The organism is Microlunatus aurantiacus (assembly GCF_039536605.1).
Classification (GTDB): domain Bacteria; phylum Actinomycetota; class Actinomycetes; order Propionibacteriales; family Propionibacteriaceae; genus Microlunatus; species Microlunatus aurantiacus.
The window spans coordinates 31,913-87,492 of sequence record NZ_BAAAYX010000003.1 but is presented as its reverse complement, the minus strand read 5'-3'; the positions used below and the strand labels follow the sequence as shown (position 1 = coordinate 87,492).

General features: G+C 71.6%; 55 protein-coding genes and 1 riboswitch. Of the genes, 28 read left to right on the top strand and 27 right to left on the bottom strand.

Features of this window, described 5'->3' with window-relative positions; genetic code table 11:
• Positions 1-128 precede the first annotated feature (128 nt).
• From ABD714_RS05910 to ABD714_RS05890, 5 genes are read left to right on the top strand one after another with little or no spacing between them, the layout of a single operon-like run.
• Complete coding sequence (locus tag ABD714_RS05910) at positions 129-1,178, top strand: sulfate ABC transporter substrate-binding protein (protein WP_344811376.1); 1,050 nt, start codon at positions 129-131, stop codon at positions 1,176-1,178.
• Positions 1,175-2,047: a sulfate ABC transporter permease subunit CysT gene (cysT, locus tag ABD714_RS05905; protein WP_344811375.1), complete on the top strand. Its 873-nt coding sequence runs from the start codon at positions 1,175-1,177 to the stop codon at positions 2,045-2,047. The genes ABD714_RS05910 and cysT overlap by 4 nt, the downstream gene beginning before the upstream one ends.
• Entirely contained in the window at positions 2,040-2,918 is an 879-nt protein-coding gene (locus tag ABD714_RS05900; protein ID WP_344811374.1) for a sulfate ABC transporter permease, read from the top strand. The genes cysT and ABD714_RS05900 overlap by 8 nt, the downstream gene beginning before the upstream one ends.
• Positions 2,919-2,931: 13 nt before the next feature.
• Positions 2,932-3,948 carry a sulfate/molybdate ABC transporter ATP-binding protein gene (locus tag ABD714_RS05895; protein WP_344811373.1) on the top strand — a complete coding sequence of 339 codons (1,017 nt, stop codon included), beginning with the start codon at positions 2,932-2,934 and terminating at the stop codon, positions 3,946-3,948.
• 55 nt (positions 3,949-4,003) lie between these two features.
• Positions 4,004-4,411: an Rrf2 family transcriptional regulator gene (locus tag ABD714_RS05890; protein WP_344811372.1), complete on the top strand. Its 408-nt coding sequence runs from the start codon at positions 4,004-4,006 to the stop codon at positions 4,409-4,411.
• Here the strand turns inward: ABD714_RS05890 and ABD714_RS05885 are convergent.
• The 7 genes from ABD714_RS05885 to ABD714_RS05855 form a co-directional block, all read right to left on the bottom strand.
• A complete protein-coding gene (locus ABD714_RS05885; RefSeq protein WP_344811371.1) occupies positions 4,399-5,481 on the bottom strand; it encodes a sulfate/molybdate ABC transporter ATP-binding protein in 1,083 nt (360 codons plus the stop codon). The genes ABD714_RS05890 and ABD714_RS05885 overlap by 13 nt on opposite strands.
• Entirely contained in the window at positions 5,478-6,281 is an 804-nt protein-coding gene (locus ABD714_RS05880) for an ABC transporter permease (RefSeq protein WP_344811370.1), read from the bottom strand. Before ABD714_RS05880 ends, ABD714_RS05885 begins: the two co-directional genes overlap by 4 nt.
• Positions 6,282-6,320: 39 nt before the next feature.
• Positions 6,321-7,109 carry a molybdate ABC transporter substrate-binding protein gene (gene modA / locus ABD714_RS05875; protein WP_344811369.1) on the bottom strand — a complete coding sequence of 263 codons (789 nt, stop codon included), beginning with the start codon at positions 7,107-7,109 and terminating at the stop codon, positions 6,321-6,323.
• Positions 7,106-7,510, bottom strand: coding sequence for a TOBE domain-containing protein (locus tag ABD714_RS05870; protein WP_344811368.1), 405 nt, complete (start codon positions 7,508-7,510; stop codon positions 7,106-7,108). Before ABD714_RS05870 ends, modA begins: the two co-directional genes overlap by 4 nt.
• A gap of 64 nt (positions 7,511-7,574) precedes the next feature.
• Positions 7,575-8,369 carry an isocitrate lyase/PEP mutase family protein gene (locus ABD714_RS05865; RefSeq protein ID WP_344811367.1) on the bottom strand — a complete coding sequence of 265 codons (795 nt, stop codon included), beginning with the start codon at positions 8,367-8,369 and terminating at the stop codon, positions 7,575-7,577.
• 88 nt (positions 8,370-8,457) lie between these two features.
• Entirely contained in the window at positions 8,458-9,099 is a 642-nt protein-coding gene (locus ABD714_RS05860) for an NADPH-dependent F420 reductase (RefSeq protein WP_344811366.1), read from the bottom strand.
• Positions 9,100-9,279: 180 nt separating this feature from the next.
• Positions 9,280-10,551: a prolyl oligopeptidase family serine peptidase gene (locus tag ABD714_RS05855; protein WP_344811365.1), complete on the bottom strand. Its 1,272-nt coding sequence runs from the start codon at positions 10,549-10,551 to the stop codon at positions 9,280-9,282.
• A gap of 161 nt (positions 10,552-10,712) precedes the next feature.
• Between ABD714_RS05855 and ABD714_RS05850 the strand changes: the two genes are divergently transcribed.
• A complete protein-coding gene (locus ABD714_RS05850; protein WP_344811364.1) occupies positions 10,713-11,915 on the top strand; it encodes an ROK family transcriptional regulator in 1,203 nt (400 codons plus the stop codon).
• A gap of 52 nt (positions 11,916-11,967) precedes the next feature.
• Here the strand turns inward: ABD714_RS05850 and ABD714_RS05845 are convergent, their stop codons facing one another.
• Complete coding sequence (locus ABD714_RS05845; protein WP_344811363.1) at positions 11,968-13,716, bottom strand: phospholipase D family protein; 1,749 nt, start codon at positions 13,714-13,716, stop codon at positions 11,968-11,970.
• Positions 13,717-13,752: 36 nt separating this feature from the next.
• Between ABD714_RS05845 and ABD714_RS05840 the strand changes: the two genes are divergently transcribed.
• Positions 13,753-14,373, top strand: a complete 621-nt coding sequence (locus tag ABD714_RS05840; protein WP_344811362.1) for a hypothetical protein — start codon at positions 13,753-13,755, stop codon at positions 14,371-14,373.
• A 92-nt stretch (positions 14,374-14,465) separates the two neighbouring features.
• On the top strand, positions 14,466-14,891 hold the full coding sequence (gene arr, locus ABD714_RS05835) for an NAD(+)--rifampin ADP-ribosyltransferase (protein ID WP_344811361.1): 426 nt from the start codon (positions 14,466-14,468) through the stop codon (positions 14,889-14,891).
• Positions 14,892-14,943: 52 nt separating this feature from the next.
• On the opposite strand, the gene ABD714_RS05830 is transcribed toward arr, so the two are convergent.
• The 3 genes from ABD714_RS05830 to ABD714_RS05820 all read right to left on the bottom strand — a co-directional run bounded on the left by ABD714_RS05830 (position 14,944) and on the right by ABD714_RS05820 (position 17,286).
• On the bottom strand, positions 14,944-15,588 hold the full coding sequence (locus tag ABD714_RS05830) for a PepSY domain-containing protein (protein WP_344811360.1): 645 nt from the start codon (positions 15,586-15,588) through the stop codon (positions 14,944-14,946).
• A 160-nt stretch (positions 15,589-15,748) separates the two neighbouring features.
• The gene (locus ABD714_RS05825; RefSeq protein ID WP_344811359.1) at positions 15,749-16,363 is read right to left on the bottom strand and encodes a DUF5701 family protein; all 615 of its coding nucleotides are present in this window, start codon (positions 16,361-16,363) and stop codon (positions 15,749-15,751) included.
• Between the two features lie 242 nt (positions 16,364-16,605).
• Entirely contained in the window at positions 16,606-17,286 is a 681-nt protein-coding gene (locus ABD714_RS05820; protein ID WP_344811358.1) for a TetR/AcrR family transcriptional regulator, read from the bottom strand.
• Positions 17,287-17,395: 109 nt separating this feature from the next.
• Here ABD714_RS05820 and ABD714_RS05815 point away from each other — a divergent pair, with 109 nt between their 5' ends.
• Complete coding sequence (locus ABD714_RS05815) at positions 17,396-18,787, top strand: MFS transporter (RefSeq protein ID WP_344811357.1); 1,392 nt, start codon at positions 17,396-17,398, stop codon at positions 18,785-18,787.
• 283 nt (positions 18,788-19,070) lie between these two features.
• On the opposite strand, the gene ABD714_RS05810 is transcribed toward ABD714_RS05815, so the two are convergent.
• On the bottom strand, positions 19,071-19,715 hold the full coding sequence (locus ABD714_RS05810) for a GntR family transcriptional regulator (protein ID WP_344811356.1): 645 nt from the start codon (positions 19,713-19,715) through the stop codon (positions 19,071-19,073).
• 363 nt (positions 19,716-20,078) lie between these two features.
• Here ABD714_RS05810 and ABD714_RS05805 point away from each other — a divergent pair, with 363 nt between their 5' ends.
• From ABD714_RS05805 to ABD714_RS05795, 3 genes are all read left to right on the top strand, one after another.
• Positions 20,079-20,486, top strand: a complete 408-nt coding sequence (locus ABD714_RS05805) for a TraR/DksA family transcriptional regulator (protein WP_344811355.1) — start codon at positions 20,079-20,081, stop codon at positions 20,484-20,486.
• A 153-nt stretch (positions 20,487-20,639) separates the two neighbouring features.
• Positions 20,640-22,259 (top strand): FG-GAP repeat protein, encoded by a 1,620-nt coding sequence (locus ABD714_RS05800; protein ID WP_344811354.1) that lies wholly within the window; start codon positions 20,640-20,642, stop codon positions 22,257-22,259.
• 213 nt (positions 22,260-22,472) lie between these two features.
• Positions 22,473-22,598 (top strand): hypothetical protein, encoded by a 126-nt coding sequence (locus tag ABD714_RS05795; protein WP_344811353.1) that lies wholly within the window; start codon positions 22,473-22,475, stop codon positions 22,596-22,598.
• Between the two features lie 52 nt (positions 22,599-22,650).
• On the opposite strand, the gene ABD714_RS05790 is transcribed toward ABD714_RS05795, so the two are convergent.
• From ABD714_RS05790 to ABD714_RS05775, 4 genes are all read right to left on the bottom strand, one after another.
• Entirely contained in the window at positions 22,651-23,499 is an 849-nt protein-coding gene (locus ABD714_RS05790; protein ID WP_344811352.1) for an amino acid ABC transporter ATP-binding protein, read from the bottom strand.
• Positions 23,496-24,992: an ABC transporter permease subunit gene (locus ABD714_RS05785; RefSeq protein WP_344811351.1), complete on the bottom strand. Its 1,497-nt coding sequence runs from the start codon at positions 24,990-24,992 to the stop codon at positions 23,496-23,498. Before ABD714_RS05785 ends, ABD714_RS05790 begins: the two co-directional genes overlap by 4 nt.
• Positions 24,993-25,128: 136 nt before the next feature.
• The gene (locus ABD714_RS05780) at positions 25,129-25,578 is read right to left on the bottom strand and encodes a DUF2382 domain-containing protein (RefSeq protein WP_344811350.1); all 450 of its coding nucleotides are present in this window, start codon (positions 25,576-25,578) and stop codon (positions 25,129-25,131) included.
• Positions 25,579-25,642: 64 nt separating this feature from the next.
• The gene (locus ABD714_RS05775) at positions 25,643-26,299 is read right to left on the bottom strand and encodes a hypothetical protein (protein WP_344811349.1); all 657 of its coding nucleotides are present in this window, start codon (positions 26,297-26,299) and stop codon (positions 25,643-25,645) included.
• A 289-nt stretch (positions 26,300-26,588) separates the two neighbouring features.
• On the opposite strand from ABD714_RS05775, the gene ABD714_RS05770 reads away from it, so the two are divergent.
• A complete protein-coding gene (locus tag ABD714_RS05770) occupies positions 26,589-27,416 on the top strand; it encodes a DUF2382 domain-containing protein (protein ID WP_344811348.1) in 828 nt (275 codons plus the stop codon).
• Between the two features lie 354 nt (positions 27,417-27,770).
• The gene (locus ABD714_RS05765) at positions 27,771-27,935 is read left to right on the top strand and encodes a hypothetical protein (protein ID WP_344811347.1); all 165 of its coding nucleotides are present in this window, start codon (positions 27,771-27,773) and stop codon (positions 27,933-27,935) included.
• A gap of 41 nt (positions 27,936-27,976) precedes the next feature.
• On the opposite strand, the gene ABD714_RS05760 is transcribed toward ABD714_RS05765, so the two are convergent.
• The 3 genes from ABD714_RS05760 to ABD714_RS05750 all read right to left on the bottom strand — a co-directional run bounded on the left by ABD714_RS05760 (position 27,977) and on the right by ABD714_RS05750 (position 30,248).
• Positions 27,977-28,156, bottom strand: a complete 180-nt coding sequence (locus ABD714_RS05760; RefSeq protein ID WP_344811346.1) for a hypothetical protein — start codon at positions 28,154-28,156, stop codon at positions 27,977-27,979.
• Positions 28,157-28,423: 267 nt separating this feature from the next.
• Complete coding sequence (locus ABD714_RS05755; protein WP_344811752.1) at positions 28,424-29,326, bottom strand: aminoglycoside phosphotransferase family protein; 903 nt, start codon at positions 29,324-29,326, stop codon at positions 28,424-28,426.
• A 34-nt stretch (positions 29,327-29,360) separates the two neighbouring features.
• The gene (locus ABD714_RS05750; protein ID WP_344811345.1) at positions 29,361-30,248 is read right to left on the bottom strand and encodes an NmrA family NAD(P)-binding protein; all 888 of its coding nucleotides are present in this window, start codon (positions 30,246-30,248) and stop codon (positions 29,361-29,363) included.
• 83 nt (positions 30,249-30,331) lie between these two features.
• Here ABD714_RS05750 and ABD714_RS05745 point away from each other — a divergent pair, with 83 nt between their 5' ends.
• Genes ABD714_RS05745 through ABD714_RS05735 form a run of 3 tightly spaced genes read left to right on the top strand, consistent with a single transcriptional unit; the run spans position 30,332 to position 33,480 of the window.
• Positions 30,332-31,078, top strand: a complete 747-nt coding sequence (locus ABD714_RS05745) for a TetR/AcrR family transcriptional regulator (protein ID WP_344811344.1) — start codon at positions 30,332-30,334, stop codon at positions 31,076-31,078.
• Positions 31,079-31,102: 24 nt separating this feature from the next.
• Entirely contained in the window at positions 31,103-31,636 is a 534-nt protein-coding gene (locus ABD714_RS05740; RefSeq protein ID WP_344811343.1) for a hypothetical protein, read from the top strand.
• Positions 31,633-33,480 (top strand): PfkB family carbohydrate kinase, encoded by a 1,848-nt coding sequence (locus tag ABD714_RS05735; protein WP_344811342.1) that lies wholly within the window; start codon positions 31,633-31,635, stop codon positions 33,478-33,480. The genes ABD714_RS05740 and ABD714_RS05735 overlap by 4 nt, the downstream gene beginning before the upstream one ends.
• A 13-nt stretch (positions 33,481-33,493) precedes the next feature.
• On the opposite strand, the gene ABD714_RS05730 is transcribed toward ABD714_RS05735, so the two are convergent.
• Complete coding sequence (locus tag ABD714_RS05730) at positions 33,494-34,756, bottom strand: agmatinase family protein (RefSeq protein WP_344811341.1); 1,263 nt, start codon at positions 34,754-34,756, stop codon at positions 33,494-33,496.
• A gap of 249 nt (positions 34,757-35,005) precedes the next feature.
• Positions 35,006-35,131: riboswitch (guanidine-I (ykkC/yxkD leader) on the top strand.
• A gap of 53 nt (positions 35,132-35,184) precedes the next feature.
• Between ABD714_RS05730 and ABD714_RS05725 the strand changes: the two genes are divergently transcribed.
• Positions 35,185-36,753 carry an amino acid permease gene (locus ABD714_RS05725; protein ID WP_344811340.1) on the top strand — a complete coding sequence of 523 codons (1,569 nt, stop codon included), beginning with the start codon at positions 35,185-35,187 and terminating at the stop codon, positions 36,751-36,753.
• Between the two features lie 97 nt (positions 36,754-36,850).
• Here the strand turns inward: ABD714_RS05725 and ABD714_RS05720 are convergent, their stop codons facing one another.
• Both ABD714_RS05720 and ABD714_RS05715 read right to left on the bottom strand, forming a co-directional pair.
• Positions 36,851-38,290: a putative nucleotidyltransferase substrate binding domain-containing protein gene (locus tag ABD714_RS05720; RefSeq protein ID WP_344811339.1), complete on the bottom strand. Its 1,440-nt coding sequence runs from the start codon at positions 38,288-38,290 to the stop codon at positions 36,851-36,853.
• A 125-nt stretch (positions 38,291-38,415) separates the two neighbouring features.
• Positions 38,416-40,743, bottom strand: a complete 2,328-nt coding sequence (locus ABD714_RS05715) for a glycoside hydrolase family 9 protein (RefSeq protein ID WP_344811338.1) — start codon at positions 40,741-40,743, stop codon at positions 38,416-38,418.
• A gap of 483 nt (positions 40,744-41,226) precedes the next feature.
• Between ABD714_RS05715 and ABD714_RS05710 the strand changes: the two genes are divergently transcribed.
• The 3 genes from ABD714_RS05710 to ABD714_RS05700 all read left to right on the top strand — a co-directional run bounded on the left by ABD714_RS05710 (position 41,227) and on the right by ABD714_RS05700 (position 44,213).
• Entirely contained in the window at positions 41,227-41,784 is a 558-nt protein-coding gene (locus ABD714_RS05710; protein ID WP_344811337.1) for a hemerythrin domain-containing protein, read from the top strand.
• Positions 41,785-41,916: 132 nt separating this feature from the next.
• A complete protein-coding gene (locus tag ABD714_RS05705) occupies positions 41,917-43,056 on the top strand; it encodes a GNAT family N-acetyltransferase (RefSeq protein WP_344811336.1) in 1,140 nt (379 codons plus the stop codon).
• Positions 43,053-44,213: an FAD-dependent monooxygenase gene (locus tag ABD714_RS05700; protein ID WP_344811335.1), complete on the top strand. Its 1,161-nt coding sequence runs from the start codon at positions 43,053-43,055 to the stop codon at positions 44,211-44,213. Before ABD714_RS05705 ends, ABD714_RS05700 begins: the two co-directional genes overlap by 4 nt.
• Before the next feature lie 6 nt (positions 44,214-44,219).
• On the opposite strand, the gene ABD714_RS05695 is transcribed toward ABD714_RS05700, so the two are convergent.
• The gene (locus ABD714_RS05695) at positions 44,220-44,849 is read right to left on the bottom strand and encodes a hypothetical protein (RefSeq protein WP_344811334.1); all 630 of its coding nucleotides are present in this window, start codon (positions 44,847-44,849) and stop codon (positions 44,220-44,222) included.
• A 176-nt stretch (positions 44,850-45,025) separates the two neighbouring features.
• On the opposite strand from ABD714_RS05695, the gene ABD714_RS05690 reads away from it, so the two are divergent.
• Together ABD714_RS05690 and ABD714_RS05685 are read left to right on the top strand one after the other, a co-directional pair.
• Positions 45,026-45,529, top strand: a complete 504-nt coding sequence (locus ABD714_RS05690; RefSeq protein WP_344811333.1) for a DUF1707 SHOCT-like domain-containing protein — start codon at positions 45,026-45,028, stop codon at positions 45,527-45,529.
• Between the two features lie 60 nt (positions 45,530-45,589).
• On the top strand, positions 45,590-46,192 hold the full coding sequence (locus ABD714_RS05685) for a dihydrofolate reductase family protein (RefSeq protein ID WP_344811332.1): 603 nt from the start codon (positions 45,590-45,592) through the stop codon (positions 46,190-46,192).
• On the opposite strand, the gene ABD714_RS05680 is transcribed toward ABD714_RS05685, so the two are convergent.
• The 3 genes from ABD714_RS05680 to ABD714_RS05670 form a co-directional block, all read right to left on the bottom strand.
• Positions 46,176-47,324 (bottom strand): alkaline phosphatase family protein, encoded by a 1,149-nt coding sequence (locus tag ABD714_RS05680; protein WP_344811331.1) that lies wholly within the window; start codon positions 47,322-47,324, stop codon positions 46,176-46,178. The two genes, ABD714_RS05685 and ABD714_RS05680, sit on opposite strands and share 17 nt — an antisense overlap.
• A 189-nt stretch (positions 47,325-47,513) precedes the next feature.
• Entirely contained in the window at positions 47,514-49,283 is a 1,770-nt protein-coding gene (locus ABD714_RS05675) for a CapA family protein (protein WP_344811330.1), read from the bottom strand.
• A 115-nt stretch (positions 49,284-49,398) separates the two neighbouring features.
• Entirely contained in the window at positions 49,399-50,211 is an 813-nt protein-coding gene (locus ABD714_RS05670; RefSeq protein ID WP_344811329.1) for an Fpg/Nei family DNA glycosylase, read from the bottom strand.
• 142 nt (positions 50,212-50,353) lie between these two features.
• Here ABD714_RS05670 and ABD714_RS05665 point away from each other — a divergent pair, with 142 nt between their 5' ends.
• The 5 genes from ABD714_RS05665 (at position 50,354) to ABD714_RS05645 (ending at position 54,966) form a co-directional block, all read left to right on the top strand.
• Positions 50,354-52,405, top strand: a complete 2,052-nt coding sequence (locus tag ABD714_RS05665; protein ID WP_344811328.1) for an iron-containing redox enzyme family protein — start codon at positions 50,354-50,356, stop codon at positions 52,403-52,405.
• On the top strand, positions 52,402-52,713 hold the full coding sequence (locus ABD714_RS05660; RefSeq protein ID WP_344811327.1) for a CDGSH iron-sulfur domain-containing protein: 312 nt from the start codon (positions 52,402-52,404) through the stop codon (positions 52,711-52,713). The genes ABD714_RS05665 and ABD714_RS05660 overlap by 4 nt, the downstream gene beginning before the upstream one ends.
• Before the next feature lie 183 nt (positions 52,714-52,896).
• Positions 52,897-53,220 carry a hypothetical protein gene (locus ABD714_RS05655; RefSeq protein WP_344811326.1) on the top strand — a complete coding sequence of 108 codons (324 nt, stop codon included), beginning with the start codon at positions 52,897-52,899 and terminating at the stop codon, positions 53,218-53,220.
• Between the two features lie 88 nt (positions 53,221-53,308).
• The gene (locus ABD714_RS05650; protein WP_344811325.1) at positions 53,309-53,695 is read left to right on the top strand and encodes a DUF3253 domain-containing protein; all 387 of its coding nucleotides are present in this window, start codon (positions 53,309-53,311) and stop codon (positions 53,693-53,695) included.
• Between the two features lie 32 nt (positions 53,696-53,727).
• Positions 53,728-54,966, top strand: coding sequence for a cytochrome P450 (locus ABD714_RS05645; RefSeq protein ID WP_344811324.1), 1,239 nt, complete (start codon positions 53,728-53,730; stop codon positions 54,964-54,966).
• Between the two features lie 317 nt (positions 54,967-55,283).
• Here the strand turns inward: ABD714_RS05645 and ABD714_RS05640 are convergent.
• A partial coding sequence (locus ABD714_RS05640) for a substrate-binding domain-containing protein (protein ID WP_344811323.1) occupies positions 55,284-55,580 on the bottom strand: 297 nt, incomplete at its 5' end.

Sequence of the window (55,580 nt, the reverse complement as noted above, 5' to 3'; positions counted from 1 at the left end):
GTGGGGACGGCGAACCGCAGCGTCTCATTTTCCGAGACGGCGTCTCAACAGCCTTCGCTTTCTCCCTATTCTCTGGCGAACTACTAGGAATTAGAGGCGCTTCGCCTCTCTCGATGTTGGGGGATGTCATGTCAACTCCGTTCTCGCGCCGCCAGGTGCTGCGCGCCGCGGCCGGACTGGTGGCGGTGGGGGTCGTCTCCACACTCGGTGGCTGCGTCGGCGGCTCGGCCGCACCCGCCGGCGGCTCGGACACGACCACGCTGCACCTGGTCGGTTTCGCCGTCCCGAAGGAGGCGAACAACGCGATCCAGAAGAAGTTCGCCGAGACCCCGGAGGGCAAGGGTGTGGTCTGGGAGGAGTCCTACGGGGCGTCCGGCGACCAGAGCCGCGCGGTGGTCAACGGGCTCAAGGCCGACTACGTCAACTTCTCCCTCGAGGGCGACGTGACCCGGCTGGTCAAGGCGGGTCTGGTCGCCGACGACTGGAACGCCGGGCCCACCAAGGGCATCGTCTCGGACTCGGTGGTGGTCATCGTGGTGCCCAAGGGCAACCCGCTGGGGATCAAGGGGTGGGACGACCTCACCAAGGACGGCGTCAAGATCATCACCCCGAACCCGGCCTCGTCGGGTTCGGCCCGGTGGAACATCCTGGCGGCCTACCAGCAGGTGATCGCCGACGGCGGGAGCGAGGCCGACGCCAAGGCCTACCTGACGAAGTTCTTCGGCAACGTCGCCGCCCTGCCCGGCAGCGGTCGCGACGCCACCAACGCGTTCCTCGAGGGTGCGGGCAACGTGCTGATCTCGTACGAGAACGAGGCCATCCTGGCGCGGCAGTCGGGCGAGGACTTCGACTACATCGTGCCCGACGCCACGCTCAAGATCGAGAACCCGGGGGCGGTGCTCGAGGACGCCGACCCCAAGGCCAAGACCTACTTGGACTTCGTGCTGAGCACGGCCGGCCAGGAGGAGTTCGTCGCGAAGGGCTTCCGCTCGGTGAACGCGGAGACGCCGGTCGGCACCGTCGAGGGCGCCAACGACCCGGCCAACCCCTTCCCGGTCCCGGCCAAGCTCTTCACCATCGCCGACCTGGGGGGCTGGACCGCGGTCAACACCACGTTCTTCGAGGAGAAGACCGGCATCGTTCCCGAGATCCAGAAGGCCACAGGCAAGTCGCAGTGACCGCGCCCGCCCTCACCCCCCTGGTCGAGCGGCCGGGGGAGACCCCTCCGCCGGCCGGTCGACGGCGGAGGCGACGCACATCGACCTCCCTGACCCCGGTGGCCGGCCTCGGTCTCGGCGTGGCGATGATCTGGTTCAGCCTGCTCGTGCTGATCCCGCTGATCGCGATCCTGGTCCAGGCCTCCGAGGGGGGGTGGGCGGCGTACTGGCAGGCGCTCACCAGCGAGCAGACCGCGGCGGCGCTCCGGTTGACCGTCACCCAGGCCTTCCTGGTGACGCTGGTCAACATCGTGATGGGCACTGCGATCGCCTGGGTGCTGGTGCGCGACCGGTTCCGCGGCAAGCAGGTCCTCGAGGTCGTGATCGACATCCCGTTCGCCCTGCCGACGATCGTCGCCGGGATGGTGCTGCTGAGCCTGTACGGGCCGTCCAGCCCGTTGGGCGTGGACTGGGCGAACACCCGGGTGGCCGTGTTCCTGGCGTTCCTGTTCGTCACGCTGCCGTTCGTGGTGCGGACGGTGCAGCCCGTGCTGGCCGAGCTCGAGCCCGAGGTGGAGGAGGCGGCGGCGTCCCTCGGCGCCTCGCGCTTCACCACGTTCCGGACGCTGATCCTCCCGTCCCTCGCGCCGGCCATCACCTCCGGTGCCGCGCTCAGCTTCGCCCGCGGCATCAGCGAGTACGGGTCGCTGGTGCTGCTGTCGGGCAACCTGCCGTACTCGACCGAGGTGGCCTCGGTCCGCATCCTGTCCTACGTCGAGGGTGACAAGCTGACCGATGCGGCCGCGGTCGCCTCGATCCTGCTGGTGGTCGCTCTGGTCGTGATCGTCGCGCTCGACATGATCTCGCGAAGGGTCGCCCGACATGGCTGACACCCGCCCCGCCCGCGCGGTCGCCGCACCGCGCGGCAAGGTGATCACCGTGCGGAGCCGTTCGCCGTTCCGGTGGGCACTGCGCGCGCTGGTGATCGGTTACCTCTTCTTCCTGGTGATCTGGCCGGTGGCGCTGGTGGCCCGAGCGACGTTCTCCCGCGGCCTCGCTCCGGTGCTGGAGGCTCTCCGTCAGCCGGACGTGATCTTCGCGTTCCAGCTGACGCTGTCGATCGCCTTCTGGGCCGTGGTGATCAACACCGTCTTCGGGGTGATCATCTCGCTGCTGCTCAGCCGCTACACCTTCCCGGGTCGGCGGGCCCTGTCGGCCCTGGTCGACCTGCCGCTGTCGGTGTCGCCGATCGTGGTGGGTCTGGCTCTGCTGCTGGTCTACAGCGGACGCACCGGCTGGTTCGGTCAGTCGCTGGAGTCGGCGGGGTTGCAGGTGATCTACGCCCCGCCGGGGATGATCCTGGCCACCGCGTTCGTGAGTCTCCCGCTGGTCATCCGGGAGCTCGTCCCGGTGCTCAACGAGATCGGCACCGACGCCGAGCAGGCGGCCCGCAGTCTCGGCGCCTCACCGCTGCAGTCGTTCCTGCGCATCACCCTGCCGTCGATCAAGTGGGCGCTGCTCTACGGCGTGGTGCTCAGCCTGGCCCGCTCACTCGGCGAGTTCGGTGCGGTCAAGATCGTCTCCGGCGGTGTGGCCATGCGGACCCAGTCGGCCACTCTGCTGGTCGAGGAGCGCTACCAGCAGTTCGGGCCCGACAACACCACCACCGCCTACACCGCGGCCTTCATCCTGGCCCTGATCGCCGTCATCGCCCTCGTGGTCGTGACCAGCCTGCGTCCCAAGGAGGACTCCCCCCGATGAACGAGGTAGAGAAGTGAGCATCAACGTCCGTGGCGTGGGCAAGCGCTTCGGCGACTTCGTCGCCCTGTCCGACATCGACCTCGAGATCCCGTCCGGTCAGCTGACCGCACTGCTCGGTCCCAGCGGCGGCGGCAAGTCGACGCTGCTGCGGATCATCGCCGGGCTGGAGCTGTCCGACGTCGGCACGGTCGAGATCGAAGGCAACGACGCGACCCGGCTGCCGGCGCAGAAGCGCAACGTCGGCTTCGTCTTCCAGCACTACGCCGCGTTCCGCCACATGAGCGTGGCCGACAACGTGGGCTTCGGGCTCAAGATCAGGAAGCGCCCCAAGCGCGAGATCGCGGCCAAGGTCGACGAGCTGCTGTCGCTGGTCCACCTGTCGCAGTTCGCCGACCGGCTGCCGTCCCAGCTGTCCGGTGGTCAGCGCCAGCGGATGGCGCTGGCGCGGGCGCTGGCCATCGAGCCGTCGGTGCTGTTGCTCGACGAGCCGTTCGGCGCGCTCGACGCGAAGGTCCGCAAGGAGCTGCGGGCCTGGTTGCGCCGTCTCCACGACGAGGTGCACGTCACCACCGTGTTCGTCACCCATGATCAGGAGGAGGCCCTCGAGGTCGCCGACCAGATCGTGGTGATCAACAACGGCCGGATCGAGCAGGTCGGCACCCCCGACGAGCTCTACGACGCCCCGGCGTCGGAGTTCGTGATGAGCTTCCTCGGCCCGGTCACCCTGCTCGACGGGTCGCTGGTCCGGCCCCACGACATCGAGGTGGTGACCGTCCCGTTCCCGGGGGCCCACGCCGGCCACATCCTCCGCGCCAGCCGCGTCGGCTTCGAGGTCCGGCTGGAGATCGGTCTCGCCGGCGACGCGTCGTCGACGCCGGTCCTGGTCACGTTGACCCGGGCGGAGGCCACGGCGAAGCAGCTCGAGGAGGGCCAGTCGGTGTGGATCAAGGCGGTCGCCGGCGCCTCGCAGATCGCGACCGCTGCCGACCGCCCGGCCACGACCGCCGTGCCGTCACCTGTGCCCAGCTGACCCCGGGGGCCCCCGACCCTGGGACCACAGGCCGCCGACACGATGGAGGAGAAGCATGATGCACCGGGTCGCTCGGGTCGACCACGCCATCAGTGCCGCTCTGGTGCTGCCCGAGCCCGGTGAGCGGCCGGTCCCCGGCGCCGCGCTGGCCGACGAGCTCGGGCTGTCCTACCCGTACCTGATGACGATCATCGACCCGCTCAAGAGGGCCGGACTCGCCCGGGTCCGCCGAGGGCCGCAGGGCGGGCTGTCCCTGGCCAGACGCCCCGACGAGATCACCCTCGCCGACGTCATCTGGGCCGTGGACGCTCCCCTCCCCATCGACCAGGCCTTCCCGGCGAGCAGGAACCGGGAAGCCGAGCGGCTGCCCCGTCTGTGGGCGATCGCACACGAAGCGGTGTTCGCGGTGTTCGCGCAGGTGGCGCTGGCCGAGATGCGCAGGCCCGACGATCAGGTCGGATAGAGGGTGACCGAGGCCGCCTTCACGGTGTAGAAGGCGCGTCCGCCGGGGTAGAGGTCGAGCTCGCCGACCGCGGCGGGGGTGACGTCGGCGGTGAGCGACTCACCCTCGGCGGTGAGGGCGCGGACCCGGACCTGGTCGCCACGGGGCTCGAGCTCGGTGATGGTCACGGCGAAGACGTTGCGCGGGCTGCCGTGCGGCGGGCTGAGGTAGACCGACACGGCGTTCGGTGAGAAGACCGCGGTGGCCGGCTCGCCCGGAGCCAGGGGAGTCCGGGCCACGCCTCCGACGGACGGTCCCCCCTGCCTCGGCCGGAGGCCGCCGTCCCCGGCGGTGCCACCGACCAGGTTGAGCCCGGCGAGCCGGGCGGTGAACGCGCTGGTGGGGTGGCGGAGCACCTCGGCGGTCGGGCCCTGCTCGATCACCTGGCCCTCGTTCAGCACGACGATGCGGTTGCTGAGCAGCACCGCGTCCAGCAGGTCGTGGGTGACGATCAGGGCCGACCGCTCGGCGAGCACGTCGCGGAGCATCCGGCGCAGCAGGGGTGCCACCGTGACGTCCAGCGCGGCGAACGGCTCGTCGAGCAGCAGCACCCGGGGCTCGGCGGCCACGGCCCGCGCCACGGCGACCCGTTGGGCCTGACCGCCGGAGAGCTGGCCGGGCCGGCGGTCGGCCAGCGCTGCGGCGTCGACCGCGCTCAACCACCGCCGAGCCTGCTCCCGAGCGGTCGTCCGGGACGCTCCGGCGGCACGCGGCCCGAACGCGACGTTCTCCAGCACGGTGAGGTTCGGGAACAGCAGCGGGTCCTGGGCGAGCAGGGCGACGCGACGCGTGTGCGGCGGCCGCCACCGGCCCTGGCGTCCGGCGACGTCGAACAGCAGCGAGCCGTCCAGCTCGGCGCGCCCCCGGTCGGGTCGCAGGGTCCCGGCCAGCACCGACAGCAGCGTCGACTTGCCCGCGCCGTTGGGTCCCAGCACGGCGAGCCGGTCGCCGGCGGCGAGGTGGATCTCGACGGCGAACCCCCGCTCAGCGACCTCTGCGGTCAGGGAGACGGTCGCGCCGGCGGCGCTCATCCGGTGGCCGCCGTCCGGCGTACGCCCTGGGACAGTCCGACCACCAGGATCGCCACCGCCACCAGGACCAGTGAGAGGGCGACAGCGGTGTCGGCGTCGGTCTCCCGCTGCAGGTAGATCTCCAGCGGCAGGGTACGGGTGACTCCCTGCAGGCTTCCGGCGAAGGTGAGAGTGGCGCCGAACTCGCCGAGCGAGCGGGCGAACGACAGCACCGCGCCGGACAGCAGCCCCGGCAGGACGAGCGGCAGGGTGACACGACGCAGCACCAGGGTGGGACGGGCGCCCAGGGTGGCGGCGACCACCTCGTAGCGGCTGCCGACCGCGCGCAGGGTGCCTTCCAACGAGACCACCAGGAAGGGGAGCGAGACGAACGTCTGCGCCAGCACCACGGCTGTGGTGCTGAAGGCGATCTGCAGACCCAGCACCTCCAGGCTCTGACCGAGCAGACCCCGACGGCCGAAGGTGTAGAGCAGTGCGATGCCCCCCACCACCGGCGGCAGCACCAGGGGCAGCAGCGTCAGGGCCCGCAGCAGCCGCTGTCCTGGGAACCGGGCCCGGGCCAGCACCAGCGCCATCGGGACCCCGAGCAGCAGGCACAGACCGGTCGAGACGATCGAGGTCTGCAGGCTCAGGCGCAGGGCGGCCAACGAGGACGGGCTGGTGATCAGCTGTCCGAAGCGGGACCAGTCCACCCGGGTGATCATGGCGACCAGGGGCAAGATCACGAAGACGGCTCCCAGAGCCGCGGGGACGTAGATCCAGCGCGGGACCCCGTCGTACGAGGGCGGGGTCACCGGCACCGAGACGCGCCTGCGCCGATGATCATGCGGAGCGCACGGTCAGGGCCTGCCGAAGCCGGCGGCGGCGAGGACCTGCTGGCCGTCGGCGCCGGTGACCTGGTCGACGAACTGCTGCGCCAGCGCGGCCTCCTCGCTGCCGGACAGCACGGCGATCGGGTAGATGTTGACGGCTTCGCCGGACTCGGGGAAGGCGATGCCGGTGACCTTGTCGCCCGCGCCCCGGACGTCGGTCCGGTAGACCAGCCCCGCGTCGGCTTCACCGGAGGTCACCTTGTTGAGCACATCGGTGACGGAGTTCTCCTCGCTGACGGGGGAGAGGTCCACCGTGGTGGCGGTCTCGACCCTCTGGGTGGCGGCACCGCACGGGACCTGGGGGGCGCAGACCACGACTGTGACGCCGTCGCGCGCCAGGTCGGCGAAAGACGTGATCTTGGCCGGGTTGTCCGGCGGCACGGCGATCTCGAGGGTGTTCGAGGCGAACGCGACCGGGTCGCCCTGCACCAGCTCGTCGCCGGCCGCCTTGTCCATGTTGCTGGTGTCGGCGGACGCGAAGACGTCTGCGGGCGCGCCCTGCTGGAGCTGGGTGACCAGGGCGGAGGACCCGCCGAAGCTGAAGGTGACGGTGGTCTCGGCGTGGGTGGCCTCGAACCGGGTGCCGAGCTCGGTGAACGTGTTCGTCAGTGAGGCGGCGGCGAACACCGTGAGCGTCCGGGTCGCGGCCGGTGCCGACCCGCTCGTGGAGCCGGACGGCTCCGCGGTGGTGCTGCAGCCGGCGCCGACGAGCAGCAGCGCCGTCGCTGCGGCCGCGAGGACCCGTCGCCGGTTCACGAGTCTCCCTGCGGTGTCTCGACGATGACGGTGGTGGACTTGACGACGGCGACGGCGACCGAGCCGAGCTCCAGGCCCAGCTCCCGGACGGCCTCGCTGCTCATCAGCGACACGACACGGAAGGGGCCGCACTGCAGCTCGACCTGCGCCATGACCTTGTCGGTGACGATGTCGGTGACCAGCCCGACGAACCGGTTCCGCGCCGATCTCTCCACCTGCGAGGGGTCGGCCATCGGGGTGGCGTGGCTCCGGGCGAACATGGCCAGGACGTAGCCGTCGACCACCTTCCGGTTGCTGGCGTCGAGCTGCGAGGGCAGCTGCCCCGAGTCGATCCAGCGCCTGACCGTGTCGTCGCTCACGCTCAGGTAGGCGGCAGCATCCCTGATCCGTATCTGCGGCACGCCGAGAACCCTACAGCAGCAGAATCGGCGGTTGCGGCCGTCCTGCGCCTTGTTCGCGAATGGGTCAGTTGAGGGCCCGGGCGCCCGCAGGCAGACCGCCGCCGGCCTGGACGGCCTCGACCAGCTCGGCCAGTGCGGTCAGGGCGACCCGCTGCGACCACGGACCGTACGAGACGCGGCCGACTCCGAGCTCGGTCACCCGGGCCAGCGAGACGCTGCCGGGCACACCGATCAGCGTCAGCCGCTGCGGACCGAACGCCTCGGCCAGGTGAGCGATCTGGGCCTCGTCGAGCAGCCCGGGCACGAAGACCACGGGAGCGCCGGCCTCGAGATAGGCCCGGCCCCGCTCGGTGGCGTCCGCCAGCACCTCGGCGGGGTCGCGGTCGCCGGCCCGGACGAAGGCGTCGGTGCGGGCGTTCAGGACGAAGTCGGGGACCCCTTCCGCGGCAGCCGCGGCCATGATCGCCGCGACCTGCGCGGTGGCCTCGGGCAGGGGCTTCAGCTGGTCCTCGATGTTGGCGCCCACCACGCCGACCCCGATGGCTCGGCGGACCGTCTCCGCCGCGTCGCCGTAGCCGCCTTCGAGGTCGGCCGTCACCGGCAGGTCGACGGCGGCCACGATCCGCCGGCACTCCTCGATCATCTCGGCCACGGGGATGTTCTCCCCGTCCTCGTAACCGCGGGAGGCGGCGATCGAGTGGCTCGCCGTCGCCAACGCGGTGGTGCCCGGCAACCCGGCCACCACGGTCGCGGAGATGACGTCCCACACGTTGACCACGGTCAACAGCTCCGGGGCGGTGTGCAGGCGGAGCAGCTCGGAGGCGCGGTCGGCGGTGTCAGTCCTGGCGGTCTCGGTCATGTGCCCGAGCATGCCAGCCGCGCTCCGAGGTCCCGGCGCGCGGGTCAGACCGGTGGGTGGGACCGTGCCAGGGGTCAGACCGGGTCTGTCAGACCGTGCGAGGAGCCTTGGCCAGGTTCTCGCGCAGCTCGGCGGCGTTCTGGCGCGCGCCGTAGGCCGGGCGGTCACGCTCGACCCGCCAGGACTCGCTCAGCGGGCCGACGTTGACCGTGTCGAAGCCGAGGGCGTCGTAGAAGTCAGTGACGAACGCCACAGCTTCCGCGTCGTCGCCCGCCGTGGCCAGAGCGCGGCGGTCGGGGTCGCCGGCGGGAGCGCCGTCGGTGGTGATGTCGGCGGCCATGATGTGGTTGAACGCCTTGACCACCTTGGAGGTCGGCAGGTGCTCCTGCAGCAGCCCGCTGGTGGTCGCCCGGCCCTCGTCGAGCGCGGCGATGCGGCCGTCGCGCTCCCAGTAGTAGTTGTTCGTGTCGAGCACGATCTTGCCGGCGAGCGGTTCGACCGGGACGTCGCGGTAGGCGTGCAGCGGCACCGTGACGACGGCGATGTCGGCGGCCTCGGCCGCTTCCTGCGCGGTCGCCGCGCGCGCTGTGTGGCCGAGCTCGGCGACGAGGTCGGCGAGAGTCTCCGGACCGCGCGAGTTCGCGATCACGACGTCGTACCCCTGCTCGACGGCGGCCCGCGCCACCTGGCTGCCGATGTGTCCTGCTCCGATGATGCCGATGGTTGTCATAGTCGGGTCAACGTCGGCCGCGGCCGGCTATTCCACCCGCTGTCGGGCCTGGACGGCGGACGGGACCACCCCGGTCGCCGAGAGCCGTCGCTGCCGGAAACCCGTGCGCCGCCGAGCCACGTACGGTGACTCGGCGGCGACAGGTTGAGGTCCGGTCGGGTCACCGGACTCCGGCTTCGGTCAGTTCCGCTGGGAGGCCATCCACTGCCAGATCCGGGTCCCGCGGAGGCGCGGATCGTTGCGGGCCACGTAGATCCAGGACCAGTGGCCGTTGAACTTGTAGTTGTTCCACACGACCTCGTCGTAGAGGGTGAGCTCGGCGTCGGGGATGAGCTGGGAGGCGAGCACGGTGTTGGGCTCCGGAGCCACCGTCCCGTCGTCCTTGGAGGTGACCAGCCAGGTCGGGGTGGTGATCTTCGTCAGCTGGGCGTCGGTGATCAACCGCTCGCCGCCGGGCCGGAAGGCCTGGACGACACCGCAGATCGGCACCGCAGAGGCGAACAGGTCGCGGTACTCGGAGATCATCTTCAGGGTCATGTAGCCACCGTTGCTGCAGCCCACCACGTGGATCCGGTCCCGGTCGATCGGGTGCCGCCGAGCCACCTCCTCGATGATCTCCTTGATCTGGGGCGCGAAGCGGGGTCCGTCCTCGATCCAGTACGACGGGCTCTGCGGGGCGACCACGTAGGCGCCGCCGAAGATGCGCTGCCCCTCCGGGGTGGCGAACCCGAGCGCGCCGCGGTTGGCCCGCAGGGTCGACTCGTTGTCGTAGTAGCCCTTGGAGAGCGCACCGCCCTCGCCCCCACCGTGCAGCCAGACGATCAGCGGCCGCTTCCGACCCTTGCCGCCGTGGCCGCGGTCGGGGGAGTAGAGCCGGTACTTCATGTCCGAGCGTGAGATCCCGTAGTCGAAGGCGTCGACCTCCGGGCTGGACAGCTCGCCCTGCTCGAACCCGGAGATGGTGACCCGGCCCCGGCCACGGACGGACAGCGGGCGGTTCTGGGTGATCGTGTACGTCAGGTCGAGCTGCACGTTGCGGCCCAGGCTGACGATGTAGCCGAGGGTCCCGCCGCCGACCTGCCCCTCGCCGTGCGCGAGGTCGAGCACGATGTCGCCGCGCCGGTTCACCCGCGCCGCGGTCACGGGGCGATCGAGGTCGTACTCGCTGAAGATCAGGTCACCGGCGGCCAGCGGGATCGGGCTGCTGGCCTTGGCGTGCACCGTGAAGGTGCCGGTGGTGAGGCTGGCCGGGTCGATGCGGCCGAGGCGCGAGGCGTCCAGCGTCACCGAGGTGATCTGCTCACCGCCGTCGAGCACCTCGGCGTCCAGGGTGAAGCGGACGGTGCCCTTGGGTCGGCCGGCGGCCTGCGCGGCCACCCCGGGCAGGGACAGTCCGGCGGCGGTGGCGCCGGCGGCGGCCAGGATCGTACGGCGACGGATCGGTTCGGTCATCGAGACTCCTTTGTTCGACGGATCGGCGCGCACTGGTGGCGTCCGGAGCACAGCCGGTCGCATCACTGAACGACGATGAGGTGATCGGCAGTCAACTACTGGCCGCCGAGTTATGTCAATACCCTTGACGAAAGGTCCGGGCGACTCGCTACGATCACGGGATGCCCGAGAGCGGCGAGGACGGTCGAGGTCGCGATGCGCTGCCGGTCGACTCGGGCATCGTGCGGGACGTCAACGCCAGGAGACTCCTGGGCGTTCTGCGTGATCATGGTCCGGCCACCCAGCCCGAGCTCGTCCGCCGCACCGGGCTGGCTCGACCGACGGTCGCCGCGATCGTGCGGGACCTGCTGGCCCGCGGGGCGGTGGTCGACGCGGGCGTCGACCGCGGCGCCACCGGGCGGCCGGCCATGCTGCTGGCGTTCGACCCGCGGTGGGCCACCGTGGCCGTGTGCCGGGTGCTGCCGCACGTCCTGGACGTCGTGGTCGCCGACAGCGCCGGGACCGAGCTGGGCCGTCTCCAGCGGGAGCATCCCGGCAGCGTCGGTCCGGGCCTGGACGTCCTCGCCGAGATGATCACCAGCCTGTCGGCGGGGCTTCGCGTGCCGCGGCCCGCCGCCGCCACCGTGCTGCTGGGTGCCCGGGTGGACCCGACCACCGGAGCCGGGGCCGCCGCCGCGTTCGGTGGTGGGGCACCGGTCACGGTGGGGGAGCTGGCCGAGCGGCTGGCTCTCCCTGTCGTCGTGCTGAACCCGGCGGCGTCGGCGGCTCTCGGCGTCGCCCGTGGCGGGCGTCACCGCGACGCGGTGGTGGTCTTCCTGGACCACGGGATCGGCCTCGGCATCGTCAGCGCCGGCCGGGTGCTCACGGGAGCCAGCGGCGGCACCGGCGAGCTCGGGCACTGCCGACTTCCGGGCCGCGACCAGGTCTGCGCGTGCGGTCGGGTGGGCTGCCTGGAGACGGTGTCCGCGGGTTGGGCCATCCGACGGCGCGTCAGTGGTCTGCTCCGCCGGCCCGACGATCACGCCACGTTGGTCGAGCTCGAGGGCCTCGGGGACGAGCGGGTCGACGCGGTGCTGGACGAGGCGGCCTGGCACCTGGGCGTGGCCGGGAGCTGGGTGGTCAACCTGCTCGACCCGACCACGGTGCTGCTCGGCGGCAGCCCGTTCGCGGCGGGGGCGTCGCGGTTCCTGGCGACCTTCGCCACCGCCGTCCGGGAGAACTCCGTGGCCGACAACGTCAGCGACCTCCGCATCGACTTCGCCGGCGACCGCGCCGATGTCGAGGGCGCCGTCTGCGCCGCTCTGGACCTGCTGCCCTTCGGCTCCCCCGGTGCGCCGGTGGCCCGCATCCGGCCCGACCGGTGAGCCCGGACCGGAGATCCTGTCTCGGCGACAGGCGTCGCCGGAGCTCCCTGCCTCAGTAGGACCGACGACGACGCAGAACCCGCGGGCGACCGTCCGGGTCGTGCAGCGTCCGGTAGACCGGGGCGGCCCAGGCGCGGGTCAGGGGGGTCAGCCGGACCCGGTGCAGGGCCCGCAGCCGGCCCGGCGGTCGTTGCCCGTCCGGGCGGCCCTGGTCGTGCCACTCCTGGAGAGCGGCCGCCGAGGAGGCGTACGCGGAGAACATGGCGGCCGGGTCGACGCAGTCGGCCATCAGCTCCAGCAGGTCGTGGTCGTCGAGAGCCTCATCGCGGTCGGTCGGCGAGGTGGTCGGTCCCGGGGCCCGACCGGAGGCGAGCAACGAGACATCGCCCGGGTAGTCGTCCGGGCCGAGCTGTCGGTCCAGGTGCTCGGCGGCGAGGGCGAGGCGCAGGCGTCGTGCGTACGCGCTGTGGTCACCGCCGGCAGCGTCGACGACGACGGCGGAGAGCTCGGAGTCGTGGGTCCAGGACCGGCGGTTGAAGTTGTCCGAGCCGATCGTGGCCCACCAGTCGTCGATCACGCAGACCTTCGCGTGCACGTAGACCGGCCACCCCTGGTGGTTCTCGATGCCGTAGATCGCCACCCGGTCGCCACCCGCCTCCAGCAGCTGGCTGACCACGTCGTGCCGACCCAGCTCCTGCGGCACCCGGGACAGCGGCGCGGACTGGTCGGGCAGGTGCGGTAGCACCGCGATCACCCGCAGCTCCGGCCGGTGGCGCAGCGCGTCGGCGAAGGTGGCGGCGATCTCGGTGGACCACAGGTACTGGTCCTCGACGTAGATCAGCCGTTCGGCCCGCTCCAGCGCCTTGGTGTAGCCCCGGGCCACGCTCCGCTCGCCGCCGCGGGCGAACGGGTAGTCCCGGCCGTGACGCAGGTTGGGATAGGTGCGCAGCAGCTGCACGAGGTGCGTCCCCCCGGGCACGGTCGGAGGGGGCGGAGCCTGGACCGGGAGGGGGTCGGGGGACAGGTCGTTGCCGGCCAGCCGGTCACGCCACTGGTGGAACGGGTTGCGGCTCAGCGGCGTCGGATCCAGCCAGCGCTCGCGGAAGACGGTCTCCACGTCGTGGACCGCTGGTCCGGAGATGGCCGCCTGGATGTCGTGCCAGGCGGGGGTGTCGCCGTAGGCCGCGGCCATCGGCAGGCCCTGCGGGTCGCCGTGGTGGCGGGCGTCATCGCGCCGGGCGTGGCACAGGTCGATGCCGCCGACGAAGGCGATGTCGTCGGCGGGGCGGCCGGCGTAGCGGATGACCACGAGCTTCTGGTGGTGGGAGCCGCCGGTACGGACCCGCATGTCCAACAGGGCCTCGGCGCCGTCGGCCTGCAGCCGCTCGCCGGTCTGCCGGTTCGCCCCGGCGGAGAACGAGAGCTTGTCCCAGTGGGAGCGCCAGATCAGCCCGCGGACGTCGACACCGCGGCGGTCGGCGGCGCCGAGCACCTTCACCACCGTCGACTCCGGGTCGTCGGTCAGCTGCTCGTCGGGATCGCCGCGCCAGTCGGTGAAGAAGATCAGGTCACCGGCCCGGGTCTCCTCGATCCGGGCGTGCAGCTCGGCGAAGTAGGTGGCGCCGTGCACCAGGGGGCGGACGTGGTTGCCCGCTGACCAGGCCCGGTCGCCGGGGTGCTGGTCGTCCAGCACCGTCTGGGGGTTCGCCCGCTCGGTCTTGGTCAGCAGCCAGTCGAGTGCGAGCCGGTCGAGCTCGGGTGCCGCGCGTACGACGGGTCCGGACCCGGAATGAGGGGGCACGGGCTCACTGTAGAGCGGGTCGTAGGGTCAGCGACCATGACCTTCCCCGCAGGCATCTACGCGCAACGCCGGGTGCGGATGCTCGGCCAGCTGGCGTCGGACCTGTTCGTGCTGCTCTGGGTCGTGCTCTGGTGGTTCGTCGGGCGCGCCACCGAACGCACCGTCGACGCCATCGCCACACCGGCGCGACGTTCCGGCGACGCCGCGCGTCAGCTGCGGGACCAGATCCAGGAGGCCGCCGAGCAGACGAGTCGGGTGCCCGGGCTGGGAGCGGAGCTGCGCAAGCCGTTCGACGGCGCGGTCCTCTCCCTGCAGGACGTCATCTCGGCGGCCGACCAGCAGGTCGCCTCGGTGGAGCGGGCCGGACTGCTGCTGGGCTGGCTGGTGTTCCTGATCCCGGCGGTGCTGCTGCTGGTGATCTGGCTGCCGGTCCGGGTGCGGTTCTTCCTGCGGGCCAGGGCTGCGCAACGGTTCCTGGACGCCGAGGCCGATCTGGACCTCTTCGCGCTGCGGGCCATGGTCGCCCAGCCGATGCACGTCATCGCCAGGATCAGCGACGACCCCGTGGCCGCCTGGCGTCGCGGCGACCGCGAGGTGATCCACGCCCTGGCCACGGTCGAGCTGCGACGGAGCGGACTCAACCCACCGCCGCTGTAGGGCTGGTGCGCTTTGTGCGTGCCTGCGCCCGAGATGTTCGGAAGCCGACGACGACGGGTGCGCGACGGGTTCTGCTGGGGCAGGATCGGGTTATGAGCACTTCCGACGCCACAGCTGTCGAGGATCCCGGGCCGTTCTTCCACGGCACCCGCGCCGACCTCACCCCGGGAGACCGGCTGGAAGCCGGCCACAGCTCCAACTACGGTGAGCGGAAGCGCGCCAACTTCCTCTACCTGACGGCCACGTTGGACGCGGCCACCTGGGGTGCGGAGCTCGCCGTCGGGGCCGGGCCGGGCCGGATCTACCGGGTCGAGCCGACCGGACCGATCGAGAACGACCCGAACCTGACCGACCAGAGGTTCCCCGGGAACCCGACCCGGTCCTACCGCACCCGCGATCCGCTGCGCGTCCTGGCCGAGGTGCCGGACTGGGAAGGCCACCCGCCCGAGGTCTTGCAGCAGATGCGGGATCATCTCGCCGAGCTCGAACGGCAGGGGATCGAGGCCATCAACGAGTGAGATCAGTTCTCAACGAGTGAGATCGGTCTCGACGGGCAGATCGGGGTCTGTGTCAGTCGTCGATCCGGTTGCTGATCACGTCACCGTTGTCGGCGTCGATCTGGACCGATCGCTGCTCGGACCCGGTCCGGACGTCAGCCTCCCAGACGATGCTGCGGTTGTCGAGGTCCAGGCTGAGCTCGTTGATCTGGCCGCCGTCCACCTCACCCTCGACGGCCTTGACGGCCTCTCCGACGTCGACCTTCACCCCGGCGAGCTGCTCGTTCTCGGTGCGGTCATCCGCATCGGGACGGTCGTCGGTGGGTCCGCTGACGATCGACTCACCGGCGGGATCGGTCCGCAGCTGCTGCTCGTCGCCGTCGGCGGTCACCACGTGGACCTCCCAGCCGTTCCGCTCGGCCTCGACCGAGACGACCGTGCCGTCCGAGATCTCCTTGGCGGCCAGGGCGGCGGCGGCCAGCAGCGCGTCGTTGCCCTGCGTCTGCGTGGTCGCCGACGGGGAGGCGTCGGCGCTGGACGCGGAAGCGCTCGGGGACGGCGTGGCGGCCGACGGGGACGTGGCGTCCGAGGAGCTGGTCACGGGCGGCGGGGCGGCCGCGGGCTCGGACGGTCCCGAGCAGGCGGAGAGCGTGATCATGGCTGCGGCGGCAGCCGTCAGGGCCAGCGGGCGGCTCAGGGTGCGGAAGGCGATGGTCATGAAGGGACTCCTGGATGTCGTGGTGCTTCGTTGAAGTGCCTTCAGTTCACCGTGCCCAGATGATGAGTTCGTGTGGTCAGCATGAGACGTTTGCCATCCTCGGCGGTCGGCACGACGGCCCTGCTCAGACGGCCAGGCCCGGCTCAGCCCCCCACTCGGCTCAGGCGCTCCGGCGCTGCGCGGAGGCGAATCCGAGCCAGGTGTGCCGGTTACCGGCCCAGCACCAGCCGACCTTCGGGGCGCCCCGCCGGTGCCGCCCGTCGCGGCCCGTGCCCCCGCTGATCCAGACCGCCGGTGTCCGGGCGTCGAGTCGCCGACCCACCGGTCGACGGGAGCCGATGGTCATGAAGCAGTGGTTGGGCTCGAGCCGGTCCGGCTCCTGCAGCAGCCAGCTCAGACCTTCGCCGATGGTGAGCGGGGTGCGCCCGCGGGCCAGGATGGCCGGCAGGGCCTCGTCCGGACTGGCGTTGCGCAGCTCGTCGCCCCGCTCCACGCCGTGCAGCAGGTACACCGGCTGATCGGGGATCGTGACCCCGGTGGCGGGGACGAACTCCTCGAGATCCGTCAGGTCCTCGACCACGAAACCCTCCTGGTCCTGCCGCCGCAGCAGAGGGGTGAGAAGCCGGGCGGGAACGAGTCGGGGGTGGATGGCCAGCACCGCCGTCGGCTCGTCGGCCAGTGACGCGACGTGGCCGGAGAGCTCCCGGGCGGAGATGCCGGCGAGGTCGGCCACCCCCAGCGCGAGCAGTCGGCGCAGCTGGTCGGCCAGGCTCACAGTCGTTCTCCGAAGGTCGTGACGGTTAGATCCCGTACAGTGTACGGAGCACGCGAGGTACACCCGCGCGCCTGAGCTTGTCGTGTCCAGGTGATGACCTCCGGTGTGCCGGTCGAGCCGAGGCATCCTCGGTCAGGACGCGCTCGAACGGTCCTCGGGTGCTTCGATCGCAGGCTGAGCCGGCGGTCTTGCCGGAGCACGGAGTGCCTGGCGGGGAGTCGAGCGTGCTCGGTGCCCGGTGTTCAGCCCCGTGCGGTTCCCGGGGTGATGGGTGGCCCCATGACAGCGTGCGTCTCGTCGCTGGTCAGGGCCGCGACGGGCAACGGGGTCGGGGTGCCGGGTTCGGCGCGGAGGCCGTCCAGGAGGAGATGCAGGTAGCGGCGGTAGAGATCGGGGTGCGCACCGCGGGAACGGGCCAGGATCGCGTTCAGGCCGACCTGGACGAACGTGAGGTCGGTGCCGGTGACGTCGTCTCTCAACACCCCGGCGTCGCGCGCCCGGGCCACGATGGCGCGGTTCTTCGGCGCCATCACCTGGCGGTTCCAGTCGTGCTGCTCGACGCCGACCCGGTCGCCGCTGACGATCTGGGCCAGGCCCTTGTCGCGCAGCTGCAGGGCCAGGGACATCTCGAGGTAGGTCACCAGCCCGTGCCAGGGATCGGGGTCGGTCAAGGCGGTGTCGGCCGCCGCAGCCATCTCGGCGGTCTGCTCCGAGAAGAGTGCATCCAGCAGCTCGCCCTTGTTCGCGAACCTCCGGTACGCGGTGCCGACGCCCACACCGGCGCGGTGGGCGACCTCGTCGAGGGTGACGTCGAAGCCGTGGTCGGCGAACAGCTGCCGAGCGGCGGCCAGCAGCCGCTCCCGGTTCCGCGCGGCGTCGCGTCGAAGTGCTCGCTGACTGCCTGCTGGCGCGGATTCGGTCATGGCGGAATCCTAGCCGATGTGGAGAGACAACCTCCGGATAGATGCTAGTCTGCGCCTATCTGGAGATTTTGCCTCCGCTTAGTCGGGGGTCTGGGAGAGACGAGACGTGATGGCACTGCCCACCAAGACCCCGCCGGCCGCCGTCGGCGTGCCCAACGGCCCCCACGCAGGGTTCGTGGTCGCCATCGCCTCCCTGGGCTTCTTTCTGATCACCCTGGACATCTCCATCGTCAACGTCGCTCTGGCCCGGATCCAGACCGAGCTGGGCGGCGGCACCGTGGGGCAGCAGTGGATCATCGACGGTTACACCCTGATGTTCGCCGCGCTGCTCCTGTTCGCGGGCAACCTGTCCGACCGGATCGGCGCGAAGCGGGCCCTGGTGCTCGGTGTCGCGGTGTTCGCGGTGACGTCGGCCGCCTGCGCCTTCGCCCCGAGCTCGACCCTGCTCATCGCCGCGCGCTTCGCCCAGGGGGCCGGGGCGGCGGTCATCCTGCCCGCCTCGATGGCACTGGTGCGGGAGGCCTTCCCGGATCCCGCTCGTCGGGCCAGGGCCCTGGGCGTCTGGGCGGTCGGCGGCGCGGTCGCGGCGCTGGTCGGCCAGCCGCTGGGAGGGCTCCTGACCACCTACGACTGGCGCTGGGTCTTCAGCATCAACCTCCCGGTCTGCGCGGCCATGATCTTCTTCCTCGGCCTGGTGGCCATGTCACCGACCCGTCCGGCGCCGTTCGACTGGGCCGGTCAGGTCCTCGCCGTCGTCGGGTTGTCCACCCTCGTCTACGGCCTCATCGACGGGGGGCACCTGGGCTTCGGCACCCCTCCGGTCGTCGCGGCCCTGGCGGTCGCGCTCATCAGCCTGGCCGGCTTCGTGCTCGTGCAGACCCGGGTCCAGCACCCGATGATGCCTCTCGGGCTGTTCCGGGCTCGCGGGTTCCGGCTCGCTCTGCCGGTGGGTTTCACCTTCATGGTCGGCAACTACGGCAACGTGTTCGTCGTCAGCCTGTTCCTGCAGCAAGAGCTCGGACTCTCACCCCTGCACGCCGGTCTGGTGTTCCTCCCGTCGGCGTTCTTCGCGATCGCTGCCAACCTGGCCAGTGGCCCCATCACCAACCGGTTCGGCGCCCGTGTGCCGGTCGTCGCCGGACTGTCGGCGATGGTCCTCGGGTTGGTGGCCGTGCTGGTCACCGCCCCGGTCGGCAACCCGGCTCTGGTGGCCATCTGCATCATCCCGATCGGCGCCGGCGGAGCCCTGGCCATGCCGTCGGTCACCGGGGTGGTCCTCGAAGGTGTCCCCGGCCACCAGGCCGGAACGGCCAGTGCGGTGTTCAACACCTTCCGACAGGTCGGCGGGGCCGTCGCGATCGCCGTCTTCGGGGCTTTGATCGCCGATCCCGACCGCGTCGTGGCCGGGATGCAGCTCAGCCTGGGCATCGCCGCCGCCCTGCTCCTGCTCGCCGCGGTGAGCAGCGTCCGGATCCAGCCCCGCGCGGACACCCCGACCTGACCTCGAACCGATCCGCGCGATCGCCGAGGTGATCGCGGCTGACGTCCTCCACGGCGTGGCCGAAGGCTAGGTCGGCGATGGCGGTCGCGAGGAAGGCCGGCGGCTCCGGCCACGAAGACGGCGCCGACTCCTGATGACACGCCGTGCCCCCTACTCACGGTCGACGGCGGGAGAGCGGGCTGGTGCGCCTAACGGGGGCCCAGCTCCTGCACACCACCGGTGCCTACGTCTCCACCGCTCTCTGCGGTTTCCGGTGTCGAGGACATCGAGCCCAAGAGTCGGTTCAGGACGGGACGGCAGTCCGTTCGGTGGCTTCGCGGTAGAGCCGTTCGTCTTTGATGATGTGCTCGCCCATCAGGTGGCCGGCCGTCGGTCCTGAGCCCGCCAGGATGGCCTCGGCGATGGCCGAGTGGTCGGCCCAGGAGGACTCGATCCGCCCCACGATGTCGAGCTCGAACCCCCAGGCGATCTTCTGCAGCAGGCCTTCGAGCATGATCGCGAGCTGGGCGTTCCCCGAGGCCCGGGCCACCACCTCGTGGAACTCCATGATCAACGGCGGAAGCTGGTCGACGGCTCGCTCGTCGCGGGCCCGTCGGCTCCGCTCGATCACCTGTCGGAGCTCATCGGCCATCACGCCTCCGGACTTCTCTCCGGCCAGGGTGGCCGCCAGGACCTCGAGCCCCCGACGGACCTGCATCAGCTCCACCACGTCCTCGTGGGATCGAGCGGAGACCGACGCGCCCTTGAACTTCTCGATGATGACGAAGCCCTCTGCCTCCAGCTGCTGCAGGGCCTCGCGCACCGGGACGCGGGACACCCCGAAGCGGGATGCGAGGGCGTCTTCTTTGAGGCGGTCACCGATCGCGATCCGACCGTCGATGATCTCCGCCCGCAGCGTCTGGACAACGGTCGCGGACAACGGCTGCATGTCGCGAAGAATAGTGGACCCCCTGGTGCGGGGAGGTGCTCGCGACCGGGTGGCGAGGTGCCGCGCAGTCGCCGCCGGTTCCGGCTGACTGCGGCTCCGGCCCCTGGTCGGAGTCTTGTCGTCTACGACATCGGCACGCGCCGAGTTCGTCGTCTTTGCGCCGCACAACGTCCGCACCCCAGGCGACGTCACCTGCGAACCGCAGCGGGACGTCCAGCTGATCGATCGACGGGCATGCTGTCCAACGGCACCGTTTGGTGACGTCCACTCCCGGCGTCGAGGTCTGAGGACCGGTCCGGCCGCCCGGACGGCGGCGAGCGCTGTCACACTCTCGTGGTCGACTGCTCCCGGAGGTGGTGACGGGTGGACGACGACAGCCACGGTTGGTCCGACGACCGTCGATCGGTCGACGTTCCTCGCTGGGCGGACGTCCTGGGCGAACGGACGGCACAGGCCAGGGCTCAGCGGGACGCGTTGCGGGCCGCCATCGAGGAGACCCGCGAAGCCCGGAGCCTGATGTTCGCCGACGACGAGCACGACCCCGACGGGTCCACCGCCTCGTTGGACCAGGCCCGGGACGTCGCGCTGCTGGCCCGTACCGAGCAGACGCTCGCCGAGCTCGCTGCCGCCGGGCAGCGACTCGCGGACGGCACGTACGGGCAGTGCCGGAACTGCCACCGCACGATCGGCGCCGAACGCCTGCTCGCCCGACCGGAGACTGCGGTCTGCGTCAGCTGCGCCGCGGTTGCGGGTCGCCGCCGGCGGGGCTGAGAGGCAGACGCCCGCGACACAGGCGGGCCGGATCCGACCGGCCCACCGCCGCCGGCACACCCGGGGCGGGCTGTGGACCGCGCCTGTCCTGTGGGCCTTGGCGGGAATCCATGACATTGGTTGACAACCCAACGGGCGCCCGAGGATCGTCATATGCGGCGCGAGCTGGCGCCGATGATCGCTCACCGTCGAGGAGTCCACGTGATTCGACTGCGCAGCTTGGCTGTGCTTCTCTCGCTGGTGATGCTGCAGGTGAGCTCGTGGACCTCGACGACGGCGTCTTCGACGACGACACCAGCGACGCTCGGAATGTTCAAGACGACCGGAGTGCCATCGGACTTCAACGGCGATGGGCATGCAGATCTCGCCATCGGCGCTTGGGGTAGCGATCGAGAGGCTGGTGCCGTCCACGTCATCTACGGCTCGGATGCTGGCCTTGCTGCCGCAGCAGATCAGTTGTGGACCTTGGACTCCCCCGGCGTGAAGGGCACCAGCAGGAGTGGTGGAGGGGACCGGTTCGGCGCAGCTCTTGCAACCGGCAGCTTCAACGGCGACAGGTATGCCGACCTCGCCGTTGGCAGCCCGAGCCACAACATCTCCGCAGGCGCGGTTACCGTCCTCTATGGGTCCAAGCGCGGCCTCACGGCGGCTGGCGACCAGTTCTGGACTCGAGACAGTCCTGGAATCAAGGGCGTGGCCCAGCCTGACATCTTCGACAACGGAGGCCAGTACTTCGGGGCGGCCCTGGCTGCCGGAGACATCGACCGTGATGGGTTCGCCGATCTCGCTGTCGGAACCCCCGGGTACGGCGGTTCCGTCAACGTCCTGTACGGCTCTCGCCGCGGTCTGTCCGCCGCGAGGGACCAGCTGTGGAGTCAGAACAGTCCCGGCATCAAAGGAGAATCCGACAGCGGCAGCGGCGAAGATCTCGAGCCGTTCGTCCCGGGCGATGCGTTCGGTTCAGCACTGGTCATCGGCAACTTCGGGGGCACGAAGGAACTCGACCTTGCCGTAGGAGTCCCCTGGGAAGCTGAGTCTGGCGGAGTGAACGTCATCTACGGTGCGAGAGCTGGGCTGCAGGCACGAGGGAACGAGCTGCTGACGCCGACCAGCGCCGGACTCACCACCCCCGGCACCGACGACAGGTTCGGCGCGAACCTCGTTGCGGCGAATTTCGGACGATCGTCCTTCGACGATCTCGGTATCGCCGCACCCGGCTACCGCACGACGCATCGAGGAATCGTCTCCGTGCTCTACGGATCGTCTCGTGGGCTAGGTGGAGAGGGTCACGAAAGCTGGTCCCACAACAGTCCAGGCGTTCAGCCACCCCAGCCGGGCACTGCCGGCTTCTTCGGACTTGCCGTGACGGCAGGAGACTTCGGCGGATCTCAGGACGCCGATCTAGCGATCAGCGCTGCCGACCGGGGAGGGTCAGTCCACATCCTCTTCGGTACCAGCTCGGGCCTCACGGCGGCCATGAACCAGGTGTGGAGCCGCAGCTCGCCAGGCGTCAAGGGCACCACCCAACCGGAACAGGGTTGGGGTCCGCCGTTCGGGGCGACTCTGACTGCTGCCGACTTCGGTCGATCCCGGAAGTCGGATCTCGCCGTCGGAGCACCCACATCAGACGGCCTACGGGGCAGCGTCAACGTGCTGTACGGCAACACCAACGGACTGACCGCTCGAGGCGACCAGCTGTGGACCCGTAGCAGCTCTGGCATCAAGGGTCGCCCCCGCAGCGGCGACCACTTCGGTGACGCCCTGACCGGATGAGGCCCCGAACCGGTGGCCCTCTGCACGCTCCCACGGGTCCATGGCCCCCACCGGCCCTCTACGACGTGAACAGGCCGGCGCCGCCGCGAGGAAACAGCAGCTGGAGTCTGAGGTTCCAGAGCTGAAGCGGTCAACGAGATCGTGCTGGCGGCCTCCTCATTCTTCGTACGGGAGCTCGACCCGCCCCGACTGCCGTGGTAGTCCGCTCCATCGATGATCACAAGACCAGGTTCGGGGCGAGCCGATCTTCGCGTGCTCAGCGAGCACGGCGTCACGATCGCGCCGTCGGACTACTACGCCGCCAGGTCCCGGCCCGCCGTCAGCGCGATCGGTGCGTGACGCTGCCCTGACGGTGGAGAGCGAACGGACCTTCGGCGACCGCGCCGTCGGGCTAGATGGGATCGAGGATCCGGTGCAGGAAGGTCCGGGTCCGCGGCTGCTGGGGATCGGTCAGCACCGCCTCGGGCGGACCGCTCTCCACGATCACCCCGCCGTCCAGGAACAGCACCTGGTCGGCCACCGACTGCGCGAACCGGATCTCGTGGGTGACGACGACCATCGTCCAACCCTCGGCGGCCAGGTCCTTCATCACGGACAGCACCTCGCCGACCAGCTCGGGATCCAGCGCCGAGGTCGGCTCGTCGAACAGCATCAGCTGGGGCTTCAGGGCCAGCGCCCGCGCGATGCCCACCCGCTGCTGCTGGCCACCGCTGAGCTGGTACGGGTGCTGCTCCGCCTTGCTGGCCAGTCCCACCCGGTCGAGCAGGGCGAGTCCCTCGGCGCGCACCTCCTCGCGGGGGCGGCGCTGCACGGTCAGCGGTCCTTCGATCACGTTCTGCAGCACGCTCAGGTGCGGGAACAGGTTGTGGGCCTGGAAGACCATCGAGCTCTGCGCCCGCAACCCCACCAGCTGCTTCTTCGTCGGTGCGGTGGCGAAGTCGACCTCGACGTCACCGATCCGTACCGTGCCGGCATCGGGGATCTCCAGCCCGTTGAGCGAGCGGAGCACAGTGGTCTTGCCCGAGCCGCTCGGGCCGATCAGCACCGCGACCGACCCGGACCGGACGTCCAGGTCGATGCCCTTGAGCACCTCGAGCTGGTCGAACCGCTTGTGCAGGCCGCGAGCGCTCAGCAGGACACCTGCCTCATCGGCCGGTGACCCGGACGCTCCCGTCCCGTCGGTCGGTTCGGTGTTCCCTGCGTCGGTGCTGACTGCGTCGCTGCTGACTGCCTCGCTCATCGGGCCACGTGCCTCTCCAGTCGGGTCTCGAGTCTGCCCTGGGCGAAGGACAGGATCAGGCAGATCACCCAGTAGATGAGGGCGGCCACCCCGTACAGGGCGAAGAACTGGAAGGTCGGCGCGGCGGCGATCTGGGCCACTCGCAGCAGCTCGGTGACCAGCACCACCGAGGCCAAAGAGGTGTCCTTGACCAGCGAGATCAAGGTGTTGGACAGCGGCGGCACCGCGGTCCGCGCCGCCTGGGGCAGGATCACCCGGCGCAGCGTGGTCGCGTAGCCCATGCCGATGGTCAGGGCCGCCTCCCACTGTCCCTTGGGCACCGAGAGGATCGCGGACCGGATCACCTCGGCCGCGTAGCCGCCCACATTCAGGCTGAAGGCGATGATCGCGGCGGTGAAGGAGTTGAAGGTGAGACCCAGCCCGGGCAGCCCGTAGAAGATCAGGAACAGCTGTACCAGCAGGGGAGTGCCCCGGATGATCGAGATGTAGAAGCGGGCCAGCTGCGACACCACCGGGACGGTGGACAGCCGCATCAGCGCCACCACCAAGGCGATGGCCAGACCGATGACGAAGCTGATGGCCGTCAACGGGATGGTCGCCTTGATCGTGGCCAGGAGCATCGGCCCGATCGAGCTCCTGACCAGCTCCCAGGTGGTCTGCACCGCGGCCCGGTCCTCCGGCGCCGACGCGGTCTCCTTGCCGGTGGAGACGTCGGTGTCGAAGTAGCGCTGGGAGATCGTGGCCAGGGTGCCGTCGGCCCGGAGCTCGTCCAGCGAGGTGTTGATCGCGTCGCGCAGAGCGCCGTCGTCCGGGCGCAGCGCGAACACCTGCTCGCTGGGGTCACCGGTTTCCGCGGCGACCTTGACGTCGTTGTCCCGGGTGGTCTTGACGTACTCCAGCACGGCCAGGTTGTCGTTGACCGTCGCGTCCACCCGGCCCTGCTTGACCAGGGTGACGGCCTGGGTGAACCCCTCGACTGCCTCGACCTTCGCGCCGGCGTCGGTGGCCACCTTGGCCCAGTTGCTGGTCGAGCTCTGCGCAGTCGTCTTGCCCTTCAGGTCCGCCAGCGAGGTGATCGAGCTGTCGTCGCTGCGGGTGACGATCACCCCGTCGGAGAAGGTGTACGGCTGCGACAGCGCGTACCTCGCCTCCCGTTCGGCGTTCTTGGTCACCTGGTTGGCCACCACGTCGAACCGGTCCGACAGCAGGCTGGCGAAGATCGCGTCGAACGGTGCCTCGACGAACTCGGCCTGGACCCCCATCTTCTGGGCGACCGCGGTGATGATCTCCACGTCGTAGCCGGTGAGCTGGTTGGTGGCGGGATCGTGGTAGCTGAACGGCGAGTAGGTCCCCTCGGTGCCCACCCGCAGCACGCCGGCGTCCTTGACCCGGTCCAGCGTGGTCTCGGGCTGCCCGGCGGAGCAGGCCGCGAACAGACCGGCGAGCAGCAGACTCAGCCCCAGCAGCAGGATCCGTGTGACGCGTCGTGTCATGGCCACCCTCGGCTCGACTCGAGCCCGGCACTGGTGGCTGAACCCACCCGGTGGCCGGACCGATCGGGGCAATCCCGACCATTCCGGCAGAGTATCGGGCCCGACTGTCAGTCAGCGACGCCGGCTCGGTGCGTGGCTACGCTGGTTCGCGGCCGGGAGAGAAGCCTTCTTCGCCGAGAACGCTGACGCGTTCCTGGCGGACGGACTCTTCGACCTCCACGTCCGCGGTGACGATGCGAACCTGGACACGGACCCGCTCCACAGGCACGACCTCGGTGGTCACGACGACCCGCTCCTCATGCAGGACCAGCGCGAACTCGGCCTCGTGGAGCTGCGCCGTTCCGTCGTGCGCGGCAAGGGTGGCGGGCAGGCTCACCTCCTCGGGTGTCAGCTCGGTGATCACGAGTTCCTCGCGGCGAACCTCGACGGTCTGGGTCACCGTTTCGGTGACGACGCGTTTGTGGAGCCGGACAGCGCCTCGTATCCGCACCGTCCTCGCGATGGCCAGCTGCTCTTGCGACCGCACCACGGCGGCCGGCGGCGAGGTGCTGGCCGGGTCATCGGACGGACTTTCGGCGTCGCTCACGTCCTGTCCAACTGCATGAAGGGTCCTTCGCTCGAGGGGTGGTGTCGGTTGAGTCGGCAGGGTTTCAGTCGGTCGTGGAGAGGTCGGCGTGATCGACGCGGCGGTGGAAACGCATCCCGGCGAGGCCGCCGAGGACGGCGCCGATCAGCGCGGCTGCGACGAGCACGATGGCGGCGATGATGCCGCCGGTGGCCAGTGTGCCCTCGTTGATCGGGATCCGGGGAAAGCCGTTCACGCTGGCGAGCAGGTTGAACTGCGAGCCGGCGATGAGGCTCAGCAGGGCGACGACGACGGCGACGATGAGGGCCCACAGCCAGACGCCGATACCTTGCTTGACTCCGTTGAAGCGTGCCATCCGGCCGGCGACGTAGCCGCCGCAGAAGTACGCCAGCAGCACAACGACCAGGAGCGCGATCCCGCCGACCAGTCCGATGGTCTGCGGATCGGAGTTGACCTGCGCGGTGGTGGCGTCCTGGGTGAGCCCGAGAGCCGCGCCCGCGGCGGTGAGAAGGGCGGTCAGCAGGACCGCAGTACCTGTTGCGGTCAGCCAGCCGAAGAAGCACGCACCGAACTTCATCCCACCGAACCGCTCCCTCTGCCGCCGGACGACCTCACGCTTGTCGACGTGATCAGTGGCGAGCACCGTTCGCTGTTGGTCAGCGGGGGCAGTCTCCCCCCTGCGGCGGGGGTTCTCGGGCGGTGGGGTGGCGGCAGTGCTCATGCTGTCCTCCAAGCTGGTGACGAACGACTGTCGTGACGCTCGACCGAACGTCACGTCGGTGGCGGGGTCTGGACGGTTCGACCCGATGTCATAGGAGTGTTACCCCCCAGGCGAAACTCCAACCACAGCCCCCGATGTCACCTGAGCCCTGTCGGACAGTCCCGTGCCGACCGCGGCCTGCTCCGGTGCGCGAGGACCACTGTCGACTGTCATCAGCGTTTACAGCTCGAGCGGCCGGGTACTCACGATGACGAAGGCCCGCAAGGGCACCCGAACTCAAGGAGCACCCATGCTGGGTCATGATCAGATCGACGGCATCTTCGACCACGACGTGTACGGGTCGGACGGTGAGCGCATTGGCGACGTCAAGCAGGTCTACACCAACGACGAGTCGGGCCAGCCGGAGTGGCTGACCGTCTCGACCGGGTTCTTCGGCACCAAGGAGACGTTCATCCCCCTGGCCGACGCCGACGTGTCCGGTGACCGGGTCACGGTGCCGTTCAGCAAGGACTTCGTGAAGGACGCTCCGAACGTCGACGCCGATGGGCACCTGTCGCCGGAGGAGGAGCAGGAGCTCTACCGCTACTACGGCCGTGGTGACTATGACGTCAGCGAGCACGGCCGCGTCACTGACGACTCGACGGTCGATACCGGCCGCGATGACGCCGTTCGCGACACGGTCGGGCACGACACGGTCGGGCACGACACGTCGGGCCCGACCACCGACGACGCGATGACCGTCTCGGAGGAGCGTCTCCAGGTGGGCACCGAGCGGCGCGAGACAGGACGGGCGAGGCTGCGCAAGTACGTCGTGACCGAGAACGTCTCCGAGACCGTGCCCGTGTCGCACGAGGAAGTACGGATCGAGCGTGAACCGATCACCGATGCGAACGTCGGTGACGCCACGGCCGGTCCGGCCATCTCGGAGGAGGAGCACGAGGTGGTGCTGCACGAGGAGCGCCCGGTGGTCGAGAAGGAAGCCGTCGCCGTCGAGCGTGTCCGCCTGGACACCGAGACCGTGACCGAGCAGGAGACAGTCGCCGACGAGGTCCGCAAGGAGCGCGTCGAGGTCGACGGCGACGTCGCAGGCAACGACGATCGGACTCCCCGGAGCTGAGCAGCTCGAGGTGGGAGGGGCTGGCCCGGTGGCGGGCTGCTCCTTCCTCCTCGGCCGGTCTGACGCAGCGGGCTGTCGACACCACAGGAGGAGCACGACGTGGCGGGTAAGACCGTCGAGGTACCGGCTGAGCCAGGCCCGCGCCGGTAGCGGGTCAGCGACCTGGCCCTCCGTTCTTCAGCGTGTTGATCATGGCCGATGTGTTCGTCATCTGTGCGGGCCTGCAGTCGGCGGCCGGCATCGTGGCACCCTTGTTCTTTGGTGATCACCTTGGTGATCACAGTGGCACCGTTGCGGTCCTGTTGGTGGCTCGGCGGTGGCCTTCCTGGTTGGCCAAGCGCCGTCACGCTTCTCGTGATCTACCTGCTCCTCGCCCTCATCCTGGTCTCGGTCGTGTTCGCGCTGGTGCGTCTCGTCGACACGCTGCCGAGGTACGCGCCGGCGTTCCAGCAGATCCTCGGATCGGCGCTCGGGGTGGCTGACCGGCTCGGGTTCGGTCAGCAGCAGATCGGCAGCTGACGACGTCGGTTCAGCCCAGCGCGCTGGCCGGCCCAGCCCGGCTAGCTTCCCGGCCGGAGCGGGTGCAGGTGGGGTCGTCGCAACCAGACCGTGAACGCGGCCAGGACGAACAGGAGCAGCGTGAACGCCGGGCTGACGCCGAGCACGACGACGTTGGTGATCGACGCGCCGATCATCAGCAGCGCGAGCCCGATCGCGGCCAGCCCGCAGAGCCTGGGCACCAGGACGCCGATCGCCCCCGCGAGCCGACCACGTAGCGCAGGCCCTGGCCGGCCCCGATGGCGTCGAACAGCTGCAGCATGGCGGGTCACCGGCGAGCTTGGCGAAGCCGGCGCCGACGAAGACGAGCGCCAGGACGACGCGGGGCAGCCAGGTGAGGACCGCGATGCCTCGTGCACGGGCAGTCGTGGTGGTGGTGTCGGAGACGCTCATGGTGGTCCTCCCGGTGACGCAGCTGGTGATCCTCAGACCACCGACAGCTCCGGAAGTCATCGCCGGTCGGCCGGCTCGTCCTCGCCGAGGCGTTTCAGGGTGCGGCGACCGAGCTCGCTCATGGTGGGGTTGCTGGTGGCGTAGTACCAGACCAGCCCCATCGCCTGCTCGAAGGCCCAGGCGCGACCGCGCTGCCAGTCGAGCTCCGGCGGGTCCAGCTGCGTACGGAAGACCCGCCGGGGTCCGGGGTCGAGCAGGTGCCACGCCGCCACCAGGTCCAGCGCCGGGTCGGCCGGCCCGAAGCCGCCGACGTCGATCACGCCGGTCAGCCGTCCGTGGTCGACCAGCACGTTGCCCGGGATCAGGTCCCCGTGCGTCATCACGTCGGCGGAGTCTCGCGGCAGGTCGCGCCAGGCGTCCCAGAGGCGGCGCAGAGCGGGGACGTCCAGCAGGCCGGTGCTGCGGTCGAAGCACTCATGCATCCAGCCGTCGTGGGCGCGCAGGTCCCCACCGCGGTTGGTGCCGGCGAAGGTGCGTCCCCGGGTGCCGACCGCCCTCAGCTCCGTCACCAGCGTGGCCAGGTCACGGGCGAACGGGATCGACGCTCCCGGGTCGACGTCAGTGGCCGACGCACCGGGCAGCCAGGTCTGCACCGACCACGGGAGGGGATAGCCGGCGCCCGGTTCTCCCGATGCCACCGGCTCGGGGGTGGCGAACCGGGTCCGGCCGACCAGCTCGCGGGCCGCGTCCGCCTCGGCCTGCAGCTCTCGTCGTACGGTCGCCGGATCCCTGCTGCGCAACGGGAACCGCGCCGCCAGGTGATCACCGATCCGGAAGATCGCGTTCACCGTCCCGGGTCGGTCCAGGGCCGTGATCGCCATCGCTCGCCAGGCCGGGAACTGGTCGTCCACGAGCTGGCGGACGGTCGACTGCGACACCGTCAGCTGGTCGGGGTGCATGGTCACGATCCGAACTCTGCCCGGCGGGGCGGCTTCACCGCGACCGGGTGCTCACCGCGGGTGTGGCGGCCAGCAGGCGCTGAAGAACCGTTCGCGCCGACCTGGCCGGACGACCGAGCAGGTCCTCCAGCGCGGGGTCGGTGACGGCGAACTCCCCGCGACGGGCGGCCCGGAACAAACCGAGGGTGAAGTCGGCCGCCGGGGCGGGGAGACCCCGCTCGACGGCGGTGGCCTTCCACTCCTCGTCGTCGACCACGACCCGGCGGATCCGGCGATCGGTCAGCTCGCCGAGCAGCCGGGCCACGTCGCCGAAGTCCAGCAGCTCGGGGGCGGTCAACGGGGCGGTGACGCCGTCGAGGGCACCGGGGCGGGTCAGGGCGATCGCATCCACCTCGGCCAGGTCGGCGTGAGCGGTCCAGGACACCGGACCGTCGGCCGGGAGCCGGAGCTCCCCGGTGGCCAGGGCGTCGGGCAGGTAGATCGCGAAGGTGCTCGCGTAGAAACCGTGCCGCAGCGCGGTGTACGCGACGCCGAGTCCCGCGAGGTGCGCCTCGGTCGCCGCGTGCTGTGGCTGCGGGGCGAACAGCGAGTCGGGTGAGGCGGCCTGGTGGCTGGTGTAGAGCACCCGGGACGCCCCGGCCCGGACAGCCGCGTCGATCGCGGCGGCGTTGGCCTGAGCGGCGCCGGGTCCACGGATGGCGGCGGAGACGACCAGCACCTGGTCCGCCCCGGCGAAGGCGTGCTCGAGACCGGCCGCGTCGGTGAAGTCCCCGGCCCGCACGCGTACGCCCCGATCGGCCAGGTGCTGGGCGCGGGCCACGTCACGCACGCTGACGCCGAGCGTCTCGGCGGGAACGCGATCCAGCAGCCGGGCGACGACCTGCGAGCCCAGCTGCCCGGTGGCCCCGGTGACGATGATCATGGTCTTCTCCTCGGATCGATGGTTCATCAAGACCGTACCATCGATCCGAACCACCGATATCAGATATTTGCTATCGTCGGTCCATGACCGTCACCCAACCCGATCTGGACCATCGCGGTGGGTCCCGCTCCGTGATCATCGCGGCCGCCGCACGGCTGCTGCGCACCGGTGGGGCACAGGCCGTCACCACCCGGGCGGTGGCCGAGGCGGCCGGTGTGCCGGCGCCGACGATCTTCCGCCAGTTCGGCGACAAGGCCGGGTTGCTGGACGCCGTCGCCGAGCAGGCGATGGCCGACTACGTCGCGGACACGGCGGTGCTGGCCGCGACCGAGGACGGCGATCCTCTGGCCGACCTTCGGGCGGCCTGGGACCACCACGTCGACTTCGGTCTGGCCAACCCCGACCTGTTCGCCCTGCTCAACGTGCCGACTCGCCGGCCGCGGTCGGCCGCCACCGACATGGGTATCGACGTGCTCACCGCCCGGGTGACGCGACTCGCGAGCGCGGGTCTGCTCCGGGTCCCGGTCGCGCGAGCCGTCGAGCTGATCCACGCGGCCGGCACGGGGGTGGTGCTGGCGCTGGCCGGGCAGGTCGTCGCCGAGCGCGACCCGGGCCTCGCCGAAGCGTCCTTCGACGGCGTTCTCGGAGCGATCCTCGCGTCCAGGCCCGTTGCTGCGGCCGGTGACCTGACCGCACTCGCCGTCACCTTCTCCGCTGCGGTGCCGGATCTGCCGGCGCTGAGCGGTGCCGAGCGGTCGCTGCTGCGGGAGTGGCTCGACCGGGTGGTCGCTGCCGGTGGGAGACATCCCGGCACGAGCGACGGTCGTTAGCCCCGGCTCGCTACCCTCGCCCGGATGACGGTGCAGGATGGACGCGACGCGAGGCGGCGCCGGTACCTGAGCCTGGGGGTGGGCGAGCTGGTCGCCGCAGTGGTCTTCGCGCTGGTGCTGCCCCGACTCGTCGACGGCCCCGACCGGCGCGCGCTCTGGGCCGCCCTGATCCCGCTGCTGGTGGTGCTGCTGCAGGGCGGCGCCTACTGGCTGCTGGCCCGCGGCTGGGTGGGACGGTCGGCGATGCCCTCCGGTCTCGCGGCGCTGTACTCCGCGTTCCGCCGGCTGGATCCCGTCCTGCTGCTCGCCGGACTGGTCGGGGTGCTGGTCTGGCTGCCGGAGCGTCCGGGAGCGGTCGTCGCAGCCCTCGCGGTCTGGGTGTTCGGCGTGGTCGAGTACGTCAACTACTTCGTCGTCCGGCTGGCCTACGCACCGACACGCTGGTGGCGGGGGGTCAAGGAGCGGCGGACGCCACGCCTGGTGCTGGACCTGCGTGGCGCCCGCGCCCCCGGGTCCGCCAGACTCGTAGCCCGCCACCGAAGGGAACCGCCGACGTGACCCCCGCCGACCCCGCCACCACCACCGACTCCCGGTTGCCGCTCTACCTGGACTGCGACACCGGTGTGGACGACGCCCTGGCGCTGGCCTACCTGGCGGCCACCCCCGCGGTCGACCTGCTCGGGGTCGGCTCGGTGAGCGGCAACGTCGACGCCGCCACCGGGGCCCGCAACACCCTCGACCTGCTCGCGCTGCTCGGCCGGTCCGAGGTGCCGGTGGCGGTCGGCGCGCACGACCCGCTCGCCGTCGGCTACCGCGGCGGGGCCCCGCACGTGCACGGCGACAACGGCATCGGTGGCGTCGTGCTGCCGCCGGCCGCGGGTCAGCCCGTCGACGAGTCGGCCGCGGAGCTGCTGGTCCGCTTGGCGCAGGAGAACCCGGGCCGGCTCCGGGTGCTGGCGATCGGCCCACTGACCAATCTGGCGCTGGCCCTGCGGCTCGAACCGCGGCTCCCCGAGCTGGTGGCGGAGGTGACGATCATGGGCGGCGCGGCGCTCGTCCCCGGCAACGTCACCCCGGTGGCAGAGGCCAACATCCACAACGACCCCGAGGCCGCCGCCGAGGTCTTCGACGCCCCCTGGCCGATCCTGCTGGCTCCGCTTGACGTGACCATGGAGCACGTCCTGACCGAGCGGCACCGCCAGCAGATCATGGCCGTCGACCACCCGGTCGCGCCGTACCTGGGCAGCATGCTGGCGCCCTACTTCACCCACTACGCCGACGTCTTCGGCGAGCCTGCCTGCGCCATGCACGACCCGCTGGCGGCGGCTCTGGCGGTCGGCGCGCTGCGGATCGGCTCGGCGCCCACCGTGGCGGCGGTCGTCGACGCGGGCGACGGACCCGGACGCGGCCAGACGGTGTGCGACCTGCGCGGGCGGCACGTCGGTCACCCCGAGCAGCCGGGAGCCCACTGCCGGGTCGTGCTGACCCTGGCGGAGCCGTTCAGCCAGCACCTGGTGGCCACACTGCAGCGGCTCGCCCCGTCGGTGACGCCGTCGACCCCGGCGCTGACCGTGGTCGGCAGCATCAACCTCGACCTCACCGCGGTGGGGGAGCGACTGCCCTCGGCCGGGGAGACCGTCGGCGGCGCGACCCTGCATCGGCAGACCGGCGGGAAGGGTGCCAACCAGGCAGTGGCCGCCGCGCGCCTGGCCGGGCGGTCCCGGTTCATCGGGGCGGTCGGTCACGACGACGACGGCACCCGGATGCTCGGCGACCTGACCGCGGCCGGGGTGGACGTCTCCTCGGTGGCCACCGTGGACGCGCCGACCGGCACCGCCCTGATCGTGGTAGACGCGGCCGGGGAGAACCAGATCGCGGTCTGCCCGGGAGCCAACGCCCGCGTCGACCTGGCCGGGATCGACCTGGCCGACGACGAGACAGTGCTGTGCCAGCTGGAGATCGAGCTCGACGTCGTCGTGGAGGCCGCCCGCCGGCACCGCGGCTACTTCGCCCTCAACGCCGCCCCGGCACGCTCGCTGCCGGCCGAGCTGATCGAACGCTGCGACCTGATCATCGTCAACGAGAGCGAGTACGCCCTCATCCCCGAGCTGGCCAGGGCCGCGCTGGTGGCCGTCACCTACGGCGGCGACGGCTCGGCGCTCTACCGCGACGGCGTACGCATCGCCGAGGCGCCCTCGCTCCCCACGCAGGTGGTCAACACGGTCGGTGCGGGAGACGCGTTCTGCGCCGCCCTGGTGCTGGCGCTGCGCGCCGGTCACGACGACGCGACCGCGCTGGCGGTGGCCAACGCGGTCGGCGCGCACGCAGTGGCCGACAGCGCCGCCCAACCGCACTTCGCGTCCCTCGAGCACTACCTGTCGGGCGCCGCCGCGACGTCGTGAGTCGTGCCGGTGGTCAGGCCTGTGGCCCCCAGGCCCGCCGATCCCGGACCGCGGCCTTGGTGCCGAGATGCCCTTCGCGGACCAGCACGGCGAGCGAGTCCAAGATCACCCGGGAGCTGAGCAGGGCGGTCTGCTCGGCCCAGTCGTAGGGCGGGGCGCACTCGACGACCTCGAGCCCGGCCAGCCCCGGTGCGGAGATCATCCGGATCAGATTGAGGGCCTCCCGAGGCAGCAGGCCGCCCGGTTCGGGCCAGCCGGTGCCGGGCACGAAGCCGGCGTCGATCACGTCGATGTCGAAGGACAGGTAGACCGCCTTGGCACCCTTCCAGGCGATCTCGAGGGCGGTCTCGGCGATCTTCTCGATGCCCACCCGCTCCACGTCGCCGACGGTCATGATCGTGGTGCCGCGCTCGCGGCCCACCTTCACGCCGGCGCGCGGGGACTGCCAGCCGCCGATGCCGATCTGGACCAGGTTGGTGGCCGGCGCGTTCTTCAGGTTGGTGGCGTGGAACCAGGGGGTGGTGTGCATCCGCTCGTCGAGGTCGGTCTCCTGGGTGTCGACGTGGCGATCGAAGTGGATGATGCCGATGTTGCCGTCGACGTACGGCGCCATGCCGCGGATGGTGGGATAGCCGATCGAGTGGTCCCCGCCCAAGATCACCGGGAAGACACCGCGCTGGTAGACGTGGGCCATCGCCTGGCTGATCTGGTCGAACGACTTCTCCAGGTTGCCCGGGATGGTGAAGACGTCGCCGATGTCGACCATGTTCAGCTGCTCGCGGAGGTCGACACCGAGCTCGTAGGAGTAGGTGCCGAACAGGTTGGTCGAGCGTCGGATGCCCTGCGGGCCGAACCGGGCTCCTGGCCGGTAGGTGGCGCCGGAGTCGAGCGGGGCGCCGAAGACCGCGACCTCGGCGTCACTGACGTCGTTGACGTCTTCCAGGAACGGCGAGTTCAGGAACGTGCCGCGCTCGCCGGCGAAGTGAGGCAGCTCGCCGCGGGAGAAGGTGGGGATGGTGCGGTCCACCAGCGTCGGGGACCCGGGCAGACCGAACGCCAGACCCTGCTCGATCTCCTGGTCGTGGCGGAACAGGGAGATCCGCTGCTCCGCCTCCTGCGCCCACCGGCCCTCCTTCTGCGCGAAGGCGTCGCTGTGGGAGTGCCCGCCGGGGCCGTGGCTGTGGGCAGCCTGGCCGGGACCGTGTGCGTGGGTGTACCCCTCGGTGCGACCGGCGTCCTCGCCGTGTGAGTGGTCCTCGTGGTCGTGCTCTGACATCTCGATCACTCCTTCGAGGCCGTCTTTGCGACGCACCGGTACGGCCACCCTCGTCGGTCGGAGCCCTTCGTGCCCTCGTCGCGGAACGCTAGCACCAGCACCGGAGGAAGAAGGGCGGACGATCACCGACTCCGCGGGAGCCGTCACCAGGCCGTAACACCCGGTCCGGCAGCTGTTGCCGGGCTGTAACGACGATCCGCGGCGGCCGTAACAGTTCTCAGGTGGACTTCAGACGAGCCGTCCCCGAGAACGGCGCGCACCTAGGGTTCCGTCGGTCGGCGACATGATCGTCGTGCGACCGGGTCTGGACCAAGAGGGGCAAGCAGCGCTCCGCGACGGAGAGCTGCTCCACGGCGGGACAAAAGCCCGGGAGGCCCAGCAGGGCTGAGCTCACGCACCCAGCCCTCGGACTGTCCAAGGAGTCCTCGATGGCCACCAGCACCGACACTGCCCGACCCACGTCACTCGACGACACCGCCGCCGGCGACCTGAACGAGTTCGGCTACGGCCAGGACCTGCACCGCTCCATCGGCACCTACGCCTCGTTCGCGGCCGGGTTCTCGTTCGTCTCCATCCTGACCACGGTCTTCCAGCTGTTCGGCTTCGGCTTCAGCTTCGCCGGCCCCTTCTTCTTCTGGACCTGGCCCGCCGTCTTCCTCGGCCAGCTGATGGTCGCCCTCTGCTTCGCCGAGCTGGCGGGCCGTTACCCGCTGTCCGGGGCGATCTACCAGTGGGCCCGCCGCCTCGGCGGTCACGTGGTCGGCTGGTTCGCCGGGTGGACGATGGTCATCGCCCAGATCGTCACCGTCGCGGCGGCCGCGATCGCCATGCAGGCGGTGCTGCCGGCCATCTGGTCCGGCTTCCAGGTCGTCGGGGGCGACCCCTCGATCGCCAGCCTCACCGGGGCCACCAACGCCATCGTGCTCGGTCTGGTGCTGCTGATCGTCACCACGGTGATCAACTCGGTCGCCGTCCGGGTGATGGCGGTGGTGAACGCCGTCGGTGTGACGGCCGAGCTGATCGGTGTCGTCCTGCTCGTGATCGCCCTGTTCTCCACCTCGGTCAGGGGTCCGGGGATCGTGCTCGACACCAGCGGTGTGTCCAGCTTCGGCGCGCTGCTGGCCGCCGGTCTGATGGCCGGCTACGTGCTGGTCGGCTTCGACTCCGCGGGCGAGCTCGCCGAGGAGACCCACAACCCGCGCCGTACGACCCCCAAGACGATCCTGCGCGCGCTGATCATCTCCGGCATCGGCGGCGGGCTGATCCTGCTCGGTGCGTTGATGGCGAGCCCGAGCCTGGACGACGAGCTGTCCAGCGGGGGTCTCGCGTACGTGGTCACCAGCCGTCTCGGCGACGTGTGGGGCCGGGTCTTCCTGGCCGACGTGGTGCTGGCCGCCTTCGTCTGCACGCTGGCCATCCAGACCGCGACCACCCGGATGATCTTCTCCATGTCCCGGGACGAGGTGCTGCCGTTCTCCCGGCACCTGCGCAAGGTGTCCCACCGCGGCGCCACCGTGCACGCCGCCGTCCTGGTCGGCGTCGGGGCGGCGGTGCTGCTCCTGATCAACCTCGGTCATGCGGGCGTCTTCACCGCGCTCACCAGCACCTGCATCGTGCTGCTCTACCTGGCCTACCTGTGCGTGACCGGCCCGATGCTCTACCGGCGCCTCAAGGGCTGGCCGGCCGAGCTCGGCCCGCAGGACGACGAGGTCGGCACACCGGTCTTCAGCCTCGGCCGGCTGGGCCTGCCGATCAACGTGCTGGCGGTTCTCTGGGGACTGGCCATGGCGATCAACCTCGCCTGGCCCCGGCAGGAGGTCTACGACCCGGAGGGCACCAACCCGGTGCTGCAGTACTTCGGGCTGATCATCGTCGCGCTGACGCTGGTCGGCGGGGTGGCGGCCTTCACGGTCAAGAAGTCGGCCTACCGCAGGGCCATCGCCGGGCTGCCGGGTGCGCCGGGCGCGGCCGAGGCCCCGACCGGCAGCACGGTCTGATCAGCCGCACGGTCTGATCACTGCACGGTCTGATCACTAGACGGTCTGATCACTGCACCGTCTGAGCACCGCCTGACGGCGTCCCCCCTACCAGCTGTCAGGTCGAGGGTTCCAGCCAGGCATCGGTCGGCGCCGCCGCGGACAGGTTCGCCGCCCTGCGTTGCACCGCGGAGATCTCGCGGACGGCCTGACCGATCACGCTGCGGTCGATCGGGGACAGGCGGTCGAGGACGACGACGTCGCTGGGCTGCTCCCCGGCGTCGAGCTGGGCGAACTGGTAGCGCAGCCGGATCCGCTGCAGCACCTCGAAGATCTCGATCAGCGTCTCCGCCTCGGCACGGGGGAGGATGGCCGAGCCCGCAGCGGTGCGCAGTCGCTCGATCGTGCTGAGCTCGGCTGACCCGCTGCTCAGCGCCGCCCAGCGGGCGAGGTTGACGATCGGCACCAGGGCGTTCTCCTTCACGTTGAACGGCTCGTGGCGCCGGGGCAGCAGCGTACGCAGCGGGCGCAGCCGGGCCCGCTGCAGCAGGGAGTGCTCGAGCAGGAGCCGCAGCGCGCTCGGATCGGTCCGCAGCTCGCCGAGGACCAGGCTGACCCCCGTCGGACCGGGGTCGCCGTAGATGGGGCGCCCGTCGACGAGCAGCGAGATCAGCACCGCGCCCTTGTTCTGGGTCGGGTCGGCGAGCCACTGCCGCCCCGCCGCCCGCCACTGCTCGTCGGTCCGCGCGAACAGCCGGTGCGCCGGGGTGGCGCCGTGGCTGTCGCTGGTCAGCCCGCTGCGGGTGAGCTCGGTGACGACCTCGCCCAGCCCGGCGCGATAGCTGTCGATTGCCTGCGCGTCGACGTCGTCGCGGAAGATCACGGCCGCGTCGACGTCAGAGCTGAGCACGGCCTCGCGCCGCCCGTTGCTGCCCAGGGAGAGCCAGGTGACGGCCGTGGGGTCGAGATCACCGTGCCGGCGCAGGACGAGCTCGATGGTGCGGCGGACGACGGTGTCGATCAGGGAGGAGTGGACGGCGATCACCTTGCTCGGGGCCAGTCCGCGGCGGGTGAAGTCGCGCAGCGTGACGGGCAGCCGGGCCGCGCGGCGGCTCAGCTCGTCCAGCGACCCTGCCCGCCGCAGCTGCTGGTGCAGGGACACCCCGGCGGTGGTGGGGGAGACCAGGAAGTCGCGGGCGGTGACGACGCCGTGCACCGCGTCGGCTCTGTCCACCACGACCACGCAGCTCGCGTCCGCCTCGAGCATGGTGATCATGGCCTCGGCCGACGAGGTGCCCGGTGGCACGCAGGGCGGATGCCGGTCCGCCAGCGCCGCGGCACCCGCCGGCGGTGCCCCGGACGCCACCCAGGCTCGGATGGCGGAATCGGTCAGCACGGACACCCCGGACCCGGTGCCCATGATCACCGCGCAACCGCCCCCGTGGTCGGTGATCGCGGCGGCGGCCGCCGTGACGTCGAGATGGCCGTCCAGCACCAGGGGCTCCCGGACGACGAGGTCGTCGACCAGGGCGTACGTCGGATCGGGTGGTTGGCTCATCAGCAGGTGACCTCGATCCTCGCGGCGCCTGTGCGGCTCCGGACTGCCGTCGTCGTCGCCCATTCTGTCCGATCAGGGCGCCCGGGCCCCGCCGGCCGCTCCGCGCACGGCTCGCCGCTGGTCTCCTAGCTCTCCCGCTCGACGTCGGCCAGGAACGACCCCATCCACGACAGCGGTGCGTTCCAGTTGATGGTGAGCTCGTTGGTGGACCAGGAGCCGATGTCGTCGATGTAGCAGAACTGCTGGACGCAGCCCGCCAGCTTGGCCGCCGCCACCGGGTCACCGGTGGTCGGGGCGGTGCCGTTGGGTCCGCCGGCCAGCGTGCCCGCCGGCGGGTGGGGCAGCCGGGGGTCCAGCTGGTGGGCGTACATGCGGCTGTGCTGGTTCTCGCTGGCCCGGGTGCCGTAGCCGGTGACGTAGCTGAGGTTGAGCGCGTTGCGACCGAACACGTAGTCCATGCCGCGCAGCACCCCGTCGGCGTAGCGCGGGCGCTGGGTCAGGTCGTAGGCGGTGCCGACCACCTGCAGGGCGTTGACCACAGCCGAGTTGGACCCCCAGGCGTAGACCCCGTCGACGGGGGCGTACGGGCTGCCGAACGGGTGCCGGCGTCCGGCAGCCAGGTAACCGTCGGCGGCGGTGGTCACCGACCGGATCACCCGGTGGCGGTCGGGCAGCCGGTTCGGCACCGTGGCCAGGTCGAGTCGGCCGAGGGCGGCCACCGCGTTCCAGCCGAACCCACCCGCGTCGAACACGGGTCCGGTGTGGTGCGGTGAGGCGAGGACGTCCGTGCGGTAGCCGCGGTCGCCGGTGGTCAGGTACAGCTCGGCCGCCGCCCAGTAGAACTCGTCGCTGACGTCGTCGTCATCGTAGGGACCGCTGCCGGGGTTGGGATCCAGGGACGCGTCGGGTGCGGGGGCGTAGAGGTCGGGGGTCCTCTCGGCCGCCGCGTACGCCCGCTCTGAGGCGCGGAGCAGACGGGTGGCGAAGCGCCGGTCGTAGCGCTCGAACAGCCGTGCCCCCTGCGCAGCAGCGGCAGCCAGGTTGAGCCCGGCGGCGGTGGAGGGCCGGAACAGGTGGCGCGGCTGTGGGTCGGCCGCCGGGTCGAGCGGCAGCCCGGTCCAGTCGGCATCGGCGACCTTGTGGTAGGCCAGCCCCGCGTACGCCTCGCCCCGGGGGACCTGCATCCGCAGCATCCACTCGAGCTCCCAGCGGATCTCGTCGAGCAGGTCGGGTACACCGTTGTCGCTCTCGGGGATCGCGAGGGTGCCGTCGCGCAGGGCTCGACGGCTGCCGATGGGGGAGGTGCGACTGCGTTCGTACTCCTGCATCAGCTGGGCGACGGCGATGCCGCCGTTGACGACGTACTTGCCGTGGTCGCCCGCGTCGTACCAGCCCCCCGAGACGTCGCGCGGTCCGGCACAGGTCCAGGGCCGGTCGTACAGCTTCTGGGCGTCGTCGCCGAGCGGCAGGCAGACAGCTGCCGTGTCCCCCCGGTTGGGGGGCACGCCGACGTGGCCCGCGCCACGACCGTATCCCGGGGCGAGGGAGTCCAGGATCGGGGTGCCGCTGCGCTGGGTGTAGAAGAGCGTCTTGGCGTCGGTGCGCAGCCCGGCGTAGAGATCCGACCCGATGGTGAACGGGTAGGAGGTCTCGTCGTCGGCGACCAGCGTGTAGCCGGTGCCACGGGCGTCGACGTCGTCGAAGGCGATGGTGGCCACGTTCAGTCCCGAGCTCGGGTCGACGCCGGCCGGGCGGGTGAGACCGGTGCGGACGATGCGCCCGGCCGCGTTCTTCAGCACCCACAGCTTCGGGGTGGTGGCCTCGGTCACCAGTGTCGCGTTCTTCGGGCCGTCGGGCAGGTAGCCCACCTGGTTCACCCGGACCCGGGGGCCGGTGTCGGGCTGGTAGACCTCGGGCGGGACGCCACCGGTGAGCGAGACGTCGTCCAGGCACAGCTGGTAGGCGACGTCGTTGCCGACGTCCTGCTGGAACAGCACGTCGGCGTTCGGGTAGTCCACCGAGGCGGTGAACGTGAAGGACCTCGTCGTGCCCGTGGCCGGGATCTCGAACTTCTGGGTCGTAAGGAACTGGGTGTAGTTGAGATCGGGACCGGACTGGACCACCACCCGCACGTAGCCGTTGGTCGCCGGTGCGCTGGCGATGTCGAACGACAGCTCGTAGGTCTCGCCCGCCTGCAGCGCCACCTGCTGCGAGATCGCCGCCCCGTACGCGCCCGTGCCGGCGGGCACCGAGACGCAGCCCCGACCCTCCACGACCGCGCTCGTCGGATAGGCCGTCCAGCCGACCAGACCGTCGTCGAACGTGCCGTTGGTGATCTGCTCGGGTCCGGCGGCGTGCGCCGCGGTGGGGCCGGCGGTGAGCACGAGGACCATCCCGAGCACCAGGGACAGCGGGCGGATCGCTCGAAACCGTGACACTCGAATCCGTGACACCGGGTCATCCTCTCGCCACGTCGCGGGGCCGACCGGCTCACCCTAGACCCGGCGGTCCGCCGCCCGTCAAGGGTGCGACGGCCGGGCTCGAGGCCGGCTCCACGGCGTCGCCTGATCCGTTCCTGAGGGTCGTCGGAACCTTGAGCACCTCTTGAGCGCAGGTTCGTCGGGGCCGAGGACGCCGGTGCGGTTGAAGGCTCAATCTTGTTCTCGCCACCGTCTCGCCCACCCGGGCGGGACACCCCTGACCGTCTCGCCCCACCCGGGCGGGACACCCTTCCCGGCGCGACGCCCACCATCGGGGGATGACGCGTCGTACGGGGAGGCGATCCAGGGCCGCGCACCGCTTCGGGGGAGGCGTGTGCCGGACCGGATCCACCTTCTGGCCCGTGGCGCTCGCGGTGGTACGAGAGCGCCACGGGCCGGTCTGGTTCCCGGCCCGCCTGGATCCCCGGGCCGGGCGCCGGGCGTAGCGTGGCGGGCATGACCTCCACCCCTCTGGACCTGGGCCGGCCGATCGCCGGCGACGTCGTCGAGCTGATCCTGGACGACCACCGGCGCTTCGAGACCCTGCTGCGGCAGCTGCGGGACAGCAGCAGCGACCGGGACGCGGTACGGCGGGCGTTCGCCGCCCTGCACGTCGCCCACGCCGAGGCCGAGGAGAAGTGCGTCTACCCGACCCTGCGGACGAAGCGGGCGATCGACGCCCACGAGCAGGAGCACGGCGAGGAGGAGCACGCCGAGGGCAACCAGGCCCTGCTCGCGGTGCTCGAGCTGAAGGGGACCGACACCCAGGCCTTCGACGACGCCGTGGAGGAGCTCGCGGGCAAGGTGAACCACCACCTGACCGAGGAGGAGCTGACCATCCTCAACCCGGCGCGGCAGGAGGTCTCCGACCAGGTCCGCGCCGAGCTCGGGCTGGCCTTCGTGACCGAGCGGGCGGCTCAGCTCGACGCCGACTGCGGGCGGGTGGAGAACGTCCGCGCCCTCGTGGCCAAGGCCGAGAAGGACGGGGTCCTCCCGGCCGACGACGAGGACTGAGGCTCACCCCCTCACCGCCGGGCAGCTCCTTTCGAGAAGGCACCAATCCGGCCGTCGTCCCGCTCCGAATGGGTATCCAGAGCAAGGTCGTACGCCGGGTCGTCGTCCCGGCGCGAGGTCGAGGAGCTGTCGATGCCGGGATCCACCACTCGAGCGCGCGTGGACGTGACACCACAGCCGTCCGTCGTCAGCCCCGTGCCGCGCGGCACCTGGGACGCGGTCCTGGCGAGCGACCCGGGAGCCACAGCTCTGCAGACGCCGGAGTACTTCGCCGGCGTGCTGGCCGGCACCGGCGGCCGGGACGCCAGTCGTCTCTACGTGCTCCCGGACGGTCGCCGGCTGGTGCTCCCGCTGGTGCAGCAGCGATCGCTGCCGGGTCTCCCGCGGCTGGCGGACTACCCCGGCGGCTTCGGCCACGGGAGTCTGCTGGCCACCGGGGGCCTGCGCGACGGCGACGTCCGGGTGGTCGTGCGTGACCTTCGCGGGCAGGCGCTGAGCGTCCGGCTCGGCGGTGGCCACCACACCGCGGAGCAGTGGGGTGCAGGCGTCGGCAGCGGGGTGACCGCGGAGCCGCGTCGGGTGGACGTCATCGACCTCAGCCCGGGTTGGGACGAGGTGTTCGCCCACGGCTTCAGCCGCAGCGCCCGCTACAACGTCCGCAAGGCCGAGCGCGCCGGGGTCGAGGTCGAGCGTGACACGACCGGCCGGCTGATCGGTGTCTTCTACGACCTGTACCTCAGCTGGGTCGAGCGCTCGCTGGCCCGCACCGACCTCCCGGCACCGCTGGCGCGGTACTCGGCGCTCCGGCAGGAGCCGCGCCGGAAGTTCGAGTCCGTGGCGGCCGAGCTCGGCCCGAAGTGCCGCGTGTTCGTCGCCTGGCACCACGGTCGACCGGTCGCCAGCTGCATCACCCTGGTCCACGGGCAGCACGCGATCGGCTGGCGCAGCTACAGCATCAAGGAGCTGGCCGGGCCCGTCTGCGCCAACAACCTGGTGCAGGCGCGGGCGCTGGCCGACGCGTCGGCCTCGGGCTGCTCCTCCTTCGACCTGGGTCAGTCGGGGGAGACAGCCAGCCTGCTCAGCTACAAGCGCTCGCTCGGGGCCACGGCCCGAGCGGTGGTGGACCTCCGGATCGAACGACCAGCTGTCGCGCTGGCCCGGCGGGCCGAGTCGGCCACCCAGCAGTGGGCGGTCCGCACCCTGTCGCGGCGCTCGGACCGACCGACGGCCGCCGAGCCCGTGCCCGCCGAAGCGGCTGGGGTCGGTCGATGAACGTCACGTGCGTCGGCGGGGGACCCGCCGGTCTGATGTTCGCGATCCTGGCCCGCCGGGCGGGTCACGACGTGACGGTGCTGGAGCAGCGGACGCCGGCGGAGAGCTTCGGCTGGGGCGTGGTGTTCTGGGAGGGCCTGCTGGAGGCCCTGGACCGGCACGACCCGCAGACCGCCGCGGCCGTGCGGGACGAGGCCTACCGGTGGAACGACCAGGTCGTCACGATGCCCGGTGTCGAGGACGTGCGCCTGCCCTCGTACGGCTACAGCATGGGTCGCCGGCGGCTGCTCGAGCTGCTCGGGACGCTGGCCGAGCAGTCCGGGGTCTGCGTGGTGCGCGAGAGCTTCAGCGGCGACCCCGGTCGGCTGGCGGCCGATCTGGTGGTCGCCGGTGACGGGGTGAACAGCGCGCTCCGCGGCCGGGGCGACTTCGGCACCCGCCTGGTCCGACGCCGGAACATGTTCCTCTGGCTCGGCACCGACCGGGAGTTCACCTCGTTCACCTTCCCCTTCGTGTCGACCCCGGCCGGGTGGGTCTGGGGGCACGCGTACGGCTACGCCGACGGCGCGAGCACGTTCGTGGTGGAGACGACGCCCGAGACCTGGTCGGCTCTCGGCTTCGCCGCGCTCGGGCCGGACGCGACCGTCCGCCGCCTCGAGGAGCTCTTCGCCGACTCCCTGCAGGGACACCGCCTGCAGTTGCGGGCGAGCGCGTACGAGGGGCACCCGTGGACCGAGTTCGTCGAGGTGCACAACGAGCGGTGGATCGGGGGGAACGTCGCCCTGATCGGTGACGCGGCCCACACCACCCACTTCACCATCGGCTCCGGCACCCGGCTGGCGATGGAGGATGCGATGGCGCTGGCCGACGCCATCGCCGACCAGCCCGACCTCGACTCCGCGCTGCGGGTCTACGACCGGACCCGGCGCGAGCACCTCGAGGGCGTGCAGCGGGTGGCCCGCCGCAGCGCCCGCTGGTTCGAGCGGGTGCCGCGCTACATCGGCCGCCCGGCGCCCGAGTTCGCCACCCTGATGGAGAACCGGCGGTCACCGGTGATGGCCCACCTGCCCGTCGGGGCGTACCTGCGCCTGACCGGCACCGCGGCGAGCCTGCCCATGATCGAGGCCCCGCTGCGACGGTTGCTGGCCCGGCTCTGACCGGGCTCACCGCGAGGACGAGGCGGACAGCAGCGGCCGGTAGCCGTGCGTCAGGGCGGCGTACGAGGTGGGCGGGGTCAGCGTCTGCGCCGTGCCGGTGCGCGGTCGGCGCACCGGCAGGCCCCAGCCTGCGTCGGTGAACGGCCGCAGCTCGTCGCCGAGCACCAGGTGTGCCACGTCGCCGGTGGCGAGCACCACCGTGCCGTCCGGCAGGTCGGCGTACGACTGCGGGCGGAGGAGGCGATCCGCCGTCGGACCCAGGTCACCCCGCCGGGAGGTCCGACGTCGCCGCTCGGCGGCCAGCCGGACGTCCAGGTCCGCGGCACTCAGCGGCTCCCGCGCGCCGAGGGCGGCACCCACCGCGTCCCGGTAGGCCAGGTACGCCTCCCGCCGACACCTGGCGCACGGCCGGTGACCGGCGGCCAGGGCCACCGCCTCGTCCAGGAAGAACAGCGGCGTCCAGCGGCCCGGGGCGGCGAGGGGGGACCGCTGGTCGCGGTAGCGCAGCGTGCAGCTGATCCAGCGCGACCCGGCCTGGTACCGGACCACGCGCTCGGTGTCGTCGACGAGACAGCCACGGTTGCCGGTGAGCAGCCCACGGCCGGCGACGGCCGCGAGATCGCCCCACGGATCCACCCGGTTACGGCGCGGCACTGACGTGCCCCCGGACCCACCATGGCCGGACGAACCCGGGACGGTCGCCCGACGCCCGGCCGCCCGGTCCCACCGCGACCGGAGTCCGACCCCGGGGTGGGCGACGGGGGACCGCGGTCCGATGCCGTCGACGGGTCCACCGGCCTAACGTCGTCGACGTGACTGAGCCCACCCAGGACATGATGCTCTCCGACCTCCGGACCCCGCTCGGTGCGGCCCCCGGCCGGCGGGTGGGCGATGCCGAGCGCGCGGCCTGTTGCGAGACCCTGTCCGACCACTTCGCCGCCGGTCGTCTCCGAGCCGACGAGCTGGAGCTCCGGCTCGATGCGGCGGTGCGGGCGGTCACCGAGGTCGACCTGCGACGGCTGGTCGCCGATCTGCCGGCGGCGCGGCCGTCCACGTCGCCGTCCACGTCGCCGCCCCCGGCGGTCGCCGGGACGGGCTGGTCAGCCGTCACCGCGGTGGCGGTGGTCGTCTTCGCGGTCTGCGCCCTCGTGGCCGGTGGCCTGCTGCTGGTGCTGGGCGCGGTGAACCCGCTGCTCTTCGTCGGGGCCTGCCTGGGTGGCGGTGCGGCGTTCGCCGGCGGCGTCAGCGGGACCGTCCTGCTGCAGCAGGGGCGCCGCCGACTCGACCCGACCGGTCCGCCGCGTCCGACCCGGTGAGAATCCGGTGTCGCGGGTGTCTGATCAGCGGAACCGTCCCGCGACCACCGAGGAGCAGCCATGAGCACCGTGATCATGCACGCCGTCGTCTCCGTGGACGGCTTCATCGCCGACCCCGATGACGGTGTCGGGCCGCTGTTCGACTGGTACCTCAACGGCACCGAACCGCTCGTCGGCCCGGCGGGCGAGCAGCGGCACGCGCGCTTCCGCGTGACCCCGACCTCGCGGTCGTACGTCCGGCCGTTCTGGGACAGCATCGCCGTCATGATCCAGGGGCGGCACCTGTTCGATCTGACCAACGGCTGGGAGGCCGAGCCGCCGGCCGGCGAGCACCTCGTGGTCGTGTCGCACCGACCCAAACCGGACGGCTGGCACCCTGAGGCCGACGTGCCGTTCTTCGGCGACGTGACCGCAGCGGTGGGGGAGGCGAGGCGACGGGCCGGCGACGGCGTGGTGGCGGTCTGCGCGGGTGACGTCGGCGGCCAGGCGTTGGCCCTCGGCCTGGTCGACTACGTGGCCATGGACGTCGTCCCGGTGGTGTTCGGACGGGGCAAGCGCTACTTCGGTCGACTCGACGGCCAGCAGCTGCTGGAGGATGCCGACGTCGTGCTGCAGGGCGATCGGGTGCTGCACCTGCGCTACCGGGTCAGCGGAACGCGGTGAGCTTCCGGCTCTTGTCGAACTGCGCTCCCGGCACCCGGGGCAGATCGAGGACGTCGGTGGCGAAGTTGGCGAGGTCGCCGTTGCGGATCGGCTGCTTGCCCGTGTAGCCGGTGCGCTTGCTGCCGGGGCTGGCATAGCTGGAGTTGAGGGAGTAGAGATTGCGCCCGGCGGCGACGTTGGGACCCCAGACCATGAAGGGCACCGTGTAGTTGGCCCGCTTGCTGGCCTCGGAGTGGCTCGCTCCGTCGCCGCCGTGGTCGGCCGTCAGCACCACCAGCGTCTGGCTGCGCAGCGCCGGCCGGCTGCTGATGGTGGCGAGGATCTGCCCGAGGAGCTGGTCGGTCCGGCGGACCGCCTGCAGGTAGGACGAGCTCATGAAGCCCTTGTCGTGGCCGACCTGGTCGGGCAGCGAGAGGTGGACGAAGGTGAAGGTGCGCGGGGAGGTCCGCAGCTCCGCGGTCACCGTGCCCACCAGCCGGGCGTTGTCGGTGTCGACGGTGAACCTGTCGATCTTCGCCCGGCCGTTGTCGCGGCCGACCTTGTCCGCCGCGCCCTTGGTGTTCCAGGTGCGCTGGTAGAGGGCGAACTTCTGCTTCGCGGTGAACAGGGCGGTGGAGCCGCCCTGGTCGTGCACGACGTCGAACACGCTGGACACGTACGCGCCGGCGGCGCGGTGCACGGTCGTCCCCGTGTCGGAGTTGAAGGTCACCCCGTGCCCGCCGCGGCGGTCGTCGATCCGGCGACCGGTCAGCATCCCGGTGTGGTTGGGCAGCGTCCGGGTCTGCTCCTGCGCGGTCCTGGCGTTCAGCGTGGTGGCACCCTCGCGCATCAGACGGTGGAAGTTCGGGGCGCCCGAGCGGCCGAGCTTCGTGATCGCAGCCGGGTTCAGTCCGTCGACGGAGATGGCGACGACCCGGTTGACCGCGTCATCGGCGGAGGGCTTGGGCAGGGCGGCCTTCGCCAGGGAAGTCGTCGCGGCCGGGACCGTGACGACACCGGTCGAGCCGCGGCCGGCGGTCGTCGCCGTCGTGAGGGCGGCCGTCGTGCCCGCAGGCACGGAGCAGCCCGCCAGCAGCCCGACCACGGCCAGCCCGGCACCGGCCTGCGCAGCGACACGACGGAAGGTCCTCATCCCAGTTCTCCTGACGACGGCGGAGCGCTTCCTCGCCCTCGGAGGGCCCGAGAGTCCAGCGCGCCCAGACAGGCATCATGCGCGACGCGGACAGAAATTGCCACGTCGGACGGACGATCCGCCGTCGGCGCCGCCCGGCGGGCACCCCCCCGACACCGCGCGCCGCGCCCACTCCGCCGAGGTCGTCGCTCAGGAACCCGCGGCCGAGAAGTGCTGGTAGTCCGCCTCACCCGCCCAGTCGCCGCCCCACTCCCAGCCGATGTCGGCGAAGGCGTCGACCACGACGGAGTCGTCGGTGATCAGACCCTTCGTGGACGCGCGGCGGTCGGACCGGGCGGCGTAGGCCCGACCCGCGCGGGGCGAGACCCCGGCGGCGGTCACGTACGGGTTCTGTACCGGGTTGAGGTCGATGGCCGCGCCGAACGAGTGCTGGGACCAGCGGTCGGTGCCGGCCACGGTGCGGCAGTTGAACGCGGAGGTGTTGTTGGCCTCCATCGACTTCTCGTCGTCACCGCCGTAGCTGCTCACCAGCGCCATCCGCTGCAGCGGGAACCTCGCCTCGAACAGCCTCTCGAACACAGCCACCACGTCGTCGGCGTGCTTGGCGGCCACGATCAGCTCCCCCTGGCGCACCCGACCCTGGAAGTCCCAGTGGCTGACCCGCAGATGGGCCAGGTCGCGGAGCGGGACGGGACAGTCACTCCGGTAGGTGCCGGCCATCCGGTTCCGCAGCGCCGGCGTGATGGGTTGCACCGACGACGCGTACGGGGGTGGGGCGGGCGCCGGCCCCGACGGCCGGGACGCGAGACCGGAGCCGGCGCGCAGGTCCTCCCAGTCGCTGGTCGCCCGACGCGCTTCCGCACCGTCGCTGAAGACCGGCAGCCCGCCCTCGCGGGGGATGACCGCCGGTCGCCAACCGTCCTCGACGACGCGGCCGTCCCGCACCGAGAGCTCCAGCAGCCCCGTCTGGGCACCGCTGATGCCGTGGTACCAGAGGAAGTTGCCCAGTCCGTACGCCACGTAGGTGGACCCCAGCCAGCCCGCCGCCTGCAGCCGGTGGGTGTGGCTGCCGACCACCACGGCCGCGCCGGCGCGGGACAGCATCCGGGCGAGGGAGGCCTGGTCGCTGCTGACAGCTGTCGAGTTCTCCTCGCCCCAGTGGAGGTAGACGACGACCGTGGCGCCGTCGGCGGCCGCGGTCGTGACGGCGCCCTCGAGGGCCGCGCGACCGGCCCCGCGGGCGGCGGCCAGCCCCGGGGTGGACGTCCCGGCCTGCCAGGAAGGCGCCTCGCTCTCCAGGAACGAGGCGTCGGCGGCGAAGAACGCGAACGGCTGACCCTTCAGCGTGACCCGGTGCGGGGCGAACGCGTCGTCGCGATCGCGACCGACGCCGATCACGGGGAGCCGCTCGTCCTCCTTGGCGGCCAAGGTGTCGGACAACCCCTGGGTGCCGAAGTCCGCGCCGTGGTTGTTGGCCACGGAGACAGCGTCCACCCCGGCCGCGCCGAGGGCGGTGAGAGCCTCCGGTCCGCTGCGGAAGTGGTAGCGGTTGTCGGGCTCCTCCAGCTGCTTCGGGTCCCGGGTCCCGCGGTCGGTCAGGGCGGCCTCCAGGTTCACCATGGTGAAGTCCGCGGCCGCGGTCGCCGGTCGGAGCGCGTCGAGGCTGGACTCCGGGTCGTCGAGCAGTCCGCGGAGCTGGTCCTCGAACATGACGTCCCCGGCGAAGGCCAGCGTCACGGTCTCCGCGTCCCGGGGTGTCGTCGACGGCGACTCCCGCGCCGTCGGCGCGGCTGTCGGCGCGGTGGCCGTCGGGGCGGCGGTGGGAGCCTGGGCCGTGGCCGGGGTGGCGCGGCGGTCGACAGCTTCGCCGGTGCAGCCGGCGAGGAGCGCCAGCAGGCCCGCGACCATCGCGGCGGGCCACCCCCGGCGTGCGGGTCGGCGAGTGGTCGAGATCGGCATGAACGGCCCCCAGATCCTGCTGGCAGGCCGCGACCCTACCCACGGGAACGTGAGAACCGGAGCCCTCGGGTCCGCAGCTCCACGGCCGCCCCGACCGCGCCGGTCTGCTCGGCGTTCAGCTGGGTTGGCAGACGCCGCACCAGAACAGGTTCCGGCCGACCATCTCGGTCCGGCTCACGGGTGTGCCGCAGCGTCGGCAGGGCAGGCCGTCGCGACGGTAGACGTAGTGCGCGGTCTCCCGGCGCACCCGCCCGCCGGGGCGGTCGGCCTGGTCGGTGGTCACGATCCGGCCGCTCCGGACGCCGGCGCGCATCAGCACCACCAGGTCGGGCCACAGAGCAGCCCAGTCCTCGGGTGTCAGACCGGTGCCGGGACGGAACGGGCTGATCCCGTGCCGGAACAGGATCTCGGCGCGGTAGACGTTCCCGATGCCGGCGATCCGCGCCTGGTCCATCAGCTGGGCACCGACGGCGACCTTGGAGCGGTGGATGCGGTCGAAGGCAGCGACGCCGTGGTCGGTGTTGCGCCGCAGCGGGTCCGGGCCCAGCCCGGCGACGATCGTGCGGACCCCGGCGGGATCGGGGAGCACCTCGCAGGTGATCGCACCCCGCAGGTCGGTCCAGTGCACCGGCAGCTCGGGCTCGGCGGTCTCGATCCGCATCCGCAGGGCCCCTCGCGGCGGCGGCGGTGCGCTGGTGCCGGTGACGAACTTTCCGTAGAGCCCGAGGTGCACGTGGGTGACCAGACGCCCCTCGTAGTGCTGGAAGAGGTGCTTGCCGTACGCGCTGACCCGCAGCAGCCGGCGCCCGTCGAGGAGGGCGGCCCCGTCGGAGAACCGTCCCTGGGGACTGCTCACCGCCACGACCCGGTCGCGGAACGCCGCGGTCTGCTGGTTGGCCAGCCGATGCAGGGTGTGACCTTCTGGCACCCGCGCACTGTACTCGCCGGCTGTCGGTACTCGCCGGCTGTCGGTACTCGCCGGCAGTCGCCGGCTGTCGGTCCGGGCCGCTAGCGTTCTCCCGTTCGGCCGACCGGCCGACGGGGAGCTCCGGACGAGAGGCGGGACCACCGTGGGTGAGTCATCCGACGCGGTCATCATCATGGTGGCCGACCACCTCGACGACGTCGCGACCTCCGTCCACCAGCGCCTGGGAGATGTGGCCGGCGTCGCGGTCACCATGGCGGCCGAGGACGGCCCGACCACGGTGGGGGCGAGCACCGACCTGGCCCTCCAGGTGGACCACGTGCAGTTCCGGATCGGGTTCGGGCCGTGCCTGGAGGCACTCCGGGGGCGTGGTGGGCTCTATGTCCCCGACCTGTTCGTCGAGCGGTGGGGTGAGTACGGGCGGGCGGCGGCCGCTCTCGGCGTGCGGTGCTGCGTGTCGATCCCGGTGGAGCGTGCGGGTGAGGTGCTCGCGGTGGCCAAGGTGTACGCAGCAGCGGTGGACGGGCTGAGCGCGGAGCAGCGAGCCCTCGCCGCCGAGCTGGCGACCGAGGTGGCCGGAACCGTGGGGCTGGCCCGCTCGCTCACCGCCCACGCCCGCGAGCTGGACGACCGGACCAGGGCCATGGACACGCGGCGCGTCATCGACCTCGCCCTCGGCGTGATCATGGAGCGGGCCCACTGCTTCCGACGCCGCCTTCTCGACGCTGCGCAGGCAGTCGCAGCACACCAACACGCCGCTCGCGGACGTCGCCCGGCTGGTGCTGGCCGGACTCGGCGAGCCGGTCGGCACGGCCGCCCCGTTCGAGCGCGCCGGCAGCTGACGACCCACCCGTCGCCCCGCACCCGTCGCCCTGAACCGTCCGTCCTGTGGTGCAACCGTGGCGATGGTTCGGCGAGAAGCAACGACGTACATTGGAAGGATCGCGGTTCAGACAAAAGCCGCTCCCGGAGTGACCCCGAGGAGCTGCACATGTCCGAGATTCGCACGGCACCCTGCCCGACCGAGACCCCGTCGTCGCTCGGGCCCCTGACCCCGATGGCGACGGCCGCGTCCGTCGCGCCGGTCCTGCCCGTGCCTTCGGCCGAGCCCGAGCCCGTTCGTCCCACCAGTGCGCGGCCGGCCCGCACGTACGATGCTCCGGTCCGTCTGCCGAGGCCGCGGGGGCGGGTCTCGGCGGCGCTGATCGAGGTCCTCGCCGGCGACCCCCGGGGCGGGGTCGACCTGCGGGCGCTGCGGTGGACCGGCGACCCTGCGGCCGCGGTGACCGACGACGACCTGCAGCTCGCCCTCTGGCTCACCTACGAGCAGCACTACCGCGGCCTGGTCGGCGTCGACGAGGCCTGGGAGTGGCACCCCGAGCTGGTCTGGGCCCGGCGCGACTGGGAGCACCAGCTGGTCGACGGACTGCGGCACCATCTGTCCGCCCGTCCCCCGGACGTCCAGCAGGCGGCGACCGATCGGGAGGCGGTCCAGGTGGCGCTCAACCAGCTCGCCGCGGCCGACGACGGACCGTCCCTGTCGAAGTTTTTGATGAGGGAGGCGACGACCGAGCAGTTCACCGAGTTCCTGCTGCACCGCTCGCTGTACCACCTCAAGGAGGCCGACCCGCACAGCTGGGCCATCCCGCGGCTCAGCGGGACGGTGAAGGCGGCCATGGTCACGATCCAGGCCGACGAGTACGGCGGTGGGGCGATGCCGTCGATGCACGCGCAGCTGTTCCGCTCGCTGCTGGAGGACTGGGGTCTGGACAGCACGTACGGCCACTACCTCGACCGGGTGCCCGGGGTGACGTTGATGATGACGAACCTGATCTCGCTGTTCGGGCTGCACCGGCGGTGGCGCGGCGCCCTCGTCGGCCACCTGGCGATGTTCGAGATGACCTCGTCGGTGCCGAACGGCCGCTACGCCCGTGGCCACCGGCGGCTCGGTGGCGGGGAGCAGGCCGCGCGCTTCTTCGACGAGCACGTCGTCGCCGATTCCGTGCACGACCAGATCGCCCTCCACGACCTGGCCGGTGGCCTGGTGCAGCAGGAGCCCCAGCTGGCCGAGGACGTCGTCTTCGGAGCCCGGTGTGCGGCGTACGCCGACGAGGTGTTCGCCCAGCACGTCCTCTCCTGCTGGCAGACGCAGGCTTCGAGCCTGCGCCTCGTCGACGGGCCGGCGGTGACCGGATGACGGGCGGCGCGGACCGGTCGACCCCGGAGCGGGATGTCGCCGCCGTGGCGGCAGGAGTGACGATCACCGTCTGCCCGGACGGCCCCCTGCTGGTGCGCGGTCCGGCCGAGGTGCAGACCGCTGACGGTGAACGGGTGGAGCACGCGCGACGGGTCATCGCGCTGTGCCGGTGCGGTCGGTCCCGGCTGAAGCCCCTGTGCGACGGTTCCCACCGGCTGAACCACTTCCGTGACCCGGCGAGCGCCGACCAGCTGGATCGGGCGCTGAACCACGCCACTCCCGCCTCACCGGGAGCCGATCGTGGGTGAGCGGGTGTGGAAACCCTGTTTCCTCGGGTTCGGCGCGGCTCAACGGGTGCGTACGACGGTGGCGACCACTAGCATCGAGGTGGATCAAGCAGCCGGTCTCTCAGCCGCCGCGCGACGGCGCGGCATCAGATCAGGACAGGGACGCACGCACGTGTGGGTCCCGGTCCAGCGAGGGGGTCCGAGATGAGCAGTGCGTCCTACGCCGATGGCCTCGAGTCGTGGTGGGAGTGTGCCCTCCCCGGTGAGGTCATCGACGCTCTCACCGACGGGGTGGCGTCCCCCGACGACGCCCTGGCCCGGGCGCAGGTGGTGGCCGGGATCGTGCTGGAGATCGTCGAGACCGTGCAGTGGCGCTGCGCCGATCGGGCCGGGGACACGGAGATCGAGAGTCTCCGACGGCTGCTGGCCGAGGCCCAGGCCCATCGCGATCGGATGCAGACCGCGCACGATCTGCAGGGCGCGAGTCGATCCCTGGCCGCGGCGCAGACCGAGGAGATGACGGGATGACCGGTCGCAGCGGCCCCGCCGGCCCACCAGGTCCGGCGGGCGTCCTGGATCCGGCGGGCGTCCTGGATCCGGCGGGCACACTGGACAGGTGACCGTGGCGGAGAAGACCTGTGCCTCCTGCGGCCGGCGGATCGAGTGGCGCGCGAAGTGGCAGCGGGACTGGGACCAGGTCCGCTTCTGCTCGGCGGCGTGTCGTCGGCGGGGGGTCACGGCCGAGGACCGGCGGCTGGAGGACGTGACCCTGTCCCTGCTCGCGGACCGCGCGGCGACCAGCACCATCTGCCCGTCCGAGGTCGCCCGCGCCGTCGGCACCGAGGAGTCCTGGCGGACGTTGATGGAGCCGGCCCGGCGGGCCGCTCGGCGGTTGGTCGCGGCCGGAGAGGTCGAGATCACCCAGGGCGGCCGGATCGTCGACCCCTCCACCGCCAAGGGCGCCATCCGCATCCGCCGGGTCCACCGGGCCGGGCGGGGATGAGCACGGGCGGTCGCCGTCCCTGGGCGACGGCGGTGACCGGGACGAAGGTGATCGGCGGGATCTACCGCGACCGGGTCACCGCCGCGTACGCCGCCCGCGTGCGGCGGGACCTCGTGGCCCAGCTCGGGCTGCCGGCGCACCAGGCCGACCCGTACCCCCTCTACGACCGGATCCGGGAGCGCGGCCCGCTGACCCCTACCGCCCAGGGGAACCTGATCTCGGCGACCCACGCGGTCTGCTCCGACGTCGTCCGCCGCCGGGACCTCGTCGTGTTCCGCCCGGAGCAGCCGGGCGACGACCCGCTGCCCCGCGAGATGCTGGACCTCTCGCTGCTGGAGATGGATCCCCCCGAGCACACCCGGCTCCGGCGCCTCGTGGCGCCCGCGTTCACCCCGCGCCGGATGGCCGGCTACGAGGTGCTGATCGAGCGGCGGATCGACCAGCTCCTCGACGCGGTCGACCCGCGGGCCGGCTTCGACCTGGTGGACGACTTCGCCTCCCCGTTGCCGATCGCGGTGATCAGTGCCCTGCTCGGGGTGTCCGACGTCGACGAGAAGGAGTTCGCCGCGTACGGAGCCACGCTCGCGACGGCCCTGGACGGGATCTCCTCGATCGGTCACCTGCGTCGGCTGCTGCAGGCACAGCGACAGCTCCGCACGATCTTCACCGACCTGTTCGCGCGTCGGACCGCCGATCCGCAGGAGGACATCGTGTCCGCCCTGCTCACCGAGCAGTCCGCCGACATCACGCCGGCGATCCTGGGGCCGTTGTGCCGGCTGCTGCTGGTGGCCGGCTTCGAGACCACTGTCAACGCGATCGGGAACGGGGTGCGGGCGCTGTTGGCCGACCCCGAGCAGTGGCAGCTGCTGGTCGAGGATCCCGACCGGGCGCCGGCGGTCGCCGAGGAGGTGCTCCGCTACGACCCGCCCGTGCAGGTCACGGCGCGGATGGCCCGGGAGGACACCGAGGTGGCCGGGGTGCCGGTGGCGCGCGGTCGGGCGGTGGTCCTTCTGCTGGCCGGCGCCAACCGGGATCCGGCCGCGTTCCCGTCTCCGAACGCCTTCGATCTCACCCGTACGGCAGGAGCCGATCACCTGGCCTTCTCCGGCGGGATCCACTACTGCCTCGGAGCCCCCTTGGCCCGGTTGGAGCTGGCCGCCGCCTTCCGGGCCCTGGCCCGACGGCTCCCCACCCTCCGCCTGGCCGGACCGGTCACGATGCAGCGCTCCACCGCCATCCACGGACCGCTGCACGTACCGGTAGCTGCCTGACAGGTCCGTCTGCTTCTGCTTGCGTGTCTGTGGTGGTCGGGGGTGCGGGAGAGGGATCGTCCGACCGATTGACCGTTGGTGGCTCGGGGGTGGTCTCTGGTGGTTCGGGGGCTGGGCGGGTTGACCGTTGGTGGCTCGGGGGTCGCGTTCGGTGGTCTGGGGGCTGGACGGACCGACCGTTCGTGGCTCGGGCGTGCGATCCGGTCGCCGGACGGGCGGCCGCGTCGGCCGGAAGGCACCGGGGAGTCACCTCCGGAAGCCAGGGGACGTGAGTGCCACCCGAGACCGCCGGCCGACTTCGCGCTCAGCGTCCGACGTCAGGCGGAGTCCCGGACGATGACGACCTGGCCGTCGGATGCCGAGCCGGGCCGGGCCGGCGTACGGCCGTCCAGCTGGGCGACGACGGCGTCCACGATGTCCAGCGCCCCGGCTGCGGTGTCCCGGGCGATGGTGGTCAGCGCGGGGGTGATCAGGGCGGCCAATGGGAGATCGTCGACCCCGATGACGGCGAGATCGTCCGGTACGGCGATCCCGCACCGCTGGGCGCCCGCGAGCAGGGCGAGCGCGACCTCGTCGTTGAACGCACAGATCGCTGTCGGCGCCGACAGCCCGGC

What these genes read in the sequence shown, in the direction of transcription:
- ABD714_RS05910 (WP_344811376.1), top strand. Translation starts at nt 129, where the DNA reads ATGTCAACTCCGTTCTCGCGCCGCCAGGTGCTGCGCGCCGCGGCCGGA.
- ABD714_RS05900 (WP_344811374.1), top strand. Translation starts at nt 2,040, where the DNA reads ATGGCTGACACCCGCCCCGCCCGCGCGGTCGCCGCACCGCGCGGCAAG.
- ABD714_RS05890 (WP_344811372.1), top strand. Translation starts at nt 4,004, where the DNA reads ATGATGCACCGGGTCGCTCGGGTCGACCACGCCATCAGTGCCGCTCTG.
- ABD714_RS05885 (WP_344811371.1), bottom strand. Translation starts at nt 5,481, where the DNA reads ATGAGCGCCGCCGGCGCGACCGTCTCCCTGACCGCAGAGGTCGCTGAG.
- ABD714_RS05865 (WP_344811367.1), bottom strand. Translation starts at nt 8,369, where the DNA reads ATGACCGAGACCGCCAGGACTGACACCGCCGACCGCGCCTCCGAGCTG.
- ABD714_RS05860 (WP_344811366.1), bottom strand. Translation starts at nt 9,099, where the DNA reads ATGACAACCATCGGCATCATCGGAGCAGGACACATCGGCAGCCAGGTG.
- ABD714_RS05855 (WP_344811365.1), bottom strand. Translation starts at nt 10,551, where the DNA reads ATGACCGAACCGATCCGTCGCCGTACGATCCTGGCCGCCGCCGGCGCC.
- ABD714_RS05850 (WP_344811364.1), top strand. Translation starts at nt 10,713, where the DNA reads ATGCCCGAGAGCGGCGAGGACGGTCGAGGTCGCGATGCGCTGCCGGTC.
- ABD714_RS05840 (WP_344811362.1), top strand. Translation starts at nt 13,753, where the DNA reads ATGACCTTCCCCGCAGGCATCTACGCGCAACGCCGGGTGCGGATGCTC.
- arr (WP_344811361.1), top strand. Translation starts at nt 14,466, where the DNA reads ATGAGCACTTCCGACGCCACAGCTGTCGAGGATCCCGGGCCGTTCTTC.
- ABD714_RS05830 (WP_344811360.1), bottom strand. Translation starts at nt 15,588, where the DNA reads ATGACCATCGCCTTCCGCACCCTGAGCCGCCCGCTGGCCCTGACGGCT.
- ABD714_RS05820 (WP_344811358.1), bottom strand. Translation starts at nt 17,286, where the DNA reads ATGACCGAATCCGCGCCAGCAGGCAGTCAGCGAGCACTTCGACGCGAC.
- ABD714_RS05815 (WP_344811357.1), top strand. Translation starts at nt 17,396, where the DNA reads ATGGCACTGCCCACCAAGACCCCGCCGGCCGCCGTCGGCGTGCCCAAC.
- ABD714_RS05810 (WP_344811356.1), bottom strand. Translation starts at nt 19,715, where the DNA reads ATGCAGCCGTTGTCCGCGACCGTTGTCCAGACGCTGCGGGCGGAGATC.
- ABD714_RS05800 (WP_344811354.1), top strand. Translation starts at nt 20,640, where the DNA reads ATGCGGCGCGAGCTGGCGCCGATGATCGCTCACCGTCGAGGAGTCCAC.
- ABD714_RS05795 (WP_344811353.1), top strand. Translation starts at nt 22,473, where the DNA reads ATGATCACAAGACCAGGTTCGGGGCGAGCCGATCTTCGCGTGCTCAGC.
- ABD714_RS05790 (WP_344811352.1), bottom strand. Translation starts at nt 23,499, where the DNA reads ATGAGCGAGGCAGTCAGCAGCGACGCAGTCAGCACCGACGCAGGGAAC.
- ABD714_RS05785 (WP_344811351.1), bottom strand. Translation starts at nt 24,992, where the DNA reads ATGACACGACGCGTCACACGGATCCTGCTGCTGGGGCTGAGTCTGCTG.
- ABD714_RS05775 (WP_344811349.1), bottom strand. Translation starts at nt 26,299, where the DNA reads ATGAGCACTGCCGCCACCCCACCGCCCGAGAACCCCCGCCGCAGGGGG.
- ABD714_RS05770 (WP_344811348.1), top strand. Translation starts at nt 26,589, where the DNA reads ATGCTGGGTCATGATCAGATCGACGGCATCTTCGACCACGACGTGTAC.
- ABD714_RS05755 (WP_344811752.1), bottom strand. Translation starts at nt 29,326, where the DNA reads ATGCACCCCGACCAGCTGACGGTGTCGCAGTCGACCGTCCGCCAGCTC.
- ABD714_RS05750 (WP_344811345.1), bottom strand. Translation starts at nt 30,248, where the DNA reads ATGATCATCGTCACCGGGGCCACCGGGCAGCTGGGCTCGCAGGTCGTC.
- ABD714_RS05745 (WP_344811344.1), top strand. Translation starts at nt 30,332, where the DNA reads ATGACCGTCACCCAACCCGATCTGGACCATCGCGGTGGGTCCCGCTCC.
- ABD714_RS05740 (WP_344811343.1), top strand. Translation starts at nt 31,103, where the DNA reads ATGACGGTGCAGGATGGACGCGACGCGAGGCGGCGCCGGTACCTGAGC.
- ABD714_RS05730 (WP_344811341.1), bottom strand. Translation starts at nt 34,756, where the DNA reads ATGTCAGAGCACGACCACGAGGACCACTCACACGGCGAGGACGCCGGT.
- ABD714_RS05725 (WP_344811340.1), top strand. Translation starts at nt 35,185, where the DNA reads ATGGCCACCAGCACCGACACTGCCCGACCCACGTCACTCGACGACACC.
- ABD714_RS05720 (WP_344811339.1), bottom strand. Translation starts at nt 38,290, where the DNA reads ATGAGCCAACCACCCGATCCGACGTACGCCCTGGTCGACGACCTCGTC.
- ABD714_RS05710 (WP_344811337.1), top strand. Translation starts at nt 41,227, where the DNA reads ATGACCTCCACCCCTCTGGACCTGGGCCGGCCGATCGCCGGCGACGTC.
- ABD714_RS05705 (WP_344811336.1), top strand. Translation starts at nt 41,917, where the DNA reads ATGCCGGGATCCACCACTCGAGCGCGCGTGGACGTGACACCACAGCCG.
- ABD714_RS05700 (WP_344811335.1), top strand. Translation starts at nt 43,053, where the DNA reads ATGAACGTCACGTGCGTCGGCGGGGGACCCGCCGGTCTGATGTTCGCG.
- ABD714_RS05685 (WP_344811332.1), top strand. Translation starts at nt 45,590, where the DNA reads ATGAGCACCGTGATCATGCACGCCGTCGTCTCCGTGGACGGCTTCATC.
- ABD714_RS05680 (WP_344811331.1), bottom strand. Translation starts at nt 47,324, where the DNA reads ATGAGGACCTTCCGTCGTGTCGCTGCGCAGGCCGGTGCCGGGCTGGCC.
- ABD714_RS05675 (WP_344811330.1), bottom strand. Translation starts at nt 49,283, where the DNA reads ATGCCGATCTCGACCACTCGCCGACCCGCACGCCGGGGGTGGCCCGCC.
- ABD714_RS05660 (WP_344811327.1), top strand. Translation starts at nt 52,402, where the DNA reads ATGACGGGCGGCGCGGACCGGTCGACCCCGGAGCGGGATGTCGCCGCC.
- ABD714_RS05655 (WP_344811326.1), top strand. Translation starts at nt 52,897, where the DNA reads ATGAGCAGTGCGTCCTACGCCGATGGCCTCGAGTCGTGGTGGGAGTGT.